Here is a 57,671-nt window from a genome sequence, read left to right as displayed (position 1 = left end):
GCAGTTCACCCCGGGACGTAGGCCGACGGTGGGCCACAGCCGGCTGCTGGTCAGCGGCCGGTCGGTCATCGCGACCAGGAACATGGTGCTGCCGTACATCAGCATGAGGTCGCCGGGCGCGCGGACCGCGATGCTCTCCGCCTCGGCCCAGGCGTCGATGGTGCCGGCGGTCACCGGCAGACCGGCGGGCAGGCCGGTCCACCGGGCGGCCTCGGCGGTGACCCGGCCGACCACCTCGTTCGCCCAGCGCAGCGGAGGACGCCGGACGTGCGGCGCGATCTCGTCCCACCAGGCGGTGTCCCAGTCGCCGGCCCGCTGGTCGTAGAGCGGGCTCACCTGGCTCGCCGAGTGGTGGTCGAGCAGGTACTCGCCGGTGAGCCGGTGCACCAGGAAGGAGCTGGCCATGAACATCATTCGAGTTCGGGCGAAGATGTCCGGCTCGTGCCGGGCGAGCCAGTACAGCTTCGGCCCGATCGCCTGGGAGGTGAGGATCGACCCGCGGCGCACGATCTCCGCCGCGCCCCACCGGTCGGTGAGCAGGCCGATCTCCTCCTCGGCACGGGTGTCGATGCCGTAGAGGACGGCTGGCCGCAGCGGCCGGCCGGCCTCGTCGGCGGGCAGCAGGCACGGTCCGATGCCGCTGACCCCGAGGCCGGCCGGGCGCATTTCCGGATCGGCGGTCAGTTCGGCGATCACCCGCCGGAAGTCGTCCCACCAGACCGACTCCGGATCGTGCTCGTACCAGCCGGGTCGCGGGCTGCTCAGACCGTGCGCGACCTGCGCGCGGGCCACGACCCGGCCGTCCGCGGTGACGGCGACGCCTTTGGTGCTCGCGGTGCCGACGTCGACGCCGAGGAAGACGTCCATCAGAGCAGCGGGACGTTGTCGGGACGGCTGCCACAAAGGTTGACTCGCATGCCCAGCTGGTGCGCGGTCAGCGCCTTCGCGGCGAGCAGTTCGTCGGCTCCGGCCGCGTCGGTGGCGTAGCTGACCTGGATGTGGTTCGACCGGTGCCGGGCCATTAACTGATCCCGGGTGACGCCGTGCAGCACAGCGTGCATGATCGGCCACTCCCGGGTGGTCGCCGCCCACCGCCGTTCGGTCTCCGCCGCGGGTAGCTCCACCACGGTGGCCCGGCCGAGGTCCATGTGCAGCTCGCCGCCCTCGACGAAGATCCGCGACCAGACCAGCTCGCCGGGCTTGGCCACGCCCCGCACCGTGCCGCCACCGAGCCGGAAGTAGAGCGGTGGCTGGCGCATCGAGTCGGTGCCGGCGTACCCGCCGATGTGGTGCTCGGGCGGCACCGCGCCGGAGATCTCGAAGACCCAGACGAAGTCGTCCACCGTGCCGCTGGCGTCGTGGTCGCCCCACCGCACGTCGTGCAGGGTGGTCTCCACCGGCTGCCCGAGCGCGCCGGCCAGCCGGGTGGTGAGCAGGGCGTCCAGGCCGGCGCACTCGTCGACCTCGTTGAAGTGGGTGATCGGGGCGCCGTCACGGATGACCGCACCGTCGTCCCCGGTGACCGGCGGGCGGTCGGCGTTGTTCAGCAGGCCCTCTGCCAGGTCGGAAGCGGGGAGGACGTCGGCGAGACCGAGCTGGTACTGGATGCCGATGATGTCGCACCGGAACCGGTTCGCGATCCGGGCCGCGGCGGCGTACATCCGCAACTGGAGCAGGACCTGCTCGCGGGTGAGCTCGGTGGCCTCGTCGGTGCCGAAGTGGAAGGTCATGCCCCGGTCGGTCAGCCACCGCAGGGCGGCCACCGCCTCGTCCTCGCTCGCCCGCATGGTCTCGGCGTACAGCGCCGACTGGGACAGCCGCTCCTTGAAGACGTTGAGCGGGAAGAGCAGCTCGTCGGGGATGATCGCGTTGTACATGCCCATGCAGCCCTCGTCGAAGACGCCGAGGATGGCGCCCTCTCGGCGCAGTCGGCCGAGGACGTCGTCGGCGGCCTGACGGGCGCGGCCGTCCACGGTGGACGCGTCGAACGGCGTGACGTGGCTGAGGTCGTGCTGGATGCTGCCCTTGGTCAGCCATTCGTCGAGGCGGGCGGTGAACCAGTCGTCGGTGAAGGTGCGGCTCCACAGGGTCTCGAACGGCCGCCCGGCCTTGGCCAGCGAGGCGTTGAGGTTGAGCAGGCCGACCAGGCCGGGCCACTCCCCTTCCCAGTTGGCCACGGTGAGGATCGGGCCGCGATGGCGCAGCAGCCCGCCGAGGACCTGCTGGGAGAACATCCACACGCCTTCGGCCATGACCACCGGGGCGTCCGGCGGCAGCGCGCCGAGCACCGCGAGGCCCTGCGCCTGGCTGGCGATGAAGCCGTGCCCCTCCGGCGTGTCCGCCGGGTGCGCCCGCTCCAGGGCGACGCCCCGCTTCCGGAACGCCTCCGTGAGGAGGGCCTCGAAGCGCTGTTGGGCGGGCCAGCAGAGCTGGTTGGCGGACAGCCGCTGGTCGCCGTTGGCGACGAGGTACGCGTGCTCGATCATGACGTCTCCAGGGTGTAGCGACGGGCCATCTCGGCGAGGGGTACGGGCTGGTAGTCGTCGGCGTGGCCGGCCTGCCCAAAGAGGCGCATCCGCTCGGCGACCATCCGCTGCATCGCCTCGCGGCCGGGGCGCAGGTAGTACGCCGGATCGACGTTCAGCCGGTCCGTGCCCAGCGCCTGCCGCGCCGCCCCGGTGAAGGCCAGGTGCGAGTCCATGCCCTGATTGATCTTGCGGACGCCCATGGTGATGGACCGGACCTTCTCCGCGTCCGGCACGCCCCACGACTCGGGCAGGCCGGCGCCGTACCGGTTGTTCTGCTCCCTCAGCTGAGCGGGCAGCGACGACGAGCCGTGCATGACCAGGTGGGTCTGCGGCACCAGGCTGCTGATCTTTTCGATCAGCGTCATCTGCAGCACGGACCCGTCCGGGGGTGCGTCGAACTTGTAGGCGCCGTGCGAGGTGCCGATCGCCACGGCGAGGGCGTCCACGCCGGTCGCCGTCACGAATTCCCTGGCCTGGTCGGGGTCGGCGAGCACGATCGGCGCCCGGGATCCGTCGGTCTTGGAGCCGCCGATCGTGCCCAGCTCGCCCTCGACGGAAACCCCGCGGCGGTGGGCCTCCGCCACCACCTCGGTGGTCACCGCAAGGTTCTCGGCGAACGAGGACGGGGTGCCGTCGGCGCGGAGGCTGCCGTCGATCATGACGCTGGTGAAGCCGTTGTCCATCGCTCGCCGGCAGGTGGCGGGGTCCGGGCCGTGGTCCAGGTGGAGCACCACGGGCAGCTGCGGGTAGCCGTCGATCAGGTGATGCAGCGCCGACCAGAACCGCTCGTCGCCGCCGTGGGCGGTGACGCCGGCCAGCGAGGCGAGGATGACCGGCGACGACGTCTCGGCGGCGGCGTCGAGGACCGCCTCGGCCTGCAGCACGTCGCTGACGTTGAACGCGCCGAGGGCGTACCCGCCGCGCCGCGCCTCGTCCAGCGCCTGTCGGAGAGTGACCAGTGGCATGGGGTGTGCCCTTCCTCAGAGCGACGTGGTGATGCCGAGCGAGTGGTAGTCCAGGACGATCGGCTTGTCGGTCAACGCCCGGGCGTGCAGCAGCACCTTGGCGGCGCTCTCCACCGCGACGGTGGTCTTGAACGCGTCCCGCAGGTTCTCGCCCACCGTGAGCAGCCCGTGGTTCGCCCAGACCACGGCGTTCAGGTCCCCCATCACGTCGCACATCGCGTCGCCGAACTCGGTGCGGTTGCTGAGGGCGAACGGCATGATCGGGACATCGCCCTTGGTGTAGATGACCATGTTGACCAGGGCACCGGTGATCGGCTGGCCGGCCACCCCGAAGACGTTGGCGAAGACCGGCTCGGTGTGCACGATCGCGTTCACGTCCGGCCGTCGGCGGTAGACCGCCAGGTGCACGGTCACCTCGGAGGACGGCTGGTGCGGCCCCTCGATGACGTTGGCGTCGGCGTCCACCACCACCATGTCGTCGGCCGTCATCCGGTCGTACTCCAGGTCGGTCGGGGTGATCAGGAAGCGGTCCGTGCCGGGCAGCCGGACGCTGATGTTGCCCTGGGTGTTGAAGTTGAGGCCGTAGCGCATGGACAGCAGGCAGTAGTCCAGCACGTCCTGCTTGGTCTGCTGCAGGTCGAACTCGGTCACCGGATCTCCTTCGGATCGGAAAAACTACGGTCGTGCGGGATGAGGGTCGGATAGAGGTCACGGAACCGGCGCGACTGCGCGGCGTACCACTGGGCCGTGCCGGGGTCGGGGTGGGCGACCGGCAGGCAGGCCGGTGCGGGCAGCTCGGCGAGCGACGGATAGCGGCCGATGCCGGCGCCGGCCTGCAGGGCCGCGCCGCGGGCCGCCGCGTGCCCGGGCACCGGGGTCAGCGCAAGCCCGGCGGCGGAGGCGCGGATGGCCAGCGTCCGGTGGCTGCGGGCGCCGCCGCCGACGGCGTGTACGGCGCCGATCGTGACGCCCCGCTCGGTGAGCGCGTCGGCGATCTTGCGCAGCTCGAACGCGGATGACTCGAGGAAGGCGCGGGCGAGCTGCTCCCGGGTGGTCTCGAGGGTGAGCCCGACGACGGCGCCACGGGCCCTCGGGTCGTTGTCTAGCGTCCCGGATCCGGCGAAGTACGGCAGCACCAGCACCTGCGGCGGCTCGGGCGACGCCGCCTCGAAGAGGGCGTCGCGCTCGGCCGGCCCGGCGACGCCGGCCAGCGTGGCGAACCAGTCCAGCGCCCAACCGCCCGCAGCGGTGCCGGCCAGGGTGAGCCAGCGGCCCTCACCCATCGGGTACGACGCCAGGCCGGTGCCGACGAGCCCGCCGGGCCGTGCGGGTGATCCGACGGTCAGGCAGTCGCTGGATCCGAAGGAGAACACGGCCGCCGAGCCGAACCGCCCGCCGCCACCGAGGAACGACGACGCCTGGTCGTGCGATCCGACCACGAGCGGCAGGCCGGCCGGCAGCCCCGTTGCGCCGGCCGCGTCGGCGCTGAGCTTGCCGATCATGGTGCCCGGTGGGACCACCTCGGGCAGCAGGGCGACCGGGACGCCGGTGGCGGCGAGCAGTTCGGCCGACCAGACGCCGCGGTCGACGTCGAAGCCGCCGGTACGGGCCGCCATGCTGGTGTCCAGCGCCGGCCGCGCGCCGAGCCGGGCGGCGACGTAGTCGCCCAGGCCGCGATAGCCGCGCACGTCCGGACCGGTCCAGCCGGGAATCTTGTAGACGGAGAACATCGGGTGAGGCCGCTGGCCGGTGATCCGCTGCACCTGGCCGGCGCCCAGTTCCGCGGCGACCTGGTCGGCCAGGCCGACACCGCGCCGGTCCATGCTCACCGGCGCCGGTGCGAGAGCCTTGCCCTCGGCGTCGACCGGCAGGACCGCCTCGCCCTGCACGCTGAACGAGATCGCCTCCGGCGGGTCGGCGGCCACCGCGTCGCGGGCGGCGACCTCGGCGAGCAGCGCGGTGGCCGCGGCAAGCACCTCGTCGGCGTCGGTCTCCACGATGCCGGGCGCCGGCCGGTGCAGGGCGGTCGCGCGGGCCGCGCCGGCGATCTCGACGCCGGCCGCCGAGATCGCCACCACCCGCACGCCGCTGGTGCCCAGGTCGACGCCGAGAAGGCTCACTTGATCGCCCCGGACAGGCCGTTGACCAGATGGCGCTGGACCAGCAGGAAGACCACCACGATCGGGATCGAGATGAGCACCAGGATCGCGAACAGCGCTCCCGGCTGGCTGAGGAAGGTGCCGCGGTAGGCCAGCGGGATCAGGGTCAGTGGCTTGAGCGAGTTGTCCTCGAGGGTGACCAGCGGCAGCAGGAAGTCGTTCCAGGACGACATGGACTGCCAGATCGCCACGACGGCCAGGGCGGGCCGGCTCAGCGGCAGGTAGACCTTCCAGTAGACGGAGAACTTGCTGGCGCCGTCCAGCATGGCCGCCTCGTACAGCTCGTTCGGCACCGCGAGGAACGACGTGCGGATGATGATGACCGCGAACGGCAGGCCCAGCGCGGTGTAGACGAGCACCAGGCCGGCCAGGTTGTTGTACAGGCCCATGGCCTGAAGGATCTTGAAGGTGGCCACGACGATGCTCGACATCGGCAGGATCAGCGCCAGGGTGAGCGCCCCGAAGATCACCGCCTTGAGCGGCACGCGCAGCCGGGCCAACGCGAACGCGGTCATGGAGCCGAACAGGATGACCAGCAGCACCGACGGGACGGTGACCAGCAGGCTGTTCACCAGGTTCCGCAGGATCGGATTGTTCGTCCAGATCTGCACGTAGTTGCCCAGCGACGGCTCCTGCGGGAACAGCCCGAGGGCAGTGGTGCCCGGGTTCGAGGTGGACAGCAACGACAGGCCGACGACCATGACGAGCGGGATCAGCCAGAGCACGGCCAGCGGGGCGAGAACGGCGTGTGACCAGTGTGGAAGGCGGCGCCGGTGCGGCCGGACCGGTCCGGAGTCGGCTCGTGCCGGCGCGCCGGTCGCCGGGATGGCCTTGCGGTCAGTGGTCATTTCTCGTCTCCGGTGAGGAAGCCCGATCCGAACGCCCGCACCATCGACAGCGAGCTGATCACCGCGATCAGCAGCAGGACCGCGCTGATGGTCGAGGCGTACCCGACGCTCTGCAGTTGGAAGGCCTGCTTGAAGGTGTAGGTGGGGAGCATCTCGGAGGCGTGGTTGGGTCCGCCCTCGGTGAGGACGTAGACGAGTTCGAAGGTCTTCAGCGAGCCGATGATGCCGAGCAGCAGCAGGGACAGGTGGGTCTGCCGGAGCAGCGGCCAGATGATGCTGCGGATCGTGCGCCAGGTGCCGGCGCCGTCGATCTTGGCGGCGGCCAGCACGCTGCTGTCGATGAGCTGCAGGCCGGCGAGGTAGAACAGCATGGAGAAGCCGGTCCACATCCACACGTTGACGACGATCGCGGCGAAGATGGCGGTCTTCGGGTCGGCGAGGTAGCCGTGCACCAGGAAGTCGAGCCCGGTGGCCCGGCCGAGCTTGGCGACCACGCCGTTGAACGGGTCGAAGATGCGCTGCCAGACGATGCCCACCACGACCGGGGAGAGCACGGCGGGGATGAAGAAGATCGCCCGGTAGATCGCCCGGCCGCGCAGCTTCTCGTTGAGCAGCATGGCCAGGAAGAACCCGATGAGGGCCTGCGGGATGATGGTGAGCAGGATCCACCAGCCGGAGTTCTTCAGAGTGGTCAGGAAGATCGGGTCCTCGAAGAGCCGGGTGTAGTTGCCGAGACCGACTAATCTGCCCGGGTTCACCCCGTCCCAGTCGAGGGTGCTGGCCTGGAAGTTGTAGACGATCGGGTAGATGACGAAGATCCCGAACAGCACGATGGCCGGCAGCAGGAAGAGGGTTCCGGCAAGCCACTCCCGGGGAGCGGTGTGCTTCTGAACGGTGTGGTCACTCATTGGTCTGCTCCGTGGCCGGATGAGGGTGTGGGCCGCACACCCTCATCCGGCTGGTTCGGGCGGCCTGGGCCGCTCAGCCGTTGACCTTCTGCTGTTCCGCCTGCACCTTCGCGGCGGCCGCCTGGGGCGTCAGCTCACCCGTGGCGATGCCGGACAGTGCGTCCCCGAGCGCGGTGTCCATCTGCGGGGTCTTCAGGTAGCGGGAGTACTTCACCTGCGGCATCCAGTCCGAGGTCAGGGTCGTCCAGATCTGCTTCTGCTTGTCGCTGGTGAACTTCTCCGGGTTCAGGCCGGTCACCGCGGGCAGGTCGTTGAACGTGTTGATCAGCTTCTGGGCGCCCGCGCCGGCGATCCAGTCGGTGAGCACCTTGCACGCCAGGTCGGGGTTCTTGGTGTTCTTGGCGATGCCCAGCGAGACGTCGATGCCGCCGACGAGCTGCGGCTGGGCGGCGCCGCCCGGGATGGTCGGGAACAGGAACGGCTGGTAGCCGGACATGCCCTCGGACAGCGGCGGCAGGCCGGTCTTGGTCGGGTCGGACTGCTGGATCCACCAGGCGCCGAGCGGGATCATAGCCGCGTTGCCCGCCTCGAACTGGTTCGCGCCGGTCGGGTAGGCGTCCAGGCCGATCGCGCCCTTCTGGGCGATGCCGTCGGTGAAGAGCTTGCCCCAGTAGTCGAACGCTTCGACGAGCTTGGGGTTGGTCCACGAGTCGGAGCCGTCCTCGGCCTTGTAGACCAGGCCCGGCTCGATGTTGTTGGCGATCTGCAGAAAGACGACGTTGCGCAGCCAGCTGTCCTTGGCGGGCAGCATGAACGGCGCGTACTCCCCGCCCTTGAGCTGGTTGACCGTCGCCTTGAGCTGGTCCCACGTCTGCGGGATCTGGGCGTGCTTCTCGTCGAAGATCTTGGTGTTGGCCCAGAGGTTCACGGTCTGCACGAGCAGCGGGAGCGTGTAGAAGTTCTCGTCGCCGGCCGGGTTGCCCATCCGGGCCTGCTCGATGCCGATCGGATAGAACTTCTTCTGCCAGTCGGCGCCCCAGGTCTTCTGGGCGCAGTCCTGCAACGGCATGAGGTTGGCCCGGTACTGCTGGGTGAGCGCGCCAGGCTGAAGGCCGACGATGTCGGGCATCGTGTTGGACGCGGCCCGGGTCTGCAGGTCGACCAGGTACTCGGGGTAGTTGAAGATGGTCGCGTCGATCTTCGCATCCGGGTTCGCCTGCTTGAACGCCGCGATCATCTGCTGGGTGGTCTGGTCGATCGGACTCCACGATCGGAAGGTCAGGGATCCCGACCCGCCGCTGGTCGACTGGTTGTCACTGGCACCGCCGGCGCATGCGGCGAGCCCGAGGGTGAGCGCTGTCGCCGCAGCAACGGCGCCAAGTTTTCTTTGCCGCTTCACTGTCAGGTCCTTCCCACGGACGGGGCCGGAGGCGGCCCGTGGATGTAGACGATTACATGAGCTGTGCCACAGACACAACCCCCTCTTGTGCTGGACTTTTACACGTGGCCGCAACAGTCCCTTCACGGCTCGGCAATCTTCCACGCCTCGCCGGCCCGTGTCTTGCCAGGGAAATCTGTAATCGATTACATTGCGCCCGTGGCTCATCGACCGCCGCCCGCCCGACGGGTAACCTGTGCTCACCTCACCACCGGAACGCCACCGCGAAGGGCCTGCCTTGACCACCATCCGTGACGTGGCCCGGCTCGCCCAGGTGTCCACCGCAACCGTGTCGCGCGTGTTCGCCTCCGACACCGCCGTGCGACCGGACACCGCCGAGCGCGTCCGCCGCGCCGCACGGGAACTCGGCTACGTGCCGAACTCGCTGGCCCGATCCCTGCGCCAGCAGACCTCGGCCACCTGGGCGCTGATCATCGCGGACATCGAGAACCCGTTCCTCACCCAGGTCACCCGCGGCGTGGAGGACGTGGCCCAGTCGGCCGGGTACTCGTTGCTGCTGTGCAACACGGACGAGAACCCGGAGAAGGAAGAGGGCTACCTCAGCATCGCCGCGCAGTACCGGGTATCCGGCGTGCTGATCACGCCGACGTCGGCGACCAGCCGGGTCGACCGGCTGCTGTCCCGAGGCCTGCCGGTCATCACCATGGACCGGCCGTTACGGCAGGACCTGGCAGTGGACACGGTCCTGATCGACTCACGTCGCGCAGCCCGAACGGCGGTCGACCGCATGATCGCCCGCGGCCACCGCCGGATCGCCTGTATCACCGGGCCGCAGCGCGTCTTCACCGCCAGCGAACGGGTGCTCGGCTATCGAGAAGCCTTACAGGACGCCGGACTGCCGATCGACGAGAACCTCATCCGCTACGCCGCCTTCAACGAGAACGGCGGCCGCCAGGCCGCGGACGCCCTGCTGGAAACGGCGGACGTCGAGGCCATCCTGGTGGCCAACAGCATGATGGCCGTCGGCGTCCTACGCATACTGCGCGACCGGCAACTCACCCCCGGCCAGGACGTCGAGCTGGTGGTCTTCGACGACGCGCCATGGACCGGGCTACTCACGCCAGCGATCTCCGTCATCCACCAGCCCGCGTACGAGCTGGGCCAGGCGGCCGGCAAGCTGCTGCTCGATCGGCTGCGCTCCCCCGGCCAGCCAGCCCGAACGGTGATGCTGAACGCCACCCTGCCGGCGGACGGCGAGGCACCACTGCCCCGCGTGCGCCGGCCCGACCTGGCCACCACCGATCCGGTCACCTCCGCGATCCTGACCCGATCCGCCCACCTCAACCCGTAACCTCAGCCGGCATCCGACGCGCTGCGTCTACCGGCGCAGGGCCTCGACCGTCAGCTTCGCCGCCTGGGCGATCAGCTTGTCGTCGTACTCCGCGTCCTTCTCGTCGCGGCTGGAGAGGACCGCGAGCACGATGGGGGCGCCGTCGGGAGGCCAGATCACCGCGATGTCGTTGCGGGTGCCGTACCCGCCGGAGCCGGTCTTGTCGCCGACCTGCCAGCCGGCCGGGACGCCGGCCCGGATGAGCTTGTCCCCAGTCGTGTTCCCCTTGAGCCACCCGGTCAGCACCGCGCGGTCCTCGGCGGAGAGCGCGTCGCCGAGGACGTACGCCCGTAGATCGGTGGCGAGGGCCCGAGGCGTGCTCGTGTCGCGCCGGTCCCCAGGGGCCGCCTCGTTGAGATCGGTCTCGATCCGCTCCGGGTCGGTGACCTGGTCGCCGAGGTCGCGCAGCGCCCGCTCGAAGCCGGCCGGGCCGCCGAGCCGCTTCAGCAGCAGGTTGGCGGCGGTGTTGTCGCTGTATCGAACGGCGGCGTCGCCCAGCTCGCGCAGGGTCATCCCGGTCCCCACGTGCCGCTCGGTGATCGGCGAGTGGGTCACCAGGTCGGCCCGCGCGTAGCGGACCACCTGATCCAGCTCGGCGGTTGAGGCCGCGTCCAGCATCGCCGCGGCCGCGAGCGCCTTGAAGGTCGAGGCGTAGCCGAACCGTTCGTCGGCGCGATGCTCGACGATACGACCGGTGCCGGTGTCGATGGCGTAGACGCCGAGCCGAGCGTCGAACTCCGCTTCGAGCCGGGCGAAGTCCGGCATGACCGAGGGCGGCGGGGAGGTGGCGACCGGGCTCGACGGAGGGCTCGACGGGGAGGCCCCCGGCGCGTCGGCTGTCGAGCACGCGGTGAGCGGGGCGAGCGCGAGCGTGGCGGCGAACGTCACGGCGGCCCGACGGGGCGCAGGAACCATGACCAGGTACTCCTTTCGTCGGTCGACGCCGGGCGGCCGGCGACCGGCGACCGGCGGATCCGACGGCGGCGCCACGGTGCGAGCAGCGACATGCCGTCGGCGTACGGCCGACGATAACGATCCCGGCGATGACCGACGCGTGTCTCGGCAGATGTCTATGCGGCGCGCCGAGGACTTCGTGCATCTGCTTGATGACGACCAATCGGCCCTTTTCGTAGCGTCCCCGTAGTGGTCGAGTCGGCGCGCCGAGTGAGCGCTGCCGCGGGCCGGATGTGGAGGGAAGCCATGAGGGCGATCGTTTCGGTCGGCGCAGCGATGGCGATGCTAGCCGTGACGGCACCGGCGATGGCCGCCGAGCGGGTCGAGGCGCCGACGATCGTGGTGAAGGACGGAGTCACCCAGCCGGAGTTCGGCTACGCCGACGCGATCCGCGAGCGGATCTGGGTCGACACCGACTTCGACAGCGACCGGGACGGCACCAAGGATGTCATCCGTGTCGATCTCATCCGGCCGGCGGCCAGCGAGCAGGGCCTGAAGGTGCCCGTCATCATCGACGACAGCCCGTACTACGCGACTTTGGGGCGCGGCAACGAGTCCGAACTCAAGGCCGACCTCGATGGTGATGGCCTGCTCGACCGCTGGCCGCTGTTCTACGACAACTACTTCGTGCCCCGTGGCTACGCCGTCGCGCTCGTCGACATGCCCGGCACGGCCGGTTCCACCGGCTGCCCGACGATCCAGGGCGCGAACGAGAACGCGTCCGGTCCGGCAGTTATCGACTGGCTCAACGGCCGCCGCAGCGGGCACGACTCCCACGGCAATCCGGTCGTGGTCGACTGGCACAACGGCAAGTCCGCGATGATCGGAAAGTCGTACGACGGGTCGCTGGCGATGGCCGCGGCGGCGTCCGGCGTCAGTGGCCTGTCCACGGTCGTTCCGATCTCCGGGCCGTACAACTACTACGACTACACGCGTACCAGCGGCATCGTCACGCGTGGCAACAACTACCTGGGGTCGCTCGCCCGGACCGTCACGGCTGACGACCCGGCGCGTCAATCCAGGTGCGCGCCGGTCTGGAATGAGATAGGGGCCAACGACGGCGACGAGCACGGCGACTACACGCCGTTCTGGCACGAGCGGAACTACCTGGACGACGCCGCGAACATCAACGCCAGCGTGTTCCTCGTCCACGGGATCCAGGACGACAACGTCCGGCCCGACCACTTCAGCAAGTTCTGGGAAGCGCTGAAGACGTACGACGTCCCGCGCAAGCTGTGGGTCGGTCGCGTTGGTCACATCGACCCGTTCGACTTCCGTCGGGACGTGTGGGTCGACACGCTGCACCGCTGGTTCGACTACTGGCTTCAGGGGATCAACAACGGCATCGTGAACGAGCCGAAGGTCGACGTGGAACCGTCCGTCGGCGTCTGGGAGCAGCACGCCGACTGGCCGATCCCCCGCACCGGGAACGTCAACATGTGGCTGCGTCCCGGCACCGACAGCGCCGGAGGGCTCGCACTCACCCCGGCCGCGGGCGCGCCGACCAGCCGTTCGTTCGTCGACAACCCCAACCAACTCGAAGCGGCGATGATCGACAACCCGAACCAGCCGGCAGAGAACCGTCTGGCCTTCCTGTCCCCGCCGCTCGAGGAGGACCTACGTATCTCGGGCACCCCCGTGATCAACCTGACCGCCTCGTCGAGCCTCGACGCGGCCTACTTCGGCGCGATCCTGGTCGAATATGGGCCGAGCACGCAGAACAGCCGAACCGGCGACGGAATCCTGCAGACGACGCTGCCCGAGCAGTGCTACGGCGAGTCGAGCCCAGCCGACGACGGGTGCTACCGGCCCGTTGCGTACCGGCCGGCCAACGTCACCCAATGGCGGGTGACCAAGGGGATCCTCGACGGGCAGAACCGCAACTCGGTCGCGGTGGCCGAGCCCATGACACCGGGCCAGTCGTACGACATCAGTATTCCGCTGCTGCCGGAAGACTACGTCTTCTCCGCCGGCAACCGGATCGGCGTGATCATTGTCGGCAGCTACCGCAGCTACTCAGCCGAGCGGCTCACCTCGCGGCCGACCATCACGGTCGACACCAAGGTCAGTCACCTCGCCCTGCCGGTGTTCGGCGGTCAGCAGGCCGCTCGTCGAGCCGGGATCCCGCTTCGCTAGTGCGGTGTCCACCAGCGTTCGCCGCCGACCTTGCGCCAGTAGGCGGAAGGTCGGCGGCGAACTCCCGTTGCGCACGTGTGAGCGTCGCCCGCTGACGCAAATCCCTTTGCGTGGCAGGACCCCGAGCGCCTAGCGTTGCTTCCCTCACGAGCAGGGAAGACGTGCCCTGTCTGCGGCTTTGAGTCATCAGATCGGAGGTGCGGAGCGGAATGACCTGTCACCTCGTCGCGCTCTGCTTCGATGCGAACGAGCCGCTCCGTCTCGCGCGCTTCTGGGCCGGCGTCCTCGGTTGGGAGATGGCCGACGACCCCCAGGACGGCATCGCGCTCCTGTCGAGCGATGACACCGGGTTCCGGCTCCGATTTCTTCCGAGCCAGGAGCAGAAGGCTGGCCAGAACCAGATCCACTTCGATCTGACCAGCGCCTCCCTCGAGGACCAGCAGCAGACGGTGGCGAGGTCGCTCGAACTCGGCGCCCGGCACATCGACATCGGGCAGGGCCCGGAGGCCGACCACGTGGTGCTCGCCGACCCCGAAGGCAACGAGTTCTGCGTCATCGAGCCAGGCAACAACTTCCTCGCCGACTGCGGCTTCATCGGAGCCCTTTCCTGCGACGGTTCGCAGGAGGTCGGGTACTTCTGGAGCGCAGCGCTGGGCTGGCCACTGGTCTGGGACCAGAACCAGGAGACCGCGATTCGCTCGCCGCACGGCGGCCCGAAGATCACCTGGGGCGGTCCGCCGCTGATGCCGAAGACCGGGAAGGGCCGGCTGCACTTCGACCTCGCTCCACCCGCCCACGGTGATCAGCAAGCGGAGGTCGACCGTCTCGTCTCCCTCGGGGCGACGCGGATCGACATCGGCCAGGGCGAGGTCAGCTGGGTGGTCATGGCCGATCCCGACGGCCACGAGTTCTGTGTGCTGACCCCGCGATAACGACGTCGCGTAGTTCGTCCAGCACAATCTGGCTCGCCGCGGTGAGAGTTGATCGGCTGCGAACGGCCGCATAGACGTGGCGGGTCAACGGTCGGCGCAGCGGGCGGATGGCGACGTGGTAACGACGGTCCACGGCAAGCTCGGGCAGGAGCGACACGGACAGGCCGGCCTCGACATGCGCCAGGAGCAGCTCGTAGCTGGCGAAGCGGCCAGCCACGACCGGCTCGAAGCCGGCCTGCCGGCAGGTGCTCGTCACCAGGTTCGACAGGTACGTGCCGGGCATGTCGATGGACCAGGCCGCGTCGGCGAAGTCGGCCAGGTCCGCCGGTGCCTCCGACGCAACCTGCGACTGCGGCAGCACGAGCACGATGGCGTCGGTGAGCAGGGGGATGGTGTGCACGTCCGGGTGCAGCGGCATGGACCCGTCGATGAAGTCCGCGGTCACGATGATGTCGTAGTCGCCGCGGCGCAGGGCCGGATGGCTGGCCTGTGGGTCGAGTTCGGCGACCTCGAGCTCGATCCTTGGGTGCGCCTTCCGGAGCCGCGCGGCGAGCGGAATGACGACGGCCCGGATGGCGCTGGAGAAGGCCGCGAGGCGTACCGGTCCGGTTGGTTGTCCGGACAGGCCCTGCAAGTCCACCTCAGCCGCCTTGATCTGGTCGAGGATGATGCGGGCGTGCCGGGCGAGCGTGCGCCCAGCAGGCGTGAGCTGGACCCGGCGGCCGGTGCGCCGCAGGAGTTCGGCGTGGGCCTCCGCCTCCAGTACCGCCAGCTGCGCTGACACCGCCGACGGACTCATGTGCAGGGCCGCCGCGACGGCCCGCATGGTGCCGAGGCCGTCCAGCAGGCTGAGCATCTCCAGGCGTGCTGTGTTCAGCCGCATCGGGAACCCCCTGTGCACAAATTCCGCACAGCATAGCCAGAAACCTCAGCTTTTCCCGCATAAGGAACGGTCCTATCGTGAGGCGTATGACGCTGACTACCGAGCAGGGTGCCGCCGAACAGTTCTGGTCTGACGCCGACCGCCATCTGGTGCGCTACGGCGCCGCGTTCACACCCGAGATCATCGAGCGCGCGGCCGGCAGTTTCGTGTACACCGCCGACGGCCGGCAGATCCTGGACTTCACCTCGGGTCAGATGAGCGCCATTCTGGGGCACTGTCATCCCGCGATCGTGCAAACGGTGCAGCGGGAAATCGCGAGCCTGGATCACCTGTTCAGCGGCATGCTGTCGCGCCCGGTCGTCGACCTCGCGCGCCGGCTCGCCGAGTCCCTCCCCCCGCCACTGGAGAAGGCGCTGCTGCTGACGACCGGCGCCGAGTCGAACGAGGCGGCCATCCGGATGGCCAAGCTCGTAACGGGCAAACACGAGGTCGTCGCCTTCGCCAAGTCGTGGCACGGCATGACGCACGCCGCAGCCGCCGCAACCTACAGCGCCGGCCACCGCGGCTACGGGCCTACCCCGCCGGGAAACTTCGCGATCCCCACGCCCAACCCGTACCGCCCCGACTTCACCACCTCCGACGGCGAGCTGGACTGGCAGCGGCAGCTCGACTTCGGGTTCGCCCTCGTCGATGCCCAGTCATCGGGGAGTCTCGCCGCGTGCATAGTCGAGCCGATCCTCAGCTCTGGCGGCATCATCGAGCCACCGCCGGGCTACTTCGCCGCCTTGGCGCGCAAGTGCCGCGAGCGCGGCATGCTGTTGATCGTCGACGAGGCGCAGACCGGTCTGTGTCGCACCGGCACGTGGTACGCCTTCCAACCTGACGGCATCGTGCCGGACATCCTCACGCTGTCCAAGACGCTGGGCGCCGGCCTGCCGCTCGCCGCGGTGATCACGACTGAAGAGATCGAACAACGGGCCCACGAGCGGGGTTACCTCTTCTACACCACACACGTGTCGGACCCCCTCGTCGCCGCCGTCGGCAACACCGTGCTCGACGTCCTCCAGCAGGAGCAGATGGACGTACGGGCACGGGAGCTCGGCGAATTCCTGCGCGCCGGCCTGCTTGACATCAGAGACCGGCACGACGTGGTGGGGGACGTACGGGGGCGTGGCCTGATGCAGGGGATCGAACTGGTCCTCGACCGGGAGACGCGAGAAGGCTCGGACGTCCTCGGCGCCCACGTCACCCGCCGCTGCCTCGAGCTCGGTCTCCACATGAACGTCGTGCAGCTGCCCGGCATGGGAAGCACCTTCCGGATCGCGCCACCCCTCACCACGACGCGCGAGGAACTGGCCCTCGGTCTGGAAATCCTGGACCAGGCGATCGGAGAGGCAGCGCCGGCCTGACCGGCCGAGTCATCCGCAGTCGCGGGAGCAGGCAGTAGCTGCCTCTCCACGCCAACCGCTACGCCCGCCGGCACGACCCGGGTATCTGGAGTCGTCGCCCGGGCGGACGCCAGCGGCCCGTCGCGGCATGACGATTTGTCCGCATAATACGTTTGGCCCGGTCTAGGCTCGGAGTCGCCACCAGGAGCCACCGAGGGAGTCACATGCCGACCGACGCTATCGACCTGCTCATCGAGGACCACCGCGAAATACGCAGGCTGTTCAAGGACTTCCAGGACACGGGCGCGGACGCGAACCGGAAGAAGCAGCTGGTCAGCCAGATCCTGGAAGCACTGACCATGCACACCTACATCGAGAACGAGTGCATGTACCCGGAGACCCGCAGGCTGGTGCCGGACCTCAACGAAGCGGTACTGGAATCCTACGAGGAACACCACGTCGCGGACGTGCTGGGCTTTGAACTGAGCATGATGAGCCCCGACGACGAGCATTTCGAGGCCAAGACGATGGTCCTTATCGAGGCCGTCACGCACCACATCGAGGAAGAAGAAAAGGAGTGGTTCCCGAAGGTGCGGGAAGCTGTTCCGCCCCAACAGTTGCAGGACCTCGGTGCCCGGCTGGCCGCGATGAAGAACAAGGCACCGCGGAAGCCGACGGCGCCCCGCGCCCTGAAAAAGGCCATGGACGCCGTGCGCGCCTGAGCCGGCGCCGACCAGGCGATCGCCGTCGGGGCGCCGCGGCGCGTCCGCGTTCACGGCCAGGCAGAGTCGACTGCTGCGACGGGGCGGACCGCTCATGCGGGCCCGCCCCGCACTGCCGTCTGGTGATCAAGCGCGTGGAGGGAGGCGGATGGAGGCTCCGCCGTCACCGAAGGTGCCCCGACCGCTGATGTGCCACCGGTGGAGCTGGATAACGTTCATCCACTGGCGCTGCCCACCCTCGATGCTGCAGCCGATGCTGCCGCCCGGGCTGGCGGTGGATACCTTCGACGGATCAGCCTGGGTCGGCTTGACACCGTTCCTCATGCAGGGGGTGCGGATTCCAGCACTACCAGCCGTACCCTGGTTGTCGAGCTTCCCCGAGACCAACGTCCGGACCTACGCCCAGGACCGGCACGGCCGGCGGGGAATCTGGTTCCTGTCGCTGGACGCGGCCCGATTGCCCGCGGTCCTCGCGGCCCGAGCCGGCTACCGGTTGCCCTACTACTGGTCGGACATGGCGGTACGGGTGAGCGGCACGCGGGTCGCCTATCGCTGTGCGCGTCGCCGGCCCGGCCCTCGACGGCTGCGATGTGACGCCGACGTGCGGCTGGGTCCGCCGCTGCGCGAGGCGGAGCGCGACGAGCTCGCCCACTTCCTGACCGCCCGGTACCGACTGTTCACCGTCATCGCCGGAGGGCTTGCCGCCGCCGAGGTGGAACACCCTGAGTGGCCGCTGCGCCGGGTCGAGTTGCTCCGGCTGGACCAGAATCTGCTGACCGGGGCTGGACTGCCCGCGCCGGCCGGCGAACCGATCCTCCACGCGTCTCTCGGCGTTCCCGTACGCGTGGGCAGGTGGCATCGCTGAATCGCCCCTCATCCGCCCTCAACCACGACCTCCTTCTGCGGCCAGCGAGGAGGTGGGCGTCTACTCGTCGAGGGCTTGCTGGAGCACCGGGTCGGGAGCTGAGGACACCGCGGGCGGGCGTGCGGTCACCAGGTCGTAGGCCACCTTCCACGCCGCGGGTAGCTCGCGTGCGGTGTTCTTCGCCAGAGTCACTCGCCGGCAGCCGTCACAGCGGGCGGCGACTCCGCTCGCGTCGATGCCGAGGCGCCGGCACAGCGTCACCGCACGGGGCAGGTGCAGTGACTGGCTGACGAGCAGCGCCCGGCGTACGCCGTACACGTCATGAGCGCGCTTGCAGGTGTCGTAGCTGTCGAGACCGTACGGATCGCCGACGATGTGCTCGGCGGGCACGCCGGCGGCGACAAGGTACGCCGTCATCGCGGCGATCTCGTCGCCGGAGGCGCCGGCGCGGTCGCCGGAAACGAGCACGACGCTCGCCTTGCCGTCCTTGACCAGTTGGGTCGCCACGTCCAGCCGCCCCTTCAGGAATGGCATGGGCTGGGTGCCTCCCGGTGCCAGTTGCGCGCCGAACACGATCACGACCGGCGCCTCGGGCGCCTCATCGTAGGGGTGCAGATGGCCGGCGGAGCTCGCCCGGACCCAGAGCGCCGGAGCAGCGAGGAGCAGCACCAGCCCGGCCCCGACGACGAGGGCCCGCTGGACGAGTCGACGTCGCCGACGGATCGGCCGAGGGCTGGAGCGCCCGGGCGGCTCGGCGGGGCGCGGACCGCCAGCGTCGCCGGGCGGGAGCGACGCGGAAGGGTCTGGCGTGACGGTCATTGCCCGATGGTAGGCACCACCTCAAGCGGAAACGGTCGTGGACGCTTCTCGGCAGCGGGTTGGGCAGCAGTCAAGCGGTCGAGCGCTGGCGTCCCCAGGCGGCCAGCGGCTCGAGTGCGTCGTTGAGGCGCGTGCCGTCCTCGGTCAGCGAGTACTCGACGCGGGGCGGTACCTCGTCGTAGGAGACGCGGTGCACGACGCCGTCCGCTTCCATCTCGCGCAGGTGAGAGGCCAGCACCTTCTCGGTGATCCCCGGGAGCAGTCGACGCAGCTCGCCGAAGCGACGGTAGGGGTGCTCGTGGAGCGCCCAGAGGATCAGCACCTTCCACTTGCCGCCGATCACCTCCATCGCGGTGTCGATCCCGCAGGCGTGACCATCCGGTGCGCCCGGCCGGTTCAACGTCGCCATGCCCCCACCCTCTGACGTGCTCGCTAACCCCAGGGTAACCACCCACTCCGAAGTGCGTACTTGATCACCTACCGGCCTACGACCAGCCTGATCGGCATGGCACAGAACACTGCTGAGAAGACCTCCGTCACGCTGCTGGGGCTCGGCGCGATGGGCACCGCGCTGGCCCGTACCTGGCTCGCCGCCGGCCACCCGCTCACCGTCTGGAACCGCACCCCTGCCCGCGCCGCGGCGCTCGGCGTCGAGGGTGCGAGGGTCGCGGACAGCGCCGCTGAGGCGGTCGCGGCGAACACCCTGGTCGTCGTCTGTCTGCTGGACGACGCCTCGGTCGACGAAGTGCTGGCTGGCACCGACCTGGCCGACCGGGACCTGGTCAACCTGACCACCAGCACCCCTGCCCAGGCGCGCGCCCGAGCCGAGTGGGCCCGCGAGCGCGGCGCCCGCTACCTGGACGGCGGGATCATGGCGGTCCCTCCGATGATCGGCATCCCGGAAGCCGGCGGCTACGTCTTCTACAGCGGCTCGCAGGAGCTGTTCGAGCGCCACCAGGAGACCCTTGGCGTCCCGGCCGGCACCACCTACGTCGGGACGGATCCGGGCTTCGCGGCCCTGTACGACGTGGCCCTGCTCAGCGCCATGTACGGAATGTTCGCCGGGGTCGCGCACGCCTTCGCCCTGATCCGCAAGGAGGACATCGACCCGGCGTCGCTCGCCCCGCTGCTCGCGGACTGGCTCATCGCCATGGCCCCGGCCGTTCACCAGACCGCCGAACAGCTGCGCAGCGGCGACTACACCAAGGGCGTGGTCTCCAACCTCGCCATGCAGGTGGCCGGCACGCCGACCTTCCTGAGCGCTGCCGAGCAGCAGGGCGTAAGCCCGGAACTGCTCAGCCCTTACTTCGAGCTGATGCGCCGCCGCCTGGCCGAGGGCAGCGGCGCGGAGGACCTGACGGGCGTGATCGACCTGCTGCTGAGTTGACCGGCCGCTTGCCGCCCCGGGCGGCGACCGTGCTGGGGCGTCAGGCAGTGCTGGGTGGGTGGGCGGTTCCGCCAGCCCTGGCGTCGGCCTTGTTGATCGTCGCCATCGCTACGGTTGGCTCGTCCACCGCGGCCACCCGGACGCGGACCGACCCGGGGGCACCAGCTTGGCCGGTCCGGAGCCGAGCAGCCGGCCCAGGCCCGCCCGCGGCCCCCTGAGCTCTCGTCGGCTCGGCGGCGAGACGCTCGAGCGCGCGGGCAAGTTGTTGCCGGCCGTCGTCAAGGTGCCGGGCCACCGCCCGGATCTGCGCGATCATCGTCTCGCCGCCGGTCGGCATCACCTTCCGGGCCGCGTCGTCTCGCTCGACCCCAGCGCCGAGGCGGCCGTTGTGGATCGCCCGCCGCGCCTCCTGCGCAGCGCCATCGCTCGCCGCTCGTACGGCGTTGTCGTACTGCGCACGGGCGTACTCGGCGACCCGATGCGCGTACTCGTGGGCCTGGGCCATGATCTGCTCGGCCTCCCGTTGGGCCTCGGACAGCAGGTTGACCTCGTTGGCTCTGGGCAAGTCCACGGCCGCGCCGGCGCTCGGGATCACCCCGTGGCGGTGCAGCTCAAGCTGGCCGGCGAGCCGCTCGTTCTCAGCCCGCAACCGTGCGATCTCGGTAGCCAGCAGGTCAAGCTCGTCGGCGGCCTGGATGCGGAAACGGTCGACCTCGTCCGAGTCGTAGCCCCGACGGGCGAGCGACGGGGTGTTGAACTGCCAGCGCCTCACCCGGTCGGCGGTTGTCCGCACCGCCGGCGGAGCGGGGACCTGAGTTCCGTCGCCGGTTCTGATCGGGGTCTCGCTCATCGGTCACCTCCGGGACCCTCAACTTCTGCCTGCCACTGCTGTCCGGGTGGCATGCTCGGGCGGCTACGGAAGCTGGCCGCCCGGGCATGGCCGGGAGCGGGGCTACTTGCCGGTCAGGGCGACCAGCGCGCTGGCGGTGCGGAAGTAGGGGTTGCGGCCGAGGTCGCCGATCGTGACAATGCCGAGCGCCTCCTTGAGCAGCTTGGCACCACCGTCGCTGACTCCGGCAAGGGCGGACACCGGGGCGTCGACCAGCTCGGTGACGCTCTTGTCCTGGTAGGCCTTGTCGACCAGCTTGGTGAGGTCGGCGGTGACGGGCATGAGAACTCCTTCGCTACGCAGCCTGGCATTTCCGGCTACTCGGTCGAACCTGAATGAATTAGATCATCATTCGCACCGCGCGGTCCACAAGGGACTGTGCAGCCGTCACTGCCGCCTTCCTCGTTGCCGAACGGGTGGTCGATCCCGTCGGCGAGGTCGTCAGCGTCCGCATCGGATGGCATTGGCCGGAGAACATAGCAAACGGCCTGAGAAGCAGCCCATCCGGCGACAACCGTCCCAGCTCGCCCACGTCCGACCAGTACCGCAGGTCCAGGCACGGCACGCGGGGGACATCCATCGATCAACACAGGGACGCGCGACAGCCCTCAGGTCCGATTGCGTCCCGGTGACCCGGCCAGTTCCCCGCCTCATCGTCCAGGCCGGGGCGGTCGCTGGCATTGCGACTGCATTGTCAACGAGGTACGGTGGTTTGCAATGCAGTCGTATTGCGAAGAAGGTGGGTCCCATGCGTGTGATCCCGCTGTCCGAGGCGTCCGCCGACATGATCGATCTGGTGGGCGGCAAGGCGGCCGGCCTGGGCGAGTTGATCCGCGGGGGCGAGCGTGTGCCGCCGGGGTTCTGCGTCACCACCGAGGCGTACCAGTCGGGCGTCATCCCGCAGGCGGAGATCGTCGACGCGTACGCGCGGCTCGGTGCGGGCCCGGTGGCGGTGCGGTCCAGCGCGACGGCCGAGGACCTGCCGGACGCGAGCTTCGCCGGACAGCAGGACAGCGTCCTCAACGTCACCGGCACCGCTGAACTGATCGCTGCGATCGAGAAGTGCTGGGGTTCGCTGCACAACGCCCGCGCGGTCGCCTACCGCGACGCCCACCACATCGATCACGACACCGTCCGGATGGCCGTCGTCGTACAACGGATGGTCGCCGCCCAGGTGTCGGGGGTGCTGTTCACGGCGAACCCACTGACCGGCTGCCGCACGGAGATGATGGTCGACGCCGCGCCGGGTCCCGGCACGGCGGTGGTGGACGGCCAAGCTGACGTCGACCACTACCTCCTCAACGGGTCGGACCAGGATGGCACCGGTTGCCTGGCGAGGGCCCAACTGGCCGAGCTGCGGGCCGTCGGCGAGCGCCTCCAGCGGCACTTCGGCTGCCCGCAGGACGTGGAGTGGGCGATCGACGAGGACGGGACCATGTGGCTGCTGCAGTCGCGGCCAATCACCACACTCTTCCCCCTCCCTCCGGACACCGACAAACCCCTTCCGCGCGTCTACCTGGAGTTCGGCCACGTCCAGGGCATGGTCCAGCCCGTCACGCCGATGGGCATGTCCACGCTGAAGTCGCTGGTCGCGGCGATGCTCGCCGCGCTCGGCATCAGGGCCGAGATCGTCGACATCGGTGGGCGGCTCTACGGCGACCTGACCGACCTGGCGCGCCGCAGATCCACCCGCAAGCGGCTGGTCAAGCTCATGGCGGTCGACTTCGGTCCGCGCGCCCAGGCGGTCATGCAGCAGGTCCTGGCGGACCCGCGGTTCGCTCCGGGCAAGGACCGTCCGGAGGGCCGACACGGGTCGAATCGAGCGTCCCTGTGGGCGGCCGTGCGGCTGGTGGTCGGGGTCGTGCGGGCGCTGGCCCGACCCGACGCGGCGCGGACGCGGATGTTCGACGCCATCGAGCAGCTGAAACTCCGGTCCGCTGCGCCCGACAGTCTGCGTGCCGCCGCCGAACGGCTGCGCTTCGTGCGGGCCCAGGAGGCGGCGAGCAGCCCACCCGACATCGTCTCCCCCATCGTGGCCGGCATGCTCGCGGCCGCGCTGCCGGCTCACCTGCTCAAGGGCGTCGTTCGCGAGGACGAGATCCACGCCGTACTGGGTGGGATGCCCCACAACGTCACCATCGAAATGGATCTCGCGCTCTGGCGGCTCACCCAGCGCGCCGGCGACCACCGACAGTTGCTGCTGCACACGCCGCCCGACGAGTTGGCCGCGCGGTACCGGCAGGGGACGCTCCCGGACATCGGACTGGCGGCGTTCCTGGACACCTACGGCCACCGCGGCGTCGCCGAGGTCGACCTCGGAGTGCCGCGCTGGAACGAAGACCCGGCGCCGATCTTCACCATGATCGCCAACTACCTACGGGTCACCGATCCGGAGCAGGCACCCGACCGGCGCTTCGCACGCGCGGCCGCCACGGCGGAAGCCACCCTCCACGAGCTCGGCGCCCGCGCCCGCCGCCGCAGGCCGGTGCGGGGGCGTCTCGCCGGGTTCCTGCTGCGCCGTGCCCGGGCGTTGGCCGGACTGCGGGAGGCGGGCAAGTTCGCCGGTCTGTACCGGCTGCAGGAGATGCGGCGGCAACTACTCTCCGTGGGCATTGACCTGACCGGCAGCGGGCTGCTCGATCAGCCCGGCGACATCATGTTCCTGACCCTCGACGAGGTGCACGACGCGGTGCACCAGAACGTCGACCACCGGCGAACGGTCGCCTCCCGCAGAGCGGTCCACCAGCGGGAGTCGCGCCGCCGGGCCGTACCGGTGGCGCTGCTGTCGGACGGCACCGACCTGGAGGCGATGCTGCCGGCGCCGGCCACCGCGGCTGGCGCGCTGACGGGCGTCGGGGCGGCAGCGGGCCGGGCGACCGGCCCCGCCCGGGTCGTCCACGACCCGGGCACCGCCCACATCGAACCCGGCGACGTCCTGGTCACCGCGACCACGGACCCGGGATGGACCCCACTGTTCCTCACCGCCGGAGCGCTGGTCACCGAAACCGGTGCGGTCATGGCCCACGGCCCCACCGTGGCCCGGGAGTACGGCATCCCCGCCGTCATCTGCGTTCCGGACGCGACCCGGAAAATCTCCACGGGTCAGATCATCACCGTGGACGCCGCAGCCGGAACCGTGACGATCCACTGACCGATGCCGGCGAAGACTCCCCCGACCAGGCCGAATTCCGGGTCGTTGGCGAGTCCGAACGCGTTGCCCGAAGCACGACCAAAGCGACAGGCCCCGCGGGCAGTCCAGCCCGCGGGGCCTGTCGTGACGTGGTCAGTTCCACAGCTGGAAGAGGTCGCTGCCGGAGCAGGCCCACTGAAAGATGTTCCCGTTCTGGCCGGCGGTCGATGCGTCGGCGTCCAGGCAGGTCCCGGTGCCGACGTTGTGCAGTCCGGCGTTGGCGTCGCCGTTGGTGTTGAGCTGCCCGCTGCCCGAGAACCACCACCGCTGGTAGGGATCGCCGGTGGTGTTGCAGGCCCACTGGGTGATCGCCCCGCCGTTGCGGATGTCGGACGAGATGGCGTCCAGGCAGGTGCCGGTACCGACGTTCTGGAGCACCGGGTTGTAGTTGTTCGCGCCGACCACCACGCGCCACTGCTGGTAGCTGTCGCTGCTGTTGCAGGGCCACTGGGCGATCCGCCCGCCGTTGCGGACGTCGGACGAGATGGCGTCCAGGCAGGTACCGGCGCCCCGGCTCTTCAGCTGGAACGAAAACCCGGTGATGGCGTCGCGCGCAGTGTTCAGGTAGTTCCGCCATGCCCCGTTGTTGTAGGTCGACCACGGGGTCCAGTTGCTGCCGTGGTTGGAGATGTTCCACGCCGCGTTGGCGTTGCACTGGACCTGGTAGGCGCAGGCGTCACTGACCTCGGGGTGCCAATAGTTGTTGATCTGCCACAGGCCCCGGTCGATCGAGCCGGGGTTCTGGCCCGTCGCCGACGGGTTGCAGCTCGACTCGGCCATGGCGACCGCCACAGCGACCACGATCTGCCGGACGTTGCCCGCAGAGGTGCTGACGTTCGCGGTGTACGAGAAGCCGGCCTTGGCGGCCACCTTGGCACAGACCGTGGCGGCGGCAGACGCTGCCACGGCCATCGTGCCCGCGGGCACACCGACCCCCGCGTTCAGCGATGCCGGCACCGGCCCGGCGGCGCCAGCGGTACCGTCGGCCGAGGCCGAAGCCGCACCTGGCGGAACCATCAACACAGCGGCCAGCGCCACGGCCAACAGCCGCACCGGTCGAATCCGGCCGGCGCCCCGCCGCCACGGGAATCTTCTGCTTACGGGATCGGATCGCACGCATGCCTCCCAAGGACGACGGCTTATCCACCAGGGACCTGCACTGCCGCTTCGCACTCCTGAACCGAGCGACCAGCCCGACTATGATAAATCCGAATGTCTCGATGTAGCTATGGATGACGGGGTGAGTCCAGGGGTTACGAGACGTGGCATAGCGGAGAGCCACCGAGTCGATCAACGCCGGTGCCGCCGCCCGCATCGGAGCGAGCATGCGCTCACCTTCCTCGACGCCGCGACTTGGACGCGGCCAGGAGGACAAACGGACCGCGCCCGTGGTGCCCCGAGCGTGACGATCACACTCGGCGCACCGGCTGCCGCCGTCGGCGACGACTGACACGGCGGCGTCCCACCGGACGGCGAACGGGCGGAACGGCCGACGCCCTGCCGGGCCCGAGGTGAGACGTAGCTGACACGCCGACGCGACATCTGGTGTTGCCCAGGCACCCGCACGGCCATATATGGTGTCTGGCGCAGCTGGTTCGGCCGCCTCTCACGGGACGGTCGAGGCAAGAGGGAACCCGGTGGGAATCCGGGACTGCCCCGCAGCGGTGAGTGGGAACGACCGCCGTCATCAGCACTGGGCCACCGATGGCCTGGGAAGCGACGGCCAGTAGGCGACCGGTTCCGCCGGTTGTGCCCACGAGTCCGAAGACCTGCCAGCGCGTCGCACGCCCCGGACGGGCGTGTGACGGTCCGAGGCCGCGCGGGACGGCCGACGCCCACGGGACACCGCCGATGCCGGCGCGTGTCCCTCGGTGTCTGCACCCCGCGCGCCGAGGCCCATCCGGTCTCGAGCTCGCGAGGAGTGAGTAGTGACAGGCACCAAGGTCCACCCGACCACCGACGGGCTACCAGGCGATATCGCCCTGCCCGGGCAGCGGCGCGTGCAGATGCACGTCCGCAAGCGCAACGGTGACCTCGAACCCGTCGATGTCAACCGGATCGTCCGGGCGGTCGAACGGTGGAGCGCCGACCTCACCGACATCGACCCGCTGCGGGTGGCGACCCGCACCATCAGCGGTTTGTACGACGGGGCGAGCACGGACGAGTTGGACCGGCTGTCGATCCAGACCGCGGCCGAGCTGATCGGCGAGGAGCCGCAGTACTCGCGGCTCGCCGCCCGTCTGCTGGCCGGATACGTCGACAAGGAGGTACGCGGGCAGGACATCGGCTCGTTCAGCCAGGCGATCCGGCGCGGCCACACCGAAGGGCTGATCGGTGACGACACCGCCGCCTTCGTCGCCGCTCACACCCGCATCCTCGACGAGGCGGTCGACCCCGCGGGTAACCTGGGGTTCGAGTATTTCGGGCTGCGCACCGTCTACGACCGGTACCTGCTGCGGCACCCGACCAGCCGGCTGGTGCTGGAGACGCCGCAGTACTGGCTGCTGCGGGTGGCGTGCGGCCTGTCGCACACGCCGGCCGAGGCGATCGACTTCTACCGGCTGATGTCCAGCCTGGCGTACCTGCCGAGTTCGCCGACGTTGTTCAACTCCGGCACCCGGCACACCCAGATGTCGTCCTGCTACCTGGTGGACTCGCCCCGCGACGAGCTGGACTCCATCTACCAGCGGTACGCGCAGGTGGCCAACCTGTCCAAGTTCGCCGGCGGCATCGGCATCGCGTTCTCCCGGGTCCGCTCCCGCGGGGCGCTGATCCGTGGCACCAACGGACGGTCCAACGGCATCGTGCCGTGGCTGCGGACCCTCGACGCCAGCGTCGCCGCCGTGAACCAGGGCGGCCGGCGCAAGGGCGCCGCCTGCGTCTATCTGGAGCCGTGGCACCCGGACATCGAGGAGTTCCTGCAGCTGCGGGACAACACCGGCGAGGACGCCCGGCGTACGCACAACCTGAACCTGGCGAACTGGATCCCGGACGAGTTCATGCGCCGCGTGGAGGCGGACGCAATGTGGTCGCTGTTCGACCCGGACGAGGTGCCGGAGCTGCCGGACCTGTGGGGTGCGGAGTTCGACGCCGCGTACCGGGCCGCGGAGGCGCAGGGCCGCTGGGTGCGGCAGGTGCCGGCCCGGGAACTGTACGGGCGGATGATGCGCACCCTCGCGCAGACCGGCAACGGGTGGATGACGTTCAAGGACGCCGCCAACCGGCTCTGCAACCAGTCCGCGGAGCCTGGCAACGTGGTGCACCTGTCGAACCTGTGCACCGAGATCATCGAGGTCTCCAGCGACGCCGAGACCGCGGTGTGCAACCTAGGCTCGGTGAATCTCGCCGCCCACCTGGCCGGGGACGACCTGGACTGGGAGCGGCTGCGGCACACCGTCCGCACCGCGGTCACCTTCCTCGACCGGGTGATCGACATCAACTACTACCCCACCCCGCAGGCGGCGACGAGCAACCCCCGCTGGCGGCCGGTCGGCCTCGGCATGATGGGCCTGCAGGACGTGTTCTTCGCATTGCGGCTGCCGTTCGACTCCCCCGCCGCCCGGGAGCTGTCCACCCGGATCAGCGAAGAGCTCTACCTGACCGCCCTGGAGACCTCCGCCGACCTCGCCGAACGGCACGGCCCGCACCCCGCCTTCGCGCAGACCCGGGCGGCACGCGGGCAGCTGCAACCGGACCTGTGGGGCGTCACCGGCAGCCAGACCGCGCGCTGGGACGCCCTGCGGGACCGGGTGGCCGCGCACGGGCTGCGCAACTCACTGCTGGTCGCGATCGCCCCGACCGCCACCATCGCCTCGATCGCCGGCTGCTACGAGTGCATCGAGCCGCAGGTGTCCAACCTGTTCAAACGCGAGACCCTGTCCGGGGAGTTCCTCCAGGTCAACACCGCCCTGGTCGCCGAGCTCAAGACTCGCGGGCTGTGGACCGAGCAGATCCGGGCGGCGATCAAGCGCGCCGACGGGTCGGTCCAGCATGTCGCGGAGCTGCCGGCGGAGGTGCGGGAGCTGTTCCGCACCGCATGGGAGCTGCCGCAACGGGCGCTGATCGACCTGGCCGCCGCCCGCGCACCCTTCATCGACCAGTCCCAGTCGCTGAACCTGTTCCTGGCCACGCCGACCATCGGCAAGCTCTCCTCGATGTACCTGTACGCCTGGAAGAGCGGGTTGAAGACGACCTACTACCTGCGGTCCCGACCGGCCACCCGCATCCAGCAGGCCACCGTGTCCGCCGTCGTACCACCGGTGAGCCTCGACGCGGAGGCGCTGGCCTGCTCGCTGGAGAACCCCGAGGCGTGCGAGGCCTGCCAGTGACCACCCCGACCGACACCACCACGGAGACCACACCGATGCTGCTCGACCCCGGGATGGACCTGAACCTCCGCCCGATGCGCTACCCGCACTTCTTCGACCGCTTCCGCGACGCCATCCGCAACACCTGGACGGTCGAGGAGGTCGACCTGCACGCCGACCTGACCGACCTCGACCGGCTCTCCCCCGCCGAGCGGCACCTGGTCAGCCGGCTCGTCGCGTTCTTCGCCACCGGCGACACGATCGTCGCCAACAACCTCGTGCTGAACCTCTACCAGCACGTCAACAGCCCGGAAGGCCGCCTCTACCTGTCCCGGCAGCTGTTCGAGGAGGCGGTGCACGTCCAGTTCTACCTCAACCTCCTCGACACCTACGTACCCGACGAGACCGAACGGGCCGCCGCGTTCGCCGCCATCGAGAACATCCCGTCGATCCGGCGCAAGGCCGAGTTCTGCTTCCGGTGGATCGACTCCCTGCAGGACCTACGCGAGCTACGGAGCAAGCAGCACCGGAGGGCGTTCCTGCTCAACCTGATCTGCTTCGCCGCCTGCATCGAGGGCCTGTTCTTCTACGGCGCGTTCGCCTACGTCTACTTCCTGCGCTCCCGCGGCCTGCTGCACGGTCTCGCCTCCGGCACCAACTGGGTGTTCCGCGACGAGTCGATGCACATGGCGTTCGCCTTCGACGTGGTCGACACGGTCCGCCGAGAGGAGCCGGACCTGTTCGATGACGACCTCGCCGACCAGGTCCGGCAGATGCTCGCCGAGGCCGTCGACTGCGAGGCGCAGTTCGCCGAGGACCTGCTCGGCCAGGGCGTGCCTGGTCTGACCCTGGCAGACATGCGCCAGTACCTCCAGCACGTCGCTGACCGGCGGCTCGCCCAGCTCGGCATCGAACCGGTGTACGGGTCGACCAACCCGTTCGCCTTCATGGAGCTGCAGGACGTGCAGGAGTTGTCCAACTTCTTCGAGCGCCGGGTCTCGGCCTATCAGGTCGGGGTGAGCGGGGCGGTCACCTTCGACGACGACTTCTGAGCCAAACACCGCCCCCCGGGGCGGCGGCACAGCCGCGCCGGGGGGTGATGGTCAGAGACGTCCGCAGGCCCCGCGCTTCGCGCGATGCCAGCCGAACTCCGGGCCCGATCAGTCCCGGCACAGCGGCACGTCGGGCTCCACGACGGTCCGGTTGACGATGTCCTTCTTGATGAAGTCGGCCTCCTGGGGAATGCCGACCCCCAACACCTGCTCGATCGCCTTGACCAGCGGCTCCGACAGGCTGATGCCCTCACCGGCCCGTACGGTCAGGACGAGCGTGGATCCTCGGCATTTCACCCCCGGCCCGACGGGCAGCGGCAAGCCGATCCGGCCGGCCGCCGATCCGTTGGTCACCCCGACCGACGCAACGATGCCGACGAACGGTCCGGCACCCGCAACCGGCAGGCCGAGCAGGAACCCGAAACGGAACTCCGCGGCCACGACGATGCCCTCGACACCGATCGAAACGCCACGGATGGACTTCACGATGCTCTCCTGCACGGAGAAGGCCGGCGTCAGGACACTCGATTGGACGTATCCGATGGGTCCGTCGAGGCCCCACTTGCCGGTGGCCTTGATGTTGCCGTTCTTCGCCGAGAACCCGGTGCTGACGAGAAACTTGAACGTCTGCTTGAGGGTCGCCGGGAATCCGCCGATGATGATGGGCTGCTTCACCTCGATGGGCAGCTCGATCTTGACCTTCTTGTTGTCCGCCAACCCACCCTCGGCGCCGGCGGCGATGGTGATGGCGAGCCCCTCGACTCCGTCGATCCGGAACTGCGGGTGGGGGATCACGCCGTTGGTCACCCGGATGTCCCCCCACGCCCGGAGGTTTCGGAGCAGCAGTTGGATGTCGAAGTCGACCTTGAGACGCTGCACGGCCGTCGAGTGCGAGGCGGTCAGCCCCATCTTCGACTTGTCCTTGTACGCCTCGATGTCCCAGTCGCCGACCTTCCGGTTGATGCTCTTGGCCCCGCGCGCACCCGGCTCGGGCGCCGGGGCGAAGACGATCGGGGGCACGGCGAGCCGGACGTCGCCCGCGCCGATCGCGTTCACCCCCAGCCCGGTCGCCTGCCCGGCGTCTGGAACGACCGCCCCGGCCGGAGCCCCGTCGACGACCTCGCCGAGCAGGTCAGGCAGCAGGCCGAAGGTCTGCGCCTCAGCGTCGAGCGGTTGGTCGAACGTGAAATGGCCGTCCCGCACCACATCGGTCAGCCGCACCGGGGCCAGGGTGACGGCCTTGTCGCCGCCGGACCGCTCGACCTTCACCACCCGGCCGACCGCCTCGCTCGTGGCGAACATGATCTTACCGGGCGCCACGTCCTTGGCACCCCGGGCGTTGCCGTCGATCACGTAGGTGAACCCGTCCCTGCTCACCGACCGGATGACCCTGCTGCCGCCCTCGACGAGCACCACATCGGGCTGGTAGACCACGGACCTGTCCGGCTTCGGGCCGTACCCGTACCGGTCGTCGGTCGGATCGGATCCGCCGAGGCCGACCTTTCCGCAACCGGCGATCAGCAGGACGACGACCAGCCCGGCCGCCATCCGTGCACGCCTACGCATGTCCGCTCCCGCCCCGCTCACAACCGGCCAGCCACCACCTGGATCAGGTCCTGCAACGGCTTGTGGTTCTCCTTCGGGTCGTTGAGCAGCACCAGGCGGATCGCGACCCACGTGCCCGTCTTCTGGACGAAGACCTCATTCGCCTGCGTGTCCAGGTACGCCTCGTCACCGATACCGGACAGCGTCTCCAGTTCGTGTCCCAGCTGGCGCTCGATGTCGAGCATCTTCTTCGCCCCGTCGCCCACGTAGACCTCCACCTGGCCGGTCGGGCCGGTGGTCGGTGCCGTCCAGGTGCAGCTCTGTTGGCCGGCCTGGTGCGGGTCGAGCCTGAGCCGGGCCAGCGCGGCCGCCTCCTGATCGGTCACCAGGTCGCACGCAGTCGGTTCGGGCTTGTCGGCCGGGGCGGACGACGCGGCGTCTCCCCCTGGAGTCGTGGCAGTGGTCGCTGACTGTTGGCCCTCGGCGCTCGCCGCCCGCGGCTGCTCCGATCGTCCGCACCCTGTCGCCGTGAGCAGCAGCACGGTGGCCGGCACCACGAGCAGCCACCGGCCGGCACCCGTCCGTGTGGTCACGACACGCCCACCTGTTCCAGCGACTTCTCGAGCCCCGGGCAGTGCTTCGTCGTGTATTCCGACACCGGCGGCAGGGCCGTCCTGACCTTCGCCATGGTCGGGTTGAGGCGCGCGTAGGCCGCCGGGTCTTGGGCCATGCTCTTGCCCGTGGTGTCGATGACCGCGTCGTAAAATTCGCTGAGCGCCGCGACCTGGGTCTTGATCTCGGCCGGCGCCGCTGCCTTCAGATCCTTCACCCGGGCGTGCGCGCTGGCCACATCGGCCTTCCTGTCGGCCGCGCCCTGCGCGAACAGCGGATCGATCGAGGCGGTGAAGGCCTTCACCGCCTCGCACCAGCGGTCGCCGCCACCCGGCTTGCCCTGGCCTGTCGCGTCCCCGCCATCGGACTGGGCGGTCGCCTTCCCGCCGTCGGCCGCAGCGGTCGCACCAGCGCTGCCAGCCGGGCCGGCACCGCCCGCCGCCGGTGCCGCGTCGTCGGGCCCGCAGCCCGCCAACAGGAGCCCGACCGCCAGTGCGGCAACACTCCCCCGAATTCGTGTCATCGATCCCCCTCTGACGAGAACGAGCTGAGCGCCTCGCATAGGTCCACCCTCGCTGGACGACCCGCGGCACACGCCGGCGGCGTCCACTTGATCAGTCTGATCGGCGGGCTTCGGGAGTCGTTCAGGAATTGTTCAGGCGGACGGGCGCACCCGCTCGGTGAGTGGAAAGGCGGCTGGCTCGACGTCCATCTCACGCATCCGCGCGACGTAATCCTGGTAGCGGCGGCTCGCCTCGCCGTGCCGCCCGGCGGCCGACAACGCGCCGATCAGCCCCAGGTGGGCCGGCTCGTCGTAGCCGTCCTCGACGGTGAGCCGCAGGTACCAGCCGATCGCCGCCTCCGTGCGGCCCAGTTTCAGGCACCGCCTCGCCAGCCGGTGGATCACCTCGCGATGCAGGTCGGCCAGGGCGGCACGGGGGCGCTGCACCCAGTCTCCAACGACCTCGCCGTCGTCGCAGAGATCGCCGGTGTACCGGGCCACCACCGCCTCGAGGCGGCTCAGCAGCCGGACATCGCCATCGGTGCCCGCGGCCTCTGCCGGATCTGGGCTGCCGCTCGGCCGGGCCTTCGTCGTGCTCGCGCCGTCCGCCGCGATGGCCGCGCGGGCCGCTTCATAGAAGCGCAGCGCGTCCACCGCGACGTGCGCCGGGTTGATCCGGACGGTGGCCGGGTCGGTGGCGAGGTAGCGGTCAGCCGGATGCTGCCGGTCCGGATCGAGTACGCCCCGGACGGTCGAGATCAGGACGGACAGGCGGCGCAGCGCCACGCCCATCCGGGCCTCCGGCCACAGCGCGGTGGCCAGGGCCTCCCGGGCGACCGGCTTCCCGAGCTGCCCGATCACCATCTTGAGCAGGTCCCGCGCCTTGCGGGACTGCCAGCTACCCACCGGCACGGGCACCCCGGCCAGCCGTACGGTGAACTGGCCCAGGGTTTGCACCTCGACCGCGGGGACGGGCGCCGGGCCGATCGACGCCAACGGGCCGGCGACCTGCCAGGCGCCGTCCTGCACGCCGATCTGCTTCAGCCGCTCGTAGGCCACCTCCTCCGCCAGCTGGTCGCCGGAGAGACGTGCCTGCAGCAGGGCGTTGGTGGCGAGGGCGAACTCGTTGCCGAGTTCGGCCCAGATGGCCGCTGCCTCGACCAGGCTGGCGAGGAGGCGGCGGACCCCCCGGGCGGACGCCACCTCGGGGCCGGCCCGGTGGGAGGCGAGCGCGGCGAGCTCCATGGCCTCGGCCAGGCCGGCGGCGTCACGACGGCGGCCGGCCTCTGATCGGACCTGTTCGCCGTAACGTAGTGCGGCCTGCGGATCACCGGAGCAGAGGGCGACCCAGCCCGCGGCCAGTTCGGCGACGGTGGGCCCGGCGGCGCTGGGCATGGCCAGGGCCCGCCCGGCGTACTGCTCGGCCGCCACCGGATCGTCCGCGTAGCTGATCCGCGCGAGCCCCGCGCACGCCTCGACCAACACCTGGGCGTTGCCGTCCGGCTCTGCCATCGCCAGCGCCGCCTGGTAGGCGACCATCGCCTGGCGGGCAGCGCCACGGACCCGGTGCACCCGGGCGGCCAGCGCCAACCCGAAGGCCGCCAGCGGCGACCCGGCCTGCTGCCACCGGGCCACGGCCTCGTCCGCGTCGCTACGCGCCCGGCGCAACTCGCCCAGCCCCAACCAGGCCTCCGCCCGGTTGTGCAACGCCAATGCGAGCAGCGTCTGGTGCCCGAGCAGCTCGCCGAGCCGGACCGCCTCCCGGAGTTCTTCGACGGCCGACCGGTAGCGCCCCTCCTCCACCAGGCGTGAACCGACGTTGCACCGGATCCGGAGTTGCTGGCCGAAGTCGCCGGCCCGCTCGGCCGCCGCGAGCGCCCGGGCATACGCGTACTCGTTGTCGGCCCGGTTGCCGTCGCTGAACGCGACCAGCGCCTGCGCCACGTACGCCGCCGCGACCGCCGAGTCGTCCCCGCTCTGCTCCGCGACGCGGACCGCCTCCTCGGCGAGTTGCCCGGTCTGCGCCTGGTCGCCCCTCGCCCAGCGGGTCGCGGCCAGGCCGGCGAGCACCTGGGCGCGGTCCGCCAGCGCGGACGGCCCGTGGTCGGCAGCGTCCAGTACCGCGCGTTGGTAGCAGGCTTCGGCCGCGTCGAACCGCCCCCGTTGGTGCAGCAGCACACCGAGGCGCCAAGCCAGCGCCGCCGGCAACGGCGCGTCCGCCGGCACCGCCGCGAGATGGCGCAGGGCCTCGTCGTAGCGCCCGTCGTGTACGGCCGCCTCGACCCGACCGAGAACTTCCAGCCGGTCAGGACCACCCGGATCGGTGGCCTTGGCGCCAACGCCTTTCATCGGAGTCACCTGTCACTGGTCCTCGTCATCCGATCCGGGGGGGTGACGGCACCGTCAACTGCTGAACGTACCCCGCATCGTCAAGCGTTCTCGCTGCCTGGTGATCCGTCACGACAAGCACACCGAGACCGGTGAGGCCGACAAGGCCGGCGAGGACCAGCCCGACGACAATGCGAAAGCGCATCACTTCTCCTTGGTCCCGGGGAGATGCGGCGGATTTTCGCAGCCTAGGCCGCTCCGCCCGGTTCGCGGATCAGTGCTACCTCGAATCTGGAGTGTCGCCTCGCCGATGGTGATGCGCGGGCCTCCCTCCCGCCGCTCGGGCGGGCCGGCCGATCCCGGTCGGCCTGGTCGCTGCCGCCAAGTCGGATGTCCGGCGACTTCGTCAGGCCCACGTCGGGCCGCCGCCACCCGGCGTAAGGTTTGCCCTGGGCACCGCCCCGAGGAAGCCACCCGGCACCCGTTGGTGGCGGTGATGAGAAGAAGTCGTCCTGTCGGTCCTCGGACTCGCTCGCGCGTCCTGGCCACGCATGACCGCGGAGGCGCTCGTGGAGCGGCTACGCCGGGGCTTACGTCCGGTCACCGAGAAGACCAACGTCACTACCGCCGAACTGTTCTTCGACGTGGTGTTCGTCTTCGCGTTCATCCAGGTCACCACGTTGATGACCGCGGAGCACAATGCGCTCGGTGTGGCCCACGGGCTGCTGGTGCTCACCTTGCTGTGGTGGTCGTGGTCGCTGTTCGCCTGGCTGGGCAACCGGGTGAGGGCCAACTACGGTCTGTCGCGGCTGGTGATCCTCACCGCCACGCCGGTCCTGTTCCTGCTGGCCGTCACCATCCGGGAGGTGTTCGACGACCTGCCAGGCGGAGTCGACAGCGGACTGCTGTTCGTCACCCTCTTCGTCCTGGTACGCGTGTTCTACCTGGCCCTGCGGCTGTACGCCACGCCGGGACTGCGCCGGCGCGACGTTACCGCACTCACCGTGCCGTTGAGCGTCGCCACCGGCCTGTTGCTGGCCGCGGTGCTGCTGCCCACGTCCGGCCTGCCTGCCGAGCGGGTCAGGCTCGGCCAGGTGCTGCTCTGGGGGATCGCCGTGGCCATCGACTACGGCTTCGGCATGGCGCTACCGATTCCAGCACGGGCCATCTTTTCCGCCCGGCACTGGGCGGAACGGCACAATCTGATCATCATCGTGGCCCTCGGCGAGGTCCTGGTCGCCATCGGCATCGCTGGCACCGACCTGCCCAACACACCGGGCCTGCTCATCGCCTCCGCGTTCGCGGTCCTCGTCGCCGGCGCGCTGGAGTGGATCTATTTCGACCTCTCCACGCTGACCGGGGAACACGCCATACGCGGGGCCCAACCGGCCCGCCGGGTGGCCCTCGCCCGGGACGGCTACACCTATCTGCACCTACCGATGATCGCCGGCATCATGCTGCTCTCCGTCGGCCTCAAGCACACCCCATCACTGGTCGGAGACATCAACGCCTACCACCGTGGTGATCCGCTCGACACACTCGGCCGCTACGCCCTCTACGGCGGGGTCGCGCTGTTCCTGGCGGCCCACGCGGCATTCCAGTGGCGGCTGAGCCGCAGAGCCCGCGCCCTGGTCTGGCCCCGGCTCGCCGCAGCAGTCGCGCTCCTCTCGCTGCTGCCCGTCACCGCCCGAATCTCCGCCCTCCAGGCGCTGGGGTGGCTGGCCGTGGCCTGCCTGGTCACCGCCGTGGTGGAGGTCGTGGTCAGCCGGCCGCTACGGCGCCAACTGCGACAGGCGCTCTCCGCGGAAGCGGAGACTGGCTCCCCCGAAAACCGCGAGGCCGACCCGGGCGGAACGGGCTTCTCATAGTCGCGCCACCACCTGAGTACGGGTTCGTCACCCCATGGCACGCATCCTGACCACCGGGTGGTGGTGGGGCGGGCCTCCGCAGGCCAACTGATCCCCGCGTCACCTGGGATGGGCGGCGGGGCTTCGGTGCCCGCCGCAGGCAGCCGGGGCGGTGGCGGAGGTGCCGCGTTCATTGACCGGATGGACGGAGATGCCCGCCTGGGTGGCCTTGTCGTGCGCATCCCTCCGGGTGTACGACGTCCAACCGTCGGTGTGCCGGGGTTGTGTCCGGCGACGATGAGCGGGTGGGACTGCGGGAAGGCGGTGGAGAGGGTCAGGACCTGTTGCAGCGTCGCGAGGACGTGCGGCAGGCCAACTTTCTGGAGCTGTTCGTCGACCTGGTGTTGGTGTTCGCCCTGGCCGGGGTGGTCAACCGGGTCGCGCGGGACCTGGTCAGCCCCGACATTGTCGCCCGGTGGCGGGCGATGGCCTACCTGCTCGTGCTATCGCTGCCGCTGATCTGGTTGTGGATCACGACCGCGCACATCACCAGCTGGTTCGACCCTCGCCGCCGCAAGATCCAGTGGATCGTCCTGGCCAGCGCCTTCGGACTGCTGGTCATGTCGTCGTCGCTGCCGTCCGCGTTCGTCGGCCGCGGGTTGGCGTTCGTGCTGCCGTACGTGATCCTGCAGCTGGGCCGGCCACTCATCCTGATGCCCGCGCTGCGCGGGCACCCCCTGCAACAGCTCTACCGCCGGTCGCTGCCATGGCACGCGGTCTCGGCGGGGATCTTCTTCGCCGGCGCCGCCGTCAGCGGCGCCGCCCGCGCCGCCCTGTGGGGGGCCGCCGTGACCGTGGACATCGTCGCCGCGCAGCTGCGCTGGCCGGCACCGGGAACGCCCGAACCGCCGGTCAGTGCGTGGGCCACGGACAGCAAGCACCACCTGCCCGAGCGCTACCAGCAGCTCCTGATGATCGCCCTCGGAGAAACCGTGCTCGCGGTCGGCACCACATTCACCAGCGAGCCGATCAGCCTGGCCACCTCGGCGCTGCTGGTGGTGGCGTTCCTGTCAGTAGTGCTGCTGTGGCGCATCTATTTCTACCGCTCCGGGCAGATCCTCGCCGACGCCCTCGCCGCCGCAGGGGACAGGGACGCCGCCGGCCGCGCCACCGGCACTGCCCACGTCCTCATGGTGCTGGGCATCGTCGCCACCGCCGTCGGCTTCGAGGCCGTGCTGAAACATCCGGGAGACACGCCTGAGCCCGCGTGGCTCATCGCCAGCCTCGGCGGCCCGGCACTGTTCCTCTACGGCCGTATCCGTCTGGAACGCATCGTGTACAACCGGCTCTCCATCCGCCGCGTCGTCGCCGTCGCCGCACTGGCAGTCGCCGCCATCCCCCTGTACTTCGCCCCGCCGCTAGCCTCTCCGGTCGTTGCCGGACTCATACTGCTCGCCGTCGCCCTCGCCGACGCCCGTCACGCCGCCGGCCGTCCCCCCGAAGCCCCCTCCCCGGCACACTAGGCCGGCCGCAGGCGAGACGCTGCCATTGACGTCGCCGGTATGGTCCGGTGGCGGCGGGTAGATCATCGACGTTGAGCAGGGGTGACCGGTGTTCCTCTGGGTGCATTACACCGACATGGTGATCGCGCTGCTGGCGCTGCCCATCGCCCTGGCCGCGGGCTGGGTCGTGATGCGTTCCCCGGCCTCGGCAGGCACCAAGGGCTCGCGGATGTGGCGGCTGCTGTCTGGGCTACTGCTCGGCGGGGCTGCGCTGCGGGTGGTTGCGGCTCTGCTCCTGCTGCCGAACGGGTGGGACTTCGCGGGGCCGAGGTTGGTCTTCGTCGCCCCGACGCTGGCGGTGATCGCGGCGGTTCACGTGGTGTGGGTACGCCCGATGCCGAGGTCGCCCGGTGGCGAGCGGCGGGCAGCCAGGTGGCCCGGCGACTACTGGGCGGCGGCGGTCGCGGTAGGTGCGGTGCTGGTGGCCAGCGCGGCGCAGTTGGCCGGCACGGGCGCCGCTGCGGTGACCGGTGTCGGTGTCCTCGGCGCTGCCGCGGTGGGATCCGCGTGGCGGCGGACCCGATGGAGTCGGCGGTCGCCCGGCCGGTGGTGGCGTACGGCGGCGAAGGGCGCTCTCGGCGCCGCGGTCGCCGCCGCGGTGCTCGCGGCGATGTCCACGGCCAGCCGGCTGCCGGCGAGCAGCAGCATGACCGGCGGCCCCACGGACATCGGCGGCGGCAGCATGGTCGGTCATGGCCACCACGGTGGTGTCAGTGTGACCACGTTGACCGGCATCGACACCGACGGCGTGCCGGCACACCGGTTCACCTTGACCGCGCAGCCCGCCAGGATCCGACTGGATTCGGGGCAGCAGGTGGAGGCATGGACGTTCAACGGCGTCACGCCGGGCCCGCAGCTGCGGGTCCGGCAGGGGGACCTGGTGGAGGTGACGCTGGTCAACCGGCTGCCCGGCGTGGGAGTGACCCTGCACTGGCACGGCGTGGACGTGCCCAACGCGATGGACGGCGTGGCGGGGGTGACCCAGGACGCGGTCCCGCCAGGCGGCCGGTTCGTGTACCGGTTCCGGGCCACGCAGGTCGGCACCTACTGGTACCACTCCCACGAGATGTCCTCCGTCCAGGTCCGTCGGGGCCTGTTCGGGGCGCTCGTGGTCCTGCCCGCGAACGCGCCCGAGCAGAGCGGTGACGTCGATGAGACGGTGCTGCGGCACACCTGGGTCGACGAGGACGGCGTCGCGACCCTCGGCGTGACCACCGGCGTGCAGCGGCGACAGACCCCCGCCGGCCAGCAGGTGCGGCTTCGGCTGGTCAACACCGATGGCAACCCCGCCACCTTCACCCTGACCGGCGCCCCGGTACGGGTCGTGGCGATCGACGGCACCGACGTGCACGAACCGGATCTGTTCAAGGGCGTGCGGATCCTGGTCGGCGGTGGGGCCCGCTACGACCTGACGTTCACGATGCCCGACCAGCCGGTGGTCCTCCGTGCAGACGGCCCGGCGATCGTCTACAGCCCCGACGGGAACGCAGGCCCCGGCCATCCGGGTCCGGCGCCGGCGCTGCTGGACCCCGCCCGCTACGGCACGCCCGCCGTCACCCCGTTCGGAGCGGCCAGCCACGTCGACCGGCGTTTCACGCTACGCGTCGACGAGCGGCTCGGCTTCTACGACGGCCGCCCGGCGGTGCGGTACACGTTCAACAACCGGTCGTTCCCGGACGTGCCGATGCTCATGGTCTCCCCCGGTGACCTGGTCGAAGTCACCTACGAAAACCGCAGCGGCCAGCACCATCCGATGCACCTGCACGGTCACCACATGCTGGTGCTGAGCCGGGACGGCAGGCCCACGAGCGGGAGCCCGTGGTGGGTCGACACCCTCGACGTCGGGCCAGGCGAGACCTATCGGGTGGCGTTCCGGGCGGACAACCCCGGGATCTGGATGGACCACTGCCACAACCTCGAACACGCTGCCAACGGCATGATCCTGCACCTCGGCTACTCGGGCATCACCACGCCCTTCCAGACCGGGCGCGGCACCGCCAACCACCCGGAATAGGCCTGATGGGAGGCCTGACCCGGTCGTCGACGGAATGTCATTTCCCGCACCAAGCTCCAGACGCGGTTCACGCTACAGACTGGCGACGATCACCCCATAGGGTTTCCCAAAAGATCTACCAGAGTGGATCAATGGGAGGACCACGTGATCGACGGAAGTCAACGACGACGAATCCGGCGCCTCGCGGCCCTGGGAGTCGGCGTACTCCTGGCCAGCCTGCTCACGCCCACCCACACCGCCCAGGCGCAACCGGACCCGGCGCCCGCGGTCGGCAAGGCGTCCTTCAGCAAGCCCGCCGCCTTCGACGTCACTGCGCCGCTGCGCGACGTCGCCCGCACCGCCCGGCGCTCGGTGGCGCCCACGCCGCCCCAGTTGCCCGAGGAACGCGGCCCGCGACTGAGCGACCGCGGCCACACCCCCGACCAGGCGGTCCAGGCCAAGAAGCCGCCCCGCACGATCGGCGGCACCACCGCGAACTTCGAGGGGCTAAGCAACCAGGACAACTTCAACGTGCTGGGCGGCCGGGTCAACCCGCCCGACCCGATCGGCGACGTCGGCCCGAACCACTACGTGGAGATGGTCAACCTGGTCTTCGGGGTCTACTCCAAGACGGGCCGGCTGCTGCTCGGTCCCCTCGCGCTCGGGGACCTGTGGGCCGGCTTCGCGGTCGACGAGTGCACCGAGCACTCCGGCGACCCGGTCGTGCTCTACGACCAGCGGGCCGACCGCTGGATCCTCACCCAGTTCACCACCCGCGGCTCGGACTACCCGAACGAGCCGGCCAACCTCTTCTACAACTGCGTCGCCATCTCCACCACCGGCGACCCGACCGGCTCCTACTACCGGTACGCCTTCAACACCGGCTACAACTTCCCGGATTACCCGAAGTACGGGATCTGGGGTGACTCCTACCTGATCACCACCCGCGAATTCGGCACCGTCGACCCGTCCGTCTACGGCATCGGCGTCTACGGCCTCGAACGAAACCGGATGATCGCCGGTGACCCGGACGCCCGGGCGGTGAGCTACCTGCTCCAGGAGGGCCGGGTGCCGTTGAACCTCATCGGCGACGGCCTGCTCCCCGCCGACGCGGACGGGCCCAAGCCACCCCCGGCCGGCTCGCCCGCACCGATCGTCGGCACCCAGGACGACGGCGCCGGATACGGCGCCGCCTTCGACGCCGTCAACGTCTGGGAGTTCAGCGTCACCTGGAACGCGGCCCCCGCCGCCTCGATCGGGCTCAAGACCCAGCTGCCGACCGCCGGGTTCGACTCGGTCTTCCCCTGCCAGCCGACCGCCCGCGACTGCCTGCCCCAACCCGGCATCACCAACCGCGATCAGTACCTCGACGTGCTCTCGTACCGGCAACGGCCCACCTGGCGGCTGGCCTACCGGACGTTCGGCTCGTACGAGTCCATGGTCACCAACCAGTCGGTCGAGGCGCTGCCCGGGCAGGCCGGCGTCCGCTGGTGGGAACTGCGCCGCGACAAGCGCGGCAACTACACCATCCACCAGGAAGGCACCTTCGCCCCCAACGACACCGTCAACCGCTGGATGGGCAGCATCGCGCAGGACCGCAAGGGCAACATCGGCCTCGGCTACAGCGTGGTCAACGGCACCGACGTCTACCCCGGCATCCGCTACACCGGCCGCCTCGCAGGTGACCGGCGTGGCGAGCTCACCCTGGGCGAGGCCACCATCGTCAACGGCACGGCCGCGCAGACCAGCCTCAACTCACGCTGGGGCGACTACAGCTCGATGAACGTCGACCCGGTCGACGACTGCACCTTCTGGTACGTGAACGAGTACTACACCCAGGCCGGGGCCGCCCAGGCACCCAACGGCAACGGCTGGCAGACCCGCATCGCCAGCTTCCGCCTACCCGGCTGCTGACCGGCACCATCGGGCGGGCGGCCATGGCGGCCGCCCGCCCGATGCCTCTTCCCTCCCCAGAGATCTGCTTGCTTCGGGACCTTTACCTGTGGAAAGGGGTTCGCGGCGCGACATTCAGTGAATCGCGTTCCAGTACCCGCATCGGTGGGCCCGGCTGAAGTCCGTCGAGGTGATGCCAGCTGTGCCGGCGACCAGCGACAGTAGGCGCCCGTCGCCCCGGTATGCGGACCAGTGGGGTAGCCCTCTTCTGTTGGGGTTACCGGTGGCGGCGAAGTTGGACCAGTACGTGATCATCTCGCGGGACAGCCGCTGTTGCTGTTGGTTGAGGACTGGGGAGCCGCCAGGATCGTTGTACGCCCCGTCGAACAGGTACGGCAGTTCGGCCCCGTGGCCGACACCCATCGCGAAGCCGCCAACAATCTGGCCCGGGTCCTCGGCGAACTCGTAGGCGTAGACCGGGGCCCACCTCGACGCCGCCTGGTCGGCGGATAGCACCGTACAACCGCCGAACTTGTGTCCCCAGTCGGTGAGCACGGTGGCAAGCGCGACGCCGGGGCTGGGGTAGGCGCTGGCCGGGTACCGGGCCAGCACTGCGGCTGCGTCGGCACCGAACACCTGGGCGAGGACGCCCGGGTACTGGTCGGCTGTCAGCGGGCGGCCTTGGAAGTCGTAGTTGACCCCGACGAAGGGGCGCATCTCGTCCCGCGTGCTGCCCTGAATCAGTGGTACGCGGGCGGCCAGGCCTCGTCGCATCGCCTCCAGCGGCTGGTAGGGCAGCATGGGGGTGCCGGCCACGGGCAGCCAGGGCAGATCGGCGATGCGGGCGGTGGCGGTGAAGACCCGGTCGCCGCCGATACCGACCAGCCGGCTGGCCGCAACGCCGCGCAGGCAGGCCGGTACGTCGTTCGCCGCTGAACACCCGAGGTCGCGGGCCATCTGGGTACCTCGGGTCTGGGCCACCGGCCGGGTCACCATCGAATTGCCGCACGGGCCGCTCTGCACGATCGCCTTCTGGAACAGGCCGGCTGCCGGCGGTGAGGCCAGCTGTGTGCAGGTGCTGTACGCGCCGGCCGACTGGCCGGCGAGGGTGATGTTGTGAGCGTCGCCGCCGAACCGGGCGATGTTGCGTCCCACCCAGCGCAGTGCTGCCTGCTGGTCGGCGATGCCGAAGTTGCCGACGGCCGGTTCGGTCGAGGCGAGCGCCGGGTGGTCGAGGAAGCCGAGCGCGCCGAGGCGATAGTTGACGGTCACCACCACCACGCCCCCGGACACCGCGAGTCGGGTCGGGTCGTAGTCGCTGCCGGACCCGGACACGAAGCCCCCGCCGGGTAGCCACACCATGACGGGTAGGTGCCGGGCGTTCCTACCGGCCGGCGTGGTGATGTTCAGGTACAGGCAGTCCTCGCTGCCGACCACGGTAGATCCGGCCGGCCCGCCCATCTGTAGACACGGACTAGCAGGCCGGGTCGCGTCACGCATCGCCTGCCACGGGTGTGGCGGCAACGGGGCGCGCCAGCGCCGGTCACCGACCGGAGGTGCCGCGTAGGGAATGCCGGAGAACGTCCGGTGGTCGGTGGCGACCGTACCCCGCAGGGCGCCGGAGTCGGTGACGACGACAGCCTGATCCGACGACGGTTCGGCGCTGGCCGCGCCGGTCTGGGCCGTGAATGCGGTGACCACCGCGGCTAGCGTGGCGCCGATACGAACTGCTGATCTCATGGCCTCGACGCTACGAGCCATCCGCGGATGCCTCATCCCCGCCACGGCGGCACCTGGCCTACGTCGGCGAACGCAGCAGACCCGGAGCCGCGGTACGCGCCACGGCGTAGCTCCTCACCCTCCGTGTGCCGGCGGACGCACGTCAACATTCGCTTCTCGTCTGATGCCTCGGCCCGGAAGGGACCGGGATCCCTCGCTAGGCCACGTTGAGGGCGGCCGCCCCGCTGATGGGCTGTGGCGCGCCGAGGGCCGACGCCAGCATGCGGGCTACGCGCCCGGTCTGATTGGCCGATGCGACTGCGAAGACGAACCGGTCCGGCCGCAGCACGACCGCCCCAGCGCGATGCCGGCGCAGCCAGGCGCTGATGATTCCGTCTACATCGATGAGATCCACTTGCGATGCCCGGCCGTACTGCCGGACTGGTGGCAGATCTTCCGGCGCGGTGGCTGCGGGATGTACGACGACGAAACGCACCGGCAACCCCCGCCACTCCCCTGGCCTGAAAACCGCACCGTTCGCGAGTCCGAGCACGGCGAACCCGGCGCCGAGCGCATCGTCAAGGAGGTGCGGCGTGGGTGAGGCCCCGGTGGCAATCCGCGGCTGAGGAAACATCGTCCCCACGCCGCCGGTACGTCGGCCGCCCGCCATCAGCCCACTTGGGTGAGCCGGCACCGGCTTGAACTCGAAGTGTCGGACGAACCTGCGTACCCGGGGGACGGTCTGGACAGCCTGCAGGGACTTGTCGCGCAACCACGCCGCCGACCGGCTCCGCGCCAGGAAGACCCGCCCCAGGCGTACGCTCGTCCGCGCCATCGCCTCGGCGTGTGGGCGCCGCTCGACCTCGTATGTCTCCAGCAGCGTTGGGTCGGCGTCACCGGCGAGGACCAGGGCGAGCTTCCAGGCAAGGTTTGCCGCGTCTCGCAGTCCGCTACAGAGTCCTTGCCCCATGAACGGAGGCATCTGATGGGCGGCGTCGCCGAGCAGGAAGACCCGGCCGGCGCGCCACCGCCGAGCGACGAGGTGGTGGAAGGTATAGACCACCGCGCGGGTCGTGGTGAAACGCGCCGGGTCGACGTACGGCTCCACCAGTGCGTCCACGTTCTGCGGCTGGCGTACTTCGTCGGCGGTCTCACCGGGGCGCAGCATGAACTCCATGCGATAGCTTCCCTTCGCCCCCGGTGACACGAAGGCTGGGCGCCACCAGTCACAGACGAAGGTCGTCCGCTCGACGCGGATTCCGCCGGGTGCCACTTGCCCCGAGATGGCGAGCCAGGGCTCGGCGTAGCTGGATCCCGTCAGGGCGATGCCGGCGGCGGCCCGGGTAATGCTGCGGGCGCCGTCGCAGCCGAGCACGTAGCGGGCTCGCACTGTCCAGGTGTGGCGGGTGGCCACGTCCCGCAGGGTCAGCGTCACGTCCTCGGGGTCCTGCCGCAACGCCACCAGCTCGGTGCCGAGGCGGAGGTCGACGTGGTCGAAGCGGTCCAGGCCGGCGCGCAGCGTCCGTTCCAGCGACGGCTGATCGAAGAAGCTCAACGGCGGGTGGCCGAGGCCGAAGTCCACCTCCGACAGCGCGATGCTCGCGAAGGTCTTTCCCTTGCGGTTGACATACTCGGCGTCCGGTACCGGGTACATGTCGCGGCCCACCTGCTCGAGGAGGCCGGCCTGCTGGTAGATGCGCAATGCCTCGTCGTCGCACGAGAACGCGCGCGGTTGGCCGTGCGGCAGCCGGCTCCGCTCGACGACCAGGGTGCGGACCCCGTGGATGCCGAGCAGGTTGGCGGTCAGCGCACCGACGGGTCCGCAGCCGATCACCGCAACGCCGACGGTGTGGACCGCATCAGTCGGGGGCATGGGGTGGTCCTTCCGGAAGAGCTCCGCGACGGCCGTCGTCGCTCCTGCCCGTAGACGACACCAGGCGGGTGCGGAGGTCGTGTGGAGGTCGTGTGGAGGCCATGTGGAGGTCGGCACGCGGGTCTACCGACCCGCGTGGTCCGTCCCCGTCAGGTGCAGGTCAGCGCGAGTGTGCCCGCAGCATGTCGTCCGGAAAGCGGGTCAGCAGCAGCCGCGCGTCCTGCTCGACGGCGAGCCGGGCCCCGGCACGCAACTCCCCGGCGTCGTGCCGGGCGACGCCGCGGATCCGGCGCAGATCGGCCTCGCAGACCCGCTCTCCCAGCTGCTCCGCCACGGACAACGCCTGCTCGGCCAGCTCCGCGGCGGTGGCTCGCTCTCCCGCCACCAGATACGCGTCGGCGACCGCGCAGAGCGTGATGGTGCGGGTGGAGCGCAGCCCGGGATGGTAGATCGCCTCGCCGGCGGCCCGCGCCGCCGCCAGCCGGCCCCGATCTCCGCCGTAGGCGGCGGCCCACTGCGCGAGGAATTCGCCCGTCGTCACCACGTGCGGCAGCCCGTTCGCCGCGCCGAGTTCCCGGCACCGCTGCGCCGCGAGTCGTACCGCGATGACGTCGCGTTCCTGCAGCGCCCGCCAGCCGTCGAAGAGTGCGGCGTTGGCGCGGCCGTACGGATCGTCGATCTGGTCGGCGAGAACCTCGGCGGCGAGGATGTCCTCCCGAGCCGGTGCGCCCACGCCGCGCAGCGAGCGGACCAGCGCCCGAAAGTTGTGGACGGCCAGGACCGGCCGACGGCCGACCTGCCGGCCGAGCAGCCGCAGGTCGACCTCGCGTAGCCGGTCGACTGCGGCGGTGAGATGCCGCTCCGCGTCCAGCAGGTGCCCGGTGAAGTAGCCGACCACGCCCAACAGATACTCGCCCGCCGCACTGATCAGGCCGGTGCCGTCGTCCTCGGCGGTGACGAGCCGCCGGGCGAGGTCACCGCAGACCGCGAAGTCGGCGCGGTTGGCGGCAAGCTCGCCCAGCGCCCACAGCGCCGGCCGCAGGTCCACCTCCGGTCCGACCATCCCCAGCAATTGCCTCGCCCGGGAACAGACCTCGTCGACCGCGTCGCTGCCGACTCCCACTGTCATCTGGAGCAGGGACGCCCGGTGCAGCTGGACCGCCAGCTCGGTACGCGCCGCGTCCGGCGAGATCGCCGAGTTCAGGGCGAGGCGCCGCGCGACGCGGCCGAGGTGCCCGAGGGCGTTCTCGTACGCCACGCGCCGCGTCGCGTCGTCGGCGGCGACCAGCGACCAGCGCAGATGGTTTTCGCGGTGACCGAGTCCGGTCGCCTGGCCGTAGTGGTAGGCCAGCTCGGCGGGAGTGAGGCCGCCGGTCCGCTCGCCGGCGGCGGCGAGCCGGGCGTGCAGCGCGGCCCGGCGGGGAGGGGGCAGCTCGGCGTAGGCGACCTCGGCGAAGAGCGGATGCCGGAACCGCGTCTGGCCCGGCCCCGCCTCGGCGACGAGCGAAGCCGCGTACGCGGGCACGAGGCGCTCGCCCACCTCCCCCGCCGGCGCGCCGAGAACCGCCGCCATCACGAGCAGCTCGAGATCGTGCCCGGCGACGCTGAGCAGGTCCAGGCACTCCCGCGCCGGATGCGGCAGCTCGACGAGCCGCAGCCGGACGGCGTCCCGAACGGTTGGCGGCAGCTCTCCGGTCACCGGATCGGCTCCCGACCGGAGCAGCTCGGTGATGAAGAACGGGTTCCCGCCAGTCCGGGTCACCAGGCTCGCCACCGCTTCGTTCCGTGGACGCACCCCGGTCCCGGACGCCACCAGGCTCGCCACCGACGACGCGTCCAGGCCGGTGAGCTGAAGCCGCATGAACTTCCGCCCACGGGCCAGTTCGGCAACGGTCGACAGGAGCTCAGCACTCCGGTCGTACGGCCGCATCGTGACCACGACGAGGGCGCGGGTGCCCGCCAGAAGCGGGGAGAGAAACCGCAGCAGCAGCAACGAATCCGGGTCCGCGGCGTGCAGGTCGTCCAGCACCACGAGCAGCCCCCGCTGCCCGGCCACGGCGCGGATCAGGTCGGCCACCGCCTCATACACCCGGAACCGCGCCATCGGGTCGACGTCGGCGTCGCCCGGCGCGGCCAGCGGCCCGGCGGCGAAACCGTCCAGCGGCAGCGCCGACGCGGCATCACCCGCCTGCGGCATCGCCCGTAGGCTCCGGATCACCTGGGTCCACAGCCAGAACGGAGGCGTCTGCCCCAGATCCGGACACCGCCCCCACACCACCGGAGTTCCGGACGTCGCGGCCTGAGCGCTGAGCGCGGCAGCGAGGCTGGTCTTGCCGATCCCCGCCTCGCCCACGACGGCCACCAATCGACCGTCCCCGCCGGTCGCCGCAGCCAGCGCCTCGCCGAGCCGCGCCAGCTCCGGGTCACGCCCCGCGAGAGCCTGCGGCGCCTCGACCGGTGCCGCCCCGCCACCGGCGAGTGCCGGCCCGGTCGCAACAGCGGGGACGACCGTTGGCGGGTCGGGCACAACCGCCGCCGGTACGGGCACGGCATGTCCCAGGACGAGCCGGTGCGCCTCGCGTAGCTGCTCGCCCGGGTCGAGCCCGTACTCGTGGGCCAGCAGCCGCCGGCCCTCCTCGTAGACGGCGAGTGCGTCGGTCTGCCGCCCGGATCGGTAGAGGGCCAGCATGAGCCGGGCCCGGGCGGCCTCCCGCAGCGGATGGGCGCCCACAAATCTGCGCAGCGCCGGCAGGACCGCCTCGTGCCGGTTGCCGGCAAGGCCGGCCGCGAGGCATCCCTCCTCGGCGTCGAGACGCAGCTCGGCCAGCCGCGCCGCCTCCGGGCGTACCGCGTCCAGATCTGCCGCGGCGGCCAACGGCTCGCCTCGCCACAGCGCCAACCCGGCGCGGTAGCACTGCTCGGACGCTGCGGCGTCACCCGCCGCGAGCAGGGCCGCCGCACGATCCACCAGGCGCTCGAACCGGACCGCGTCGACGGCGTCGGGCGCGACTCGCAGCTCGTACCCCCTGGTGTGGCCGACGACGACCACCCCCTGCCCGCGAGGGGCGCGCTCCGGCTCCAGGGCCCGGCGCAACCCGGCGACGTACGTGCGCAGCGTCATCTGCCCGCTGACCGGCGGCCGGCCGTCCCACAACGCGTCGACCAGCCAGTCGGCGGCGACGAACCGGTTCAGCCGTAACAGCAGCAGGACCAGCAACGCTTGCTGCTTGGGTCCGCCGACCGGCACCCGTTGTCCGTTCCGGACTACCTCGAGCTGTCCCAGGACATGAAACTGCACACCAACACCACAACGCCCGCGCACATCCCGGTCAAGACACCGGGTGTGCCGGATTAGTGTCACCGCGTCGGCGACCGTGCGGTCGCCGAGGACGCCTACCGGACGCTGCTGCCGTGCGAGGGCCTCGTCCTAGGCGGGGTAACCGCCAACGGCACGCTGGGCCCGGCAACATCCCGTACGTCGCCACCATGAGCCCCGTCGTCGCCGACATGGTCCACGCCTCCGAGGTCCTTGGTGGGCCCTCGCGCTCGCGAAGCCCGTCGGCCCAAACCACATCGCTGCGAGCCGGCGCCCCACCACAACGCCGCTCGGGGGCAGTTCCGCGATGCTATGCGCGCCGACGGTGGACCGTGCGGTACTGCGTCGGCGAGATGCCGAACCATGCGCTGAACGCCTGGCGCAGGGTTTCGCCGGAGCGGAACCCGGTCGCCTTGGCGATCGACGAGACGGCCTGGTCGGTGGTGACCAGGGCGGTGGCCGCTGCTTCCAGCCTCACTTGACGGACGAGCCGGGCCGGGGTCTGCCCAGCGTGGGTGACCAGCAGCCGGGTGAGGTGCCGTTCGCTCACACCGGCCACTGCGGCGAGCCGGGCGGTGGAGAGCTCCGTATCGGGATTGGCCGTGACGTGGTCGAGGACGCGCCGCACCACGGCGTGCTCGGGGCGCCGGGCACGCACGAACATGCTCATCTGCGCCTGGTTGCCTGGTCGCTGCAGGTAGGTGACCATGCCCATGGCCACCCATCGGGCCAACTCGGCGCCGTGGTCGGCCTCCACGAACGCCAGGGTGAGGTCGAGTGCCGCGGTGACGCCGCCGGACGTCCACACGTGATCGTCCCGCACGAAGATCGGCGCAGGGTCGAATCGCACCGCCGGATACGCGGCGGCCAACTCGGCCGTATGGTGCCAGTGGGTGGTTGCCCGCCGGCCGTCCAGCAGCCCGGCCGCGGCAAGCACGCTCGCACCAGTGCACACCGACGCCACGCGGCTCGAGCTGCGGGCCAGCCTCTGGACCTGAGCAAGCAGGCCGCGGTCCGCGGCGGCCGCGGCGTGTCCCAGACCGCCGGAGACGACGAGGGTGTGCGTGCGGCTCACGTCCTGCAGCGCCACCTGGCTGGACAGCTCCAGCCCCGAGTCACAGCGGACCGCGCCGCCGGACAGCGTGGCAAACCGCACGGCGTACGCGGGCGTCGCGCCGAGCCGGTTGGCCATGGCGAGACAGCTGGTGACGCTCGCAACGTCCACCAGCTCGATGCCGTCATAGCCGACGACGACCACACGCCGCTCGTGCACGCTGCCATCGTAGAAGCGCACGAAGCGGTCCGGCAGGACACGTTTTCCAGAATCTCGGACATGATGGCCGCCGCACCTGTCCCCGCAGGGCGCGCGGCGAATACGGTTCCACCTCGTAGAGCTACATCGAACTCGCACCCTGCCAGAGTTGGCCGGGCAATGCGCTCGACCGCATCAACGCTCTCGCTGACGGATCGCCCGGCTTCGCGTGGCGTCTTTTCAACACCCACGCGTTCTATCGAAAGGGGCCACACCGAATGGGCAGGCTGGTAGTGACCGAATACATCTCGGTCGACGGCGTCGTGGAGGCACCCAGCGGCAGTGAGCATTTCGCACGCACGGGCTGGACCGATCACTTCTCCCGCGGCCAAGAGGGCGAACAGTTCAAGGTGGACGAGACAATGGCCGCAGACGCCCAGCTGCTCGGACGCGTCACATACGAGCTGTTCGCGGCATCCTGGCCGCAATACGAGGGCGAGTTCGCCGACAGATTCAACGGGATGCCGAAGTTCGTCGTCTCTTCCACGCTGAATGACCCGAAGTGGAAGAACACGACGGTTCTCAAAGGCGAACTGGTCGACGAGGTCACCTGGCTCAAGGCACAGTATGACGGAGACATCCTCGTGCACGGCAGCCCGCAGCTCGCTCAAGCGCTCATCGAGCACGACTTGGTCGATGCCCTGCACCTTCTCGTGTATCCGATCATCGTCGGCGCGGGCAAGCGTCTGTTCGACGGTACGAGCGAGACGAAGCGCCTGCGGCTCGCCTCGGAACGAACCTTCGGCGACGGCGTTCACCTTCTCGTCTACGAACGCGTCGGCTGAGGGTCGACCCCTAGGGAGCGTGCCTAGATGCAGATCGCGATCCTGCTGTACCCCGGCACCACCGCCCTCGACGCGGTCGGTCCGTACGAGGTGCTCAGCCGCATGCCGGGCGCCGATGTCCGCTTCGTGGGCAAGGAAACCGGCCCGCTGCTCGCCGAAGGGGAGGCCCTACCGCTCGGCGTGACGCACACCCTCGCCGAGACGCCCGCACCGGATCTCGTGCTGGTGCCGGGCGGTACGACGACGCCAACCACGATGGTGGACAGGGAGATCCTCGCCTGGCTGCGGTCGGTGCACGAAGGCACGACGTGGACAGCCTCCGTGTGCAGCGGCGCGGTGATCCTGGCCGCCGCGGGAATCCTCAAGCGTCAGCCTGCGACCACGCACTGGGTCGCCATGGGACCGTTGCGGATGATGGGCGCAATGCCCCGGCCGGACGAACGGATCGTGCAAACCGGCAAGATCGTCACGGCGGCGGGGGTGTCCGCCGGCATCGACCTGGGACTCTGGCTGGTCAGCGAGATCGCCGGACGGGAACTGGCCGAGGCGATCCAACTGACCATCGAATACGACCCGCAGCCGCCGTTCGACGCCGGCCACATGAGCAAGGCGTCTGATCCGGTCCAAAGGCGCGCCAAGCAGCTGCTCGACGAGCGGACGGACCTCAAACAGACGCTGGTCAAGCCGAGGATCGCCTGGAACCGGCTGATCGACTTCGTGCGTACCGGCAGATAGTACGTGCACGCGGACAAGCGGAAGGAAATGTCGTGACCGATTCGATCACTACCGAGGTCACAATCGGACGTCACACTCAGCAGGCCAGCTACCGTGGGCAGCCGTCGGACGGGCAGTTCCGTGCGACGCACATCGCCGTCCGCGCGGGCGATCGGTGGCGGCTCGCCGGCATTCAGCTCAGCCCGATCGGTGCCTTGCGACCCCCGGTAGGAACCTGACGCCATGGCCGTGCAGCTCAACCACACCATCGTCCATGCGCACGACGCCGCCGCATCGGCGAGGTTTCTGGCCGACATCCTGGACCGGCCAGAGCCGGCCCCGTTCAGCCACTTCATGGTCGTCCAACTCGACAACGACGTCTCGCTGGACTTTCTGGCCGTCCCCGACGTGCGGCCGCAGCACTACGCGTTCCTCGTCGGCGAGTCCGACTTCGACGCGATCTTCGGCCGGATCCTCGAGCGCCGCTTGCCGTACTGGGCTGATCCTTTCCACCGGCATGCCGGCCAGATCAACACCAACGACGGCGGCCGGGGCGTGTACTGGGAAGATCCGAACGGCCACAACCTGGAGATCATCACCCGTCCCTACGGCAACGGAGGTTGACGTGGCCTACCCCGAGCTCAGGTACCACCGCGACATCGCGAACTGAGCGGCACGGCTCACCGCCTGGCCACCGGCACCCGACGGCTTCCTGTTCGTTCCCGAGCGTTGGCGTGCACGCGTTCGGCAACGAGTCAGGCCAGAGATCCAAACAGGCAACGCACCCATAGAGGGGAAAGCAATGAGCAAAGTGATCTGCGACCTGTCGATCTCGGCCGACGGCTACGCGGCCGGGCGCAACCAAACCGAGGAACGCCCGTTCGGTGACGACGGCGGAGACGGCTGGGGCAACAGGCTGCACGCCTGGATGTTCGAAACCGCCGAGGAGAACCGGGCCGAGGTCGACCAGATGACCGCGCCCAGCGCATTCGTCATGGGGCGCAACATGTTCGGCCCCGTGCGTGGCGAGTGGGATCGGGACTGGAAGGGCTGGTGGGGCGACAACCCGCCGTTCCACGCTCCGGTCTTCGTGCTCACCCACTACCCCCGCGATCCGCAGCCGATGGACGGCGGTACGGCGTTCCACTTCGTCACCGACGGATTCGAATCTGCGTTGCGGCAGGCGCGCGAGGCGGCTGGAGACGGCGACGTGTCCATCCTGGGCGGCGCGACCACGATAAACCAGTACCTCACCGCCGGCCTGATCGACGAGCTGCGGTTACACATTGTGCCGTTGACGCTCGGCGGCGGCACGCGGCTCTTCGATGGCGTCCCGCCGCTGACTCTCGAGCAGGTGGATTCGCGGGCAGCCAGCTCGGTCACGCACGTGAACTATCGCTTGCCGCCAGACACCACGAAGGCACCATGACGACCACGCCGGACGACCCGACCACCACGCTGCCCGGCGACTTCATGGGCTACACCCAGCCCTGGTACTCGGTGCGCGACGTGGACGCGCAGGTCGGCACCAGCATGGGTTACCTCACCTGCTTCCCGCGCGACGGCGACCGCGTGTTCTCACCTACTCAACGACGGGCCGTGACAACGAACTGATCAACGGGTCCCTCGCCCTGCTCGACATGACGCCCTACCGCCGCGGCGAGGCGTAGGAAGACAACCCCGAGGGCTGGCCCGAGGGACGGAACCGGTGCCGGTACTGGCGCTCGGACGCGGACGGAAACGCCACCTGCGGCCCGACCAGCCGCACCGTGCCGTAGTGGACCCGCCCCGGCGCGACCCCCGGGCAGACCCTCGGCCGCCACGGCCACCACCACTGACGAGCCGTCGTCGACGGCATCGGCAAAGGTGCCAGCTGCCGGACGGAACTCCGGACAATGCGCCCGCCCGCGCGCTCGCCGGTGGGCGAGCCACGGCGCCGCCTCTCAATCATCGGTTTGGAGACCACATGCAACCCCTCTTCAGGTTCTGCGTCCATCTCCTCGAGATGGTCGTGGCCATGCTGGCCGGCATGTTCGCGCTAGGACCACTGTGGGCATCGGTGCTGCCGGCCGCGATCGAGCAAACGGACGTGCACACGCTGACGATGGCGACCGACATGGCCATCGGCATGGCGGTGTGGATGCGCGTACGTGGCCACGGTTGGGCCGGCATCGGCGAGATGACCACCGCGATGTACGCGCCGTTCATCGTGCTGCTCGTGCCGTACTGGTTCGGCGCCGTCTCTGCCGGTGTCGTCATGACCGGAGGCCACGTGCTGATGGTGATCGCGATGGTCGCGGTCATGCTGCGGCGGCGGTCGGAGTACACGCGCGGCGGGCACCGGCTGCCGCGCGTCTTGGTACGGATCGGCGCGGTGGTGCTGGCGCTGGCGGTACTGCCGGTGTCGGTCGGTGCGGCGGTCGCCGCAGTGAACACACGAAGCGTGTACGCGCCGCCGGCGCCTTCGCCGGGCGCCCCGGCGCCGGCATCACGGCCCTTCGACCCGGCGCTGCCGACCGCGGTCGTGGTGCTCGGCGCCGAGGGGGCGAACGTCGCGGACGTGTTCGGACCGTTCGAGGTGCTGGCCGTCACAGGGCGCTTCAACGTCCTCACCGCCGCCCCGACCGCGGCGCCGGTCACCCTGACCGGCGGTCTGGACCTGGTGCCCGATATCACGTTCGAGTCCCTGGCGACCCGGCTCGGTGGCCGTGCCGCGGACGTGGTCGTGGTGCCCGCCATGCCGCGCACCGACGAGCCGGCGGTGCTCGACTTCCTCCGGCGGCAGGCCGGCGGCGGCGCGTTGATACTCAGCGTGTGCTGGGGCGGCGGTGTCGCCGCGGCAGCCGGGTTGCTCGACGGGCACACCGCGACGTCGCACTGGTACTACCTGGACGGCCTGGAGAAGGACTTCCCTGAGGTGCGGTGGCAGCGCGGCGTCCGCTACGTCGACGACGGTCAAGTGATCAGCACGGCCGGCGTGCTCTCCGGCATCGACGGCACGCTACGGGTGATCGAGCGCCTGGCCGGCACGAACGTGGCCGCCGCCGCAGCAGAGGCCGTGGGCTGGCGCCACTACTCACCCGGAGCTCCGCTGCCGATTCCCGTGCAGCGCTTCGGTCCCGGCGACGCGATCGCCGCACTGAACCAGTCGTACCGCTGGGACGCGCCGACGGCCGGAGTCCTGCTGACGGAGGGCGTCGGTGAGCTCGAGCTCGCGTCGGTGTTCGTCACCTACACCGAGGCTGTCTACGCCGCCCGGACGCTCGCCGTGTCGTCAGGGGCCACGACCGTCCGCTCCCGGCACGGGCTGGCGTTCGTGCCCCGCGCGACGCTTGCGGACGCAGCGCAGCTGGACCGGCTGCTGGTCCCCGGCGCAGCGGCCGCCGCCCGGCATGACGCGCCCACGACGCACGACCTCCGGCCGACGTATCTGCACGCGGCGCCCGGGTTCGCCTTCGACGGGCCGCTGCGCGACATCGCGGCCAACGTCGATGTCGCCTCGGCGGCGTGGCGGGCCAAACTGCTGGAGTATCCCGCCGGAGACATCACGCTCACTGGCCGGGGCTGGCCCTGGGATCGCACCCTCCGCCCGGTCGTCCTGGCGCTGGCCGGCCTGGCCCTGCTCGCCGGTGGGCTGGCCGTCCGGCGGCGCTGGGCACGCCGGCCGGCGCAGCTGGACGGCCACCGCGCTCCGGCGGAGGTGGCGTGATCAGTGGTTCGAACCGTCGGAGATGCGCCGCCGCAAGGCGGGTGAAGCACCTGCCGGAGACCAGCTCGTAGCCGCCCCAGGAGGCGTCACCGGCGAAGGCGTCGAGGCCGGCGAAGCTTGTCATCCCGGCGACGGCGACTGGGTGGTGGCGACGCTGTAGTACTTGCCCGTCCCGGGTTGCGCCTGGATCGCCGCCCGTTTGGCGGCATGGCGCTGATCGAACGCTTCGCGGCATTCACGGTCGTTCTGGGCGCGATAGTCCCCGCCCTGGTCCGACCAATCGGACGTCGCCCGCAAGGGCGGAGTTTGCGGCTCTTGTTCCCGGTCCAGCTTTGAATGTGGTGAGGCGGTGCGGGTACGCGGGTGGCGTTCCGGGCCGCACGCGGCCGGGAGCCGAGGAGAGGAGCATGTGATGACGGCGATCAACCAGAGCAGACCGCCGGGCGATACCACTGAGCAGGCCCGCCGGGCGGCATCCCAGGTGGGCCAGCAGACGGCGCAGGCGGGTGGCCAGGTCGGTCACGCTGCCGCCGAGCAGGGCCGGCAGGTGGCCGCGCAGGCGCGGCAGGAGGCTCGGCACCTTACCGGGGAAGCCACTTCGCAGCTGCATGACCAGGCCCGGACGCAGCAGCATCGGGCCGCGGAGGGGTTGCGCGGTATCGGCCGGGAACTCGGTTCTATGGCCGATCGCGGCGGAGATACCGGTATGGCCGGTGAGGCCGTCCGGCGCGCGGCGACGGTCGCGGATCGGACCGCCGGATGGCTCGACGAGCGTGAACCTGGCGAGGTGATGGACGACGTACGCGGGTACGCCCGCCAGCACCCGGGCATGTTTCTCGCCGGCGCGGCGGTGGCCGGAGTGCTGGTCGGCCGGCTCACCCGAAACCTGGCCTCCGGGAACGGGAGGCGGCCGAGCGAACAGATGGGCGGCCAGACCCCGCAGCCGGGCCAACCGACCGGCCAACAGGGGCCCGAGGAAGCGGTCGAGGCTCCACACACCGGCGAAGCCCCCTACACGGGGGCGGCACGGGCGCAGAGCGCGTCGCCGGCCGGCCAGCGGGAGACGAATATTCCGGGTGGGGTGGCACCGTGAGCGCCCCGGAGAAGGAGCGCACCCAGTCGGTCGGTGAGCTGCTGGGTGACGTGACCCGTGACGTGTCGACGCTGTTCCGCCAGGAGATCGAGCTGGCCAAGGCGGAGCTGCGCGAGGAGGCGAGCCAGGCCGGCAAGGCCGGCGGCATGTTCGGTGGTGCCGCGCTGGCCGGTTTCCTGACCGTGCTGTTCGTCTCGTACGCAGCCTGGTGGGGTTTGTCCAACGTGATGGACCAGAGCTGGGCGGCACTCATCGTGGCGGGAGTGTGGGCGATCATCGCCGCCATCCTCCTCGCCACCGGGCGGACGAAGCTGCGACAACTGCGCGCGGTGCTGCCCCGGACGCAACAAACCGCACGGCAGATGCCCGACGCCCTGCGCGGCCGGTGAACGAGCCGGAAGGGAGCAACCATGTCGACCGATCCGGACCGGATCCGACAGCAGATAGAGCAGACCCGCAACGAACTGATCAGTGACGTCGACGCGCTGAGCGACAAGGTCAACCCGCGACGAATGGCCGGTGACCGTGTCGATCAGGCCCGCGGGGCGCTCACCCGGGTCAAGGAGAAGGTGATGGGTACACCGATGGACGGGCACGGCGCCGGCCAGCAGATGTCGGCCGCCGCCGGGTCGATGCGCAACCAGGCCCGCGAACTCGGGCAGCAGTCCCGGCAGCAGGCTCAGGGCAACCCACTGGCGGCCGGCCTGGTCGCCTTCGGCGCCGGCCTGCTGGTCTCCGCGCTGATCCCACCCAGCCGCTCCGAACGGCAGTGGGCCGGCCAGGCCAAGGGAATGGCCCGCCAGCACTCCGGCGAACTGCGCGAGCAGGCCAGCCAGGTCGGCCACCAGATGCGGGAGAATCTGCGCGAGCCCGCGAAGCACGCGGCCCAGTCGGTCGGGTCCACCGCCGTACGCGGCGCGTCCGCCGTTCAGGGCCAGGCCAAGTCGGCTGCCCACCAGGTACAGGGGCAGGCACAGGGAGCTGCGGGTGAGCTTCGGCAGGGCTGAGCCAGGTGCGGCGAGGGGCGGGGGCCCCCCACCCGGGCCCCCCCCCCCCCCCGGGGGGGGGGGCCCCCCGGGGGGGGGGGGGGGCCCCCCCCCCGGGGGGGGCGCGGGCCCGCCAACACCACCCCCCCCACACCCCCCCC

At 70.4% G+C, this 57,671-nt stretch carries 49 protein-coding genes and 1 riboswitch (1 of these 50 running past the window's edge); of the genes, 24 read left to right on the top strand and 25 right to left on the bottom strand.

Annotated features, from left to right (window positions below; genetic code table 11):
• From ACFYML_RS32735 to ACFYML_RS32700, 8 genes are all read right to left on the bottom strand, one after another.
• Positions 1-867, bottom strand: the 5' portion of a protein-coding gene (locus ACFYML_RS32735; protein ID WP_387424315.1) for an FGGY-family carbohydrate kinase. The gene continues 597 nt to the left of window position 1, outside the view; only the first 867 of its 1,464 coding nucleotides appear in the window; its start codon is at positions 865-867; its stop codon lies off the left edge, out of view.
• A complete protein-coding gene (locus ACFYML_RS32730; protein WP_387424314.1) occupies positions 867-2,486 on the bottom strand; it encodes a fucose isomerase in 1,620 nt (539 codons plus the stop codon). The genes ACFYML_RS32735 and ACFYML_RS32730 overlap by 1 nt, the downstream gene beginning before the upstream one ends.
• Entirely contained in the window at positions 2,483-3,493 is a 1,011-nt protein-coding gene (locus ACFYML_RS32725; RefSeq protein WP_387424313.1) for a ketose-bisphosphate aldolase, read from the bottom strand. Before ACFYML_RS32725 ends, ACFYML_RS32730 begins: the two co-directional genes overlap by 4 nt.
• 15 nt (positions 3,494-3,508) lie before the next feature.
• Complete coding sequence (locus tag ACFYML_RS32720; protein ID WP_222870800.1) at positions 3,509-4,144, bottom strand: class II aldolase/adducin family protein; 636 nt, start codon at positions 4,142-4,144, stop codon at positions 3,509-3,511.
• Positions 4,141-5,613, bottom strand: a complete 1,473-nt coding sequence (locus tag ACFYML_RS32715) for an L-fuculokinase (RefSeq protein ID WP_387424312.1) — start codon at positions 5,611-5,613, stop codon at positions 4,141-4,143. Before ACFYML_RS32715 ends, ACFYML_RS32720 begins: the two co-directional genes overlap by 4 nt.
• On the bottom strand, positions 5,610-6,500 hold the full coding sequence (locus ACFYML_RS32710; RefSeq protein WP_387424311.1) for a carbohydrate ABC transporter permease: 891 nt from the start codon (positions 6,498-6,500) through the stop codon (positions 5,610-5,612). The genes ACFYML_RS32715 and ACFYML_RS32710 overlap by 4 nt, the downstream gene beginning before the upstream one ends.
• A complete protein-coding gene (locus ACFYML_RS32705) occupies positions 6,497-7,408 on the bottom strand; it encodes a carbohydrate ABC transporter permease (protein ID WP_387424310.1) in 912 nt (303 codons plus the stop codon). The genes ACFYML_RS32710 and ACFYML_RS32705 overlap by 4 nt, the downstream gene beginning before the upstream one ends.
• A gap of 73 nt (positions 7,409-7,481) precedes the next feature.
• The gene (locus tag ACFYML_RS32700) at positions 7,482-8,807 is read right to left on the bottom strand and encodes an ABC transporter substrate-binding protein (RefSeq protein ID WP_387424309.1); all 1,326 of its coding nucleotides are present in this window, start codon (positions 8,805-8,807) and stop codon (positions 7,482-7,484) included.
• 277 nt (positions 8,808-9,084) lie between these two features.
• Between ACFYML_RS32700 and ACFYML_RS32695 the strand changes: the two genes are divergently transcribed.
• Positions 9,085-10,158 (top strand): LacI family DNA-binding transcriptional regulator, encoded by a 1,074-nt coding sequence (locus tag ACFYML_RS32695; protein ID WP_387278654.1) that lies wholly within the window; start codon positions 9,085-9,087, stop codon positions 10,156-10,158.
• A gap of 27 nt (positions 10,159-10,185) precedes the next feature.
• On the opposite strand, the gene bla is transcribed toward ACFYML_RS32695, so the two are convergent.
• On the bottom strand, positions 10,186-11,112 hold the full coding sequence (gene bla / locus ACFYML_RS32690; protein ID WP_387424307.1) for a class A beta-lactamase: 927 nt from the start codon (positions 11,110-11,112) through the stop codon (positions 10,186-10,188).
• 285 nt (positions 11,113-11,397) lie between these two features.
• Here bla and ACFYML_RS32685 point away from each other — a divergent pair, with 285 nt between their 5' ends.
• Both ACFYML_RS32685 and ACFYML_RS32680 read left to right on the top strand, forming a co-directional pair.
• On the top strand, positions 11,398-13,287 hold the full coding sequence (locus ACFYML_RS32685; RefSeq protein WP_387424306.1) for a CocE/NonD family hydrolase: 1,890 nt from the start codon (positions 11,398-11,400) through the stop codon (positions 13,285-13,287).
• Positions 13,288-13,496: 209 nt separating this feature from the next.
• A complete protein-coding gene (locus ACFYML_RS32680; RefSeq protein ID WP_387424305.1) occupies positions 13,497-14,219 on the top strand; it encodes a VOC family protein in 723 nt (240 codons plus the stop codon).
• Here the strand turns inward: ACFYML_RS32680 and ACFYML_RS32675 are convergent.
• Positions 14,170-15,102 carry a LysR family transcriptional regulator gene (locus ACFYML_RS32675; RefSeq protein WP_387424304.1) on the bottom strand — a complete coding sequence of 311 codons (933 nt, stop codon included), beginning with the start codon at positions 15,100-15,102 and terminating at the stop codon, positions 14,170-14,172. The genes ACFYML_RS32680 and ACFYML_RS32675 overlap by 50 nt on opposite strands.
• 86 nt (positions 15,103-15,188) lie before the next feature.
• On the opposite strand from ACFYML_RS32675, the gene ACFYML_RS32670 reads away from it, so the two are divergent.
• The 3 genes from ACFYML_RS32670 to ACFYML_RS32660 all read left to right on the top strand — a co-directional run bounded on the left by ACFYML_RS32670 (position 15,189) and on the right by ACFYML_RS32660 (position 18,077).
• Positions 15,189-16,511: an aspartate aminotransferase family protein gene (locus tag ACFYML_RS32670; protein ID WP_387424303.1), complete on the top strand. Its 1,323-nt coding sequence runs from the start codon at positions 15,189-15,191 to the stop codon at positions 16,509-16,511.
• Between the two features lie 203 nt (positions 16,512-16,714).
• Positions 16,715-17,212: a hemerythrin domain-containing protein gene (locus tag ACFYML_RS32665; protein ID WP_387424302.1), complete on the top strand. Its 498-nt coding sequence runs from the start codon at positions 16,715-16,717 to the stop codon at positions 17,210-17,212.
• A gap of 94 nt (positions 17,213-17,306) precedes the next feature.
• The gene (locus ACFYML_RS32660; protein ID WP_387424301.1) at positions 17,307-18,077 is read left to right on the top strand and encodes a YqjF family protein; all 771 of its coding nucleotides are present in this window, start codon (positions 17,307-17,309) and stop codon (positions 18,075-18,077) included.
• A gap of 60 nt (positions 18,078-18,137) precedes the next feature.
• On the opposite strand, the gene ACFYML_RS32655 is transcribed toward ACFYML_RS32660, so the two are convergent.
• Positions 18,138-18,896 (bottom strand): vancomycin high temperature exclusion protein, encoded by a 759-nt coding sequence (locus ACFYML_RS32655; protein ID WP_387424300.1) that lies wholly within the window; start codon positions 18,894-18,896, stop codon positions 18,138-18,140.
• A 70-nt stretch (positions 18,897-18,966) separates the two neighbouring features.
• Complete coding sequence (locus tag ACFYML_RS32650; RefSeq protein WP_357447419.1) at positions 18,967-19,305, bottom strand: helix-turn-helix domain-containing protein; 339 nt, start codon at positions 19,303-19,305, stop codon at positions 18,967-18,969.
• Between the two features lie 96 nt (positions 19,306-19,401).
• Here ACFYML_RS32650 and ACFYML_RS32645 point away from each other — a divergent pair, with 96 nt between their 5' ends.
• Positions 19,402-20,283, top strand: a complete 882-nt coding sequence (locus tag ACFYML_RS32645) for an NAD(P)-dependent oxidoreductase (protein ID WP_387424299.1) — start codon at positions 19,402-19,404, stop codon at positions 20,281-20,283.
• Between the two features lie 40 nt (positions 20,284-20,323).
• Here the strand turns inward: ACFYML_RS32645 and ACFYML_RS32640 are convergent, their stop codons facing one another.
• On the bottom strand, positions 20,324-21,133 hold the full coding sequence (locus tag ACFYML_RS32640) for a DivIVA domain-containing protein (protein ID WP_387424298.1): 810 nt from the start codon (positions 21,131-21,133) through the stop codon (positions 20,324-20,326).
• A gap of 102 nt (positions 21,134-21,235) precedes the next feature.
• Complete coding sequence (locus tag ACFYML_RS32635) at positions 21,236-21,454, bottom strand: hypothetical protein (protein WP_387424297.1); 219 nt, start codon at positions 21,452-21,454, stop codon at positions 21,236-21,238.
• A gap of 466 nt (positions 21,455-21,920) precedes the next feature.
• Between ACFYML_RS32635 and ACFYML_RS32630 the strand changes: the two genes are divergently transcribed.
• Positions 21,921-24,323, top strand: coding sequence for a PEP/pyruvate-binding domain-containing protein (locus ACFYML_RS32630; RefSeq protein ID WP_387424296.1), 2,403 nt, complete (start codon positions 21,921-21,923; stop codon positions 24,321-24,323).
• A 132-nt stretch (positions 24,324-24,455) separates the two neighbouring features.
• Here ACFYML_RS32630 and ACFYML_RS32625 read toward each other — a convergent pair whose 3' ends face one another.
• Entirely contained in the window at positions 24,456-25,268 is an 813-nt protein-coding gene (locus tag ACFYML_RS32625) for an RICIN domain-containing protein (protein WP_387424295.1), read from the bottom strand.
• A 668-nt stretch (positions 25,269-25,936) separates the two neighbouring features.
• Positions 25,937-26,154: riboswitch (cobalamin riboswitch) on the top strand.
• A gap of 136 nt (positions 26,155-26,290) precedes the next feature.
• Between ACFYML_RS32625 and ACFYML_RS32620 the strand changes: the two genes are divergently transcribed.
• Positions 26,291-28,690, top strand: a complete 2,400-nt coding sequence (locus tag ACFYML_RS32620) for a ribonucleoside-diphosphate reductase subunit alpha (RefSeq protein ID WP_387424294.1) — start codon at positions 26,291-26,293, stop codon at positions 28,688-28,690.
• A gap of 35 nt (positions 28,691-28,725) precedes the next feature.
• Positions 28,726-29,721: a ribonucleotide-diphosphate reductase subunit beta gene (locus tag ACFYML_RS32615; RefSeq protein ID WP_387424319.1), complete on the top strand. Its 996-nt coding sequence runs from the start codon at positions 28,726-28,728 to the stop codon at positions 29,719-29,721.
• 108 nt (positions 29,722-29,829) lie between these two features.
• On the opposite strand, the gene ACFYML_RS32610 is transcribed toward ACFYML_RS32615, so the two are convergent.
• The 5 genes from ACFYML_RS32610 to ACFYML_RS32590 all read right to left on the bottom strand — a co-directional run bounded on the left by ACFYML_RS32610 (position 29,830) and on the right by ACFYML_RS32590 (position 34,913).
• Entirely contained in the window at positions 29,830-31,287 is a 1,458-nt protein-coding gene (locus ACFYML_RS32610) for a hypothetical protein (protein WP_387424293.1), read from the bottom strand.
• A gap of 17 nt (positions 31,288-31,304) precedes the next feature.
• Complete coding sequence (locus tag ACFYML_RS32605) at positions 31,305-31,859, bottom strand: hypothetical protein (protein ID WP_387424292.1); 555 nt, start codon at positions 31,857-31,859, stop codon at positions 31,305-31,307.
• Complete coding sequence (locus ACFYML_RS32600; protein WP_387424291.1) at positions 31,856-32,401, bottom strand: hypothetical protein; 546 nt, start codon at positions 32,399-32,401, stop codon at positions 31,856-31,858. The genes ACFYML_RS32605 and ACFYML_RS32600 overlap by 4 nt, the downstream gene beginning before the upstream one ends.
• Positions 32,402-32,533: 132 nt before the next feature.
• Positions 32,534-34,729, bottom strand: a complete 2,196-nt coding sequence (locus ACFYML_RS32595; protein ID WP_387424290.1) for a BTAD domain-containing putative transcriptional regulator — start codon at positions 34,727-34,729, stop codon at positions 32,534-32,536.
• A gap of 25 nt (positions 34,730-34,754) precedes the next feature.
• The gene (locus ACFYML_RS32590) at positions 34,755-34,913 is read right to left on the bottom strand and encodes a hypothetical protein (protein ID WP_387424289.1); all 159 of its coding nucleotides are present in this window, start codon (positions 34,911-34,913) and stop codon (positions 34,755-34,757) included.
• 346 nt (positions 34,914-35,259) lie between these two features.
• Here ACFYML_RS32590 and ACFYML_RS32585 point away from each other — a divergent pair, with 346 nt between their 5' ends.
• The 4 genes from ACFYML_RS32585 to ACFYML_RS32570 all read left to right on the top strand — a co-directional run bounded on the left by ACFYML_RS32585 (position 35,260) and on the right by ACFYML_RS32570 (position 42,024).
• A complete protein-coding gene (locus ACFYML_RS32585; RefSeq protein WP_387424288.1) occupies positions 35,260-36,576 on the top strand; it encodes a low temperature requirement protein A in 1,317 nt (438 codons plus the stop codon).
• A 284-nt stretch (positions 36,577-36,860) separates the two neighbouring features.
• Positions 36,861-38,078, top strand: a complete 1,218-nt coding sequence (locus ACFYML_RS32580) for a low temperature requirement protein A (protein ID WP_387424287.1) — start codon at positions 36,861-36,863, stop codon at positions 38,076-38,078.
• Positions 38,079-38,166: 88 nt separating this feature from the next.
• Entirely contained in the window at positions 38,167-40,131 is a 1,965-nt protein-coding gene (locus tag ACFYML_RS32575) for a multicopper oxidase family protein (RefSeq protein WP_387424286.1), read from the top strand.
• Positions 40,132-40,275: 144 nt separating this feature from the next.
• Entirely contained in the window at positions 40,276-42,024 is a 1,749-nt protein-coding gene (locus tag ACFYML_RS32570; RefSeq protein WP_387424285.1) for a hypothetical protein, read from the top strand.
• 114 nt (positions 42,025-42,138) lie between these two features.
• Here the strand turns inward: ACFYML_RS32570 and ACFYML_RS32565 are convergent, their stop codons facing one another.
• The 4 genes from ACFYML_RS32565 to ACFYML_RS32550 all read right to left on the bottom strand — a co-directional run bounded on the left by ACFYML_RS32565 (position 42,139) and on the right by ACFYML_RS32550 (position 50,184).
• Positions 42,139-43,743 carry a carboxylesterase/lipase family protein gene (locus tag ACFYML_RS32565; RefSeq protein ID WP_387424284.1) on the bottom strand — a complete coding sequence of 535 codons (1,605 nt, stop codon included), beginning with the start codon at positions 43,741-43,743 and terminating at the stop codon, positions 42,139-42,141.
• Positions 43,744-43,939: 196 nt separating this feature from the next.
• Positions 43,940-45,595, bottom strand: a complete 1,656-nt coding sequence (locus ACFYML_RS32560; protein WP_387424283.1) for a bifunctional 3-(3-hydroxy-phenyl)propionate/3-hydroxycinnamic acid hydroxylase — start codon at positions 45,593-45,595, stop codon at positions 43,940-43,942.
• A 160-nt stretch (positions 45,596-45,755) separates the two neighbouring features.
• Positions 45,756-48,812 (bottom strand): BTAD domain-containing putative transcriptional regulator, encoded by a 3,057-nt coding sequence (locus ACFYML_RS32555; protein ID WP_387424282.1) that lies wholly within the window; start codon positions 48,810-48,812, stop codon positions 45,756-45,758.
• 409 nt (positions 48,813-49,221) lie between these two features.
• A complete protein-coding gene (locus ACFYML_RS32550) occupies positions 49,222-50,184 on the bottom strand; it encodes a GlxA family transcriptional regulator (RefSeq protein WP_387424280.1) in 963 nt (320 codons plus the stop codon).
• Positions 50,185-50,456: 272 nt separating this feature from the next.
• On the opposite strand from ACFYML_RS32550, the gene ACFYML_RS32545 reads away from it, so the two are divergent.
• From ACFYML_RS32545 to ACFYML_RS32515, 7 genes are all read left to right on the top strand, one after another.
• Positions 50,457-51,008: a dihydrofolate reductase family protein gene (locus tag ACFYML_RS32545; protein ID WP_387424278.1), complete on the top strand. Its 552-nt coding sequence runs from the start codon at positions 50,457-50,459 to the stop codon at positions 51,006-51,008.
• A gap of 27 nt (positions 51,009-51,035) precedes the next feature.
• Positions 51,036-51,743 (top strand): DJ-1/PfpI family protein, encoded by a 708-nt coding sequence (locus tag ACFYML_RS32540; RefSeq protein ID WP_387424277.1) that lies wholly within the window; start codon positions 51,036-51,038, stop codon positions 51,741-51,743.
• A 32-nt stretch (positions 51,744-51,775) separates the two neighbouring features.
• Positions 51,776-51,961, top strand: coding sequence for a hypothetical protein (locus tag ACFYML_RS32535; RefSeq protein WP_387424276.1), 186 nt, complete (start codon positions 51,776-51,778; stop codon positions 51,959-51,961).
• Between the two features lie 4 nt (positions 51,962-51,965).
• Positions 51,966-52,346 (top strand): VOC family protein, encoded by a 381-nt coding sequence (locus ACFYML_RS32530; protein WP_387424275.1) that lies wholly within the window; start codon positions 51,966-51,968, stop codon positions 52,344-52,346.
• Positions 52,347-52,524: 178 nt separating this feature from the next.
• Positions 52,525-53,151, top strand: a complete 627-nt coding sequence (locus tag ACFYML_RS32525) for a dihydrofolate reductase family protein (protein WP_387424274.1) — start codon at positions 52,525-52,527, stop codon at positions 53,149-53,151.
• On the top strand, positions 53,148-53,336 hold the full coding sequence (locus ACFYML_RS32520) for a hypothetical protein (protein WP_387424273.1): 189 nt from the start codon (positions 53,148-53,150) through the stop codon (positions 53,334-53,336). The genes ACFYML_RS32525 and ACFYML_RS32520 overlap by 4 nt, the downstream gene beginning before the upstream one ends.
• Before the next feature lie 352 nt (positions 53,337-53,688).
• Positions 53,689-55,431 carry a DJ-1/PfpI family protein gene (locus ACFYML_RS32515; protein ID WP_387424272.1) on the top strand — a complete coding sequence of 581 codons (1,743 nt, stop codon included), beginning with the start codon at positions 53,689-53,691 and terminating at the stop codon, positions 55,429-55,431.
• A 120-nt stretch (positions 55,432-55,551) separates the two neighbouring features.
• Here the strand turns inward: ACFYML_RS32515 and ACFYML_RS32510 are convergent, their stop codons facing one another.
• The gene (locus ACFYML_RS32510) at positions 55,552-55,728 is read right to left on the bottom strand and encodes a hypothetical protein (protein ID WP_387424271.1); all 177 of its coding nucleotides are present in this window, start codon (positions 55,726-55,728) and stop codon (positions 55,552-55,554) included.
• Between the two features lie 115 nt (positions 55,729-55,843).
• On the opposite strand from ACFYML_RS32510, the gene ACFYML_RS32505 reads away from it, so the two are divergent.
• Genes ACFYML_RS32505 through ACFYML_RS32495 form a run of 3 tightly spaced genes read left to right on the top strand, consistent with a single transcriptional unit; the run spans position 55,844 to position 57,531 of the window.
• Positions 55,844-56,524, top strand: coding sequence for a hypothetical protein (locus ACFYML_RS32505; protein ID WP_387424270.1), 681 nt, complete (start codon positions 55,844-55,846; stop codon positions 56,522-56,524).
• Entirely contained in the window at positions 56,521-56,913 is a 393-nt protein-coding gene (locus ACFYML_RS32500; RefSeq protein ID WP_387424269.1) for a phage holin family protein, read from the top strand. The genes ACFYML_RS32505 and ACFYML_RS32500 overlap by 4 nt, the downstream gene beginning before the upstream one ends.
• Before the next feature lie 21 nt (positions 56,914-56,934).
• Positions 56,935-57,531 carry a DUF3618 domain-containing protein gene (locus ACFYML_RS32495; RefSeq protein WP_387424268.1) on the top strand — a complete coding sequence of 199 codons (597 nt, stop codon included), beginning with the start codon at positions 56,935-56,937 and terminating at the stop codon, positions 57,529-57,531.
• Positions 57,532-57,671 lie beyond the last annotated feature (140 nt).

The organism is Micromonospora sp. NPDC007230 (genome assembly GCF_042869115.1).
GTDB lineage: Bacteria > Actinomycetota > Actinomycetes > Mycobacteriales > Micromonosporaceae > Micromonospora.
Note: the sequence above shows the minus strand (reverse complement) of the source record. Positions and strands in the feature narration are given on the sequence as shown.

Bases quoted from the DNA above. Each gene is read 5' to 3' on its own strand.
- ACFYML_RS32730 (WP_387424314.1), bottom strand. From the start codon at position 2,486: ATGATCGAGCACGCGTACCTCGTCGCCAACGGCGACCAGCGGCTGTCC.
- ACFYML_RS32725 (WP_387424313.1), bottom strand. From the start codon at position 3,493: ATGCCACTGGTCACTCTCCGACAGGCGCTGGACGAGGCGCGGCGCGGC.
- ACFYML_RS32710 (WP_387424311.1), bottom strand. From the start codon at position 6,500: ATGACCACTGACCGCAAGGCCATCCCGGCGACCGGCGCGCCGGCACGA.
- ACFYML_RS32705 (WP_387424310.1), bottom strand. From the start codon at position 7,408: ATGAGTGACCACACCGTTCAGAAGCACACCGCTCCCCGGGAGTGGCTT.
- bla (WP_387424307.1), bottom strand. From the start codon at position 11,112: ATGGTTCCTGCGCCCCGTCGGGCCGCCGTGACGTTCGCCGCCACGCTC.
- ACFYML_RS32685 (WP_387424306.1), top strand. From the start codon at position 11,398: ATGAGGGCGATCGTTTCGGTCGGCGCAGCGATGGCGATGCTAGCCGTG.
- ACFYML_RS32680 (WP_387424305.1), top strand. From the start codon at position 13,497: ATGACCTGTCACCTCGTCGCGCTCTGCTTCGATGCGAACGAGCCGCTC.
- ACFYML_RS32675 (WP_387424304.1), bottom strand. From the start codon at position 15,102: ATGCGGCTGAACACAGCACGCCTGGAGATGCTCAGCCTGCTGGACGGC.
- ACFYML_RS32670 (WP_387424303.1), top strand. From the start codon at position 15,189: ATGACGCTGACTACCGAGCAGGGTGCCGCCGAACAGTTCTGGTCTGAC.
- ACFYML_RS32665 (WP_387424302.1), top strand. From the start codon at position 16,715: ATGCCGACCGACGCTATCGACCTGCTCATCGAGGACCACCGCGAAATA.
- ACFYML_RS32660 (WP_387424301.1), top strand. From the start codon at position 17,307: ATGCGGGCCCGCCCCGCACTGCCGTCTGGTGATCAAGCGCGTGGAGGG.
- ACFYML_RS32655 (WP_387424300.1), bottom strand. From the start codon at position 18,896: ATGACCGTCACGCCAGACCCTTCCGCGTCGCTCCCGCCCGGCGACGCT.
- ACFYML_RS32650 (WP_357447419.1), bottom strand. From the start codon at position 19,305: ATGGCGACGTTGAACCGGCCGGGCGCACCGGATGGTCACGCCTGCGGG.
- ACFYML_RS32645 (WP_387424299.1), top strand. From the start codon at position 19,402: ATGGCACAGAACACTGCTGAGAAGACCTCCGTCACGCTGCTGGGGCTC.
- ACFYML_RS32640 (WP_387424298.1), bottom strand. From the start codon at position 21,133: ATGAGCGAGACCCCGATCAGAACCGGCGACGGAACTCAGGTCCCCGCT.
- ACFYML_RS32635 (WP_387424297.1), bottom strand. From the start codon at position 21,454: ATGCCCGTCACCGCCGACCTCACCAAGCTGGTCGACAAGGCCTACCAG.
- ACFYML_RS32630 (WP_387424296.1), top strand. From the start codon at position 21,921: ATGCGTGTGATCCCGCTGTCCGAGGCGTCCGCCGACATGATCGATCTG.
- ACFYML_RS32615 (WP_387424319.1), top strand. From the start codon at position 28,726: ATGCTGCTCGACCCCGGGATGGACCTGAACCTCCGCCCGATGCGCTAC.
- ACFYML_RS32610 (WP_387424293.1), bottom strand. From the start codon at position 31,287: ATGCGTAGGCGTGCACGGATGGCGGCCGGGCTGGTCGTCGTCCTGCTG.
- ACFYML_RS32600 (WP_387424291.1), bottom strand. From the start codon at position 32,401: ATGACACGAATTCGGGGGAGTGTTGCCGCACTGGCGGTCGGGCTCCTG.
- ACFYML_RS32595 (WP_387424290.1), bottom strand. From the start codon at position 34,729: ATGAAAGGCGTTGGCGCCAAGGCCACCGATCCGGGTGGTCCTGACCGG.
- ACFYML_RS32590 (WP_387424289.1), bottom strand. From the start codon at position 34,913: ATGCGCTTTCGCATTGTCGTCGGGCTGGTCCTCGCCGGCCTTGTCGGC.
- ACFYML_RS32585 (WP_387424288.1), top strand. From the start codon at position 35,260: ATGACCGCGGAGGCGCTCGTGGAGCGGCTACGCCGGGGCTTACGTCCG.
- ACFYML_RS32565 (WP_387424284.1), bottom strand. From the start codon at position 43,743: ATGAGATCAGCAGTTCGTATCGGCGCCACGCTAGCCGCGGTGGTCACC.
- ACFYML_RS32560 (WP_387424283.1), bottom strand. From the start codon at position 45,595: ATGCCCCCGACTGATGCGGTCCACACCGTCGGCGTTGCGGTGATCGGC.
- ACFYML_RS32540 (WP_387424277.1), top strand. From the start codon at position 51,036: ATGCAGATCGCGATCCTGCTGTACCCCGGCACCACCGCCCTCGACGCG.
- ACFYML_RS32530 (WP_387424275.1), top strand. From the start codon at position 51,966: ATGGCCGTGCAGCTCAACCACACCATCGTCCATGCGCACGACGCCGCC.
- ACFYML_RS32525 (WP_387424274.1), top strand. From the start codon at position 52,525: ATGAGCAAAGTGATCTGCGACCTGTCGATCTCGGCCGACGGCTACGCG.
- ACFYML_RS32520 (WP_387424273.1), top strand. From the start codon at position 53,148: ATGACGACCACGCCGGACGACCCGACCACCACGCTGCCCGGCGACTTC.
- ACFYML_RS32515 (WP_387424272.1), top strand. From the start codon at position 53,689: ATGCAACCCCTCTTCAGGTTCTGCGTCCATCTCCTCGAGATGGTCGTG.
- ACFYML_RS32505 (WP_387424270.1), top strand. From the start codon at position 55,844: ATGACGGCGATCAACCAGAGCAGACCGCCGGGCGATACCACTGAGCAG.
- ACFYML_RS32495 (WP_387424268.1), top strand. From the start codon at position 56,935: ATGTCGACCGATCCGGACCGGATCCGACAGCAGATAGAGCAGACCCGC.